Here is a 56,391-nt window from a genome sequence, read left to right on the forward strand (position 1 = left end):
AAGACCTGGATGCCGAGTTCGCCGACGATGTCGCGAACGTGTTCCCGACCGGCCTGTTCCCCGAGGAGTGGGGACCGAGCCTGCGGGAGGACCTGGAGCAGGCTGCCGAAGCGGTCGAACGAGAGCGGATCGAAGCCGAGATCCGAGCCGCCCGGGCAAAGCTGCGAAAGAAGTTCGCAGCGCCGAAGTCTCCCACCGCATCCGAACCGGTGCCCGACGGCGAACCGGCATCGGAAAGCGGGCCGGTCCGGGACCGACGCCCCGACCGAGAACGCGAACACGCCTCCACACCAGTGTTAATCCGCCCGTCGCGGGAGGCTCTGCGGCGGGGAGGGGCATACATACGGTGCCGAGCTCGAAAGCCGACCGCTTTCGAGCCCCTTCCCATGTCCAGAGCCGAAAACCCGCCCCGTCTGCGGTCGCCGCCCCGGTAACGGTCCCGACCTCGCCGATTCAGTGGGCGGTCCCGGTCGAGACGAGACAGCTTCCACCGGTTCCCTCCCGACCGGATCGGCGAGCCGACTACGCGGCGACGGCGTCGAGGGCGATCTCGACCATCTCCCCGAACGACTCCTGGCGCTCTTCGGCCGGCAGCGCGGTGCCCTTGGGAATGTGGTCGGAGATGGTGCAGACCGCCAGCGCCCGCGCCCCGTACTTGGCCGCGAGCGTATAGATCGCCGCGGCCTCCATCTCGACGGCGAGAATCCCGTAGCCGACCAGCAGCTCCTCCACATCGGGAGCGTCGGTGTAGAAGGTGTCCGAGCTGTAGAGCTGCCCGACGCGCATGTTGATGCCGCGGTCGGCGGCGGCGTCGACCGCGGCGCGCAGCAGACCGAAGTCGGCCACGGGCGCGTAGTCGACCACGCCCTTGAAGCGGATGCGGTTCATGCTCGAGTTCGTCGACGCGCCGATCCCGGCGACCACGTCGCGCAGTTCGACGTCGTCGTGGACCGCCCCGGCCGAACCGACCCGCACCAGCGTCTTGACTCCGTAGACGTCCAGCAGCTCGTGGGTGTAGATCGAGGCCGACGGCTGCCCCATCCCGGTGCCCTGGACCGACACGCGGTGGCCCTTGTAGGTGCCGGTGAAGCCGAACATGTTCCTGACTTCGCTGTAGCAGACCGCGTCGGTCAGGAAGTTCTCGGCGATCCATTTGGCTCGGAGCGGATCACCGGGGAGCAGGACGGCCTCGGCGATGTCGCCGGGCTCGGCGGAGATGTGCGCTGTCATGGCGCCAGCATGCCATAAACATCCTATGAATTCGCGGACACCTTCTGTGACTCAGATCCCGCGATACCCGCTTGGGCGTCGGTGACGGCTATCCGGTAGCCTTTTCGGCGGTGGCGTGTCCGAGCGGCCGAAGGAGCTCGCCTCGAAAGCGAGTAAACGTTCACGCGTTTCGTGGGTTCAAATCCCACCGCCACCGCCATATCGCCCCAGGTCGGGGAGCTTCAGCCCCTGGCCTGGGGCTATTTCGTTTCCAGGAGTCGCCGGAGTCCGGACACCGATGCGGCCCGCCCCATCCGATGGGTACGGGCCGCTACTCTGTGTGGAGATGCGTAGTCGAGCGCGTCGTCCAGGCTGGGATGCCGGTGGGGCCGACAAGTCAGCGCTGGGCGGCGCGCAGCAAGCTCTCGAAGTCCCCGGCTTCGACGCCGAGGACGGGCGAGCCCTCGCCGAGCTTCGAGTCGCGAACCTGGAATCTTCCGGAGTCAGTGCGAGCTTCGACGCAGTTGCCGCCGTTGCCTTGGCTCCGGCTCGATTTCCGCCACTGCGATGTCATGTCAGGTACTCCTCTACTGATATCGATGTGTTTCGAGTAGCCGCGAACGCCTGCTCGTACACAGACACTATGTCGAGGTCTTCGACATAGCGACAGCCGTCCAGGTCGTCGATGTAGACGAATGGCGGTACGTCTTCAGGTGGCGTCAGGATCGCGAACGCCCCTGCGGCCCCCGCGTGAAGGCGTGTGATCACACGGATTTCAACGCCGGGCACGATGGCGGCCTCGAGTAGGCGGGCGCGCTGGCCGATAGCGACATCACGTGGAAGAGCGTCTAGGTAGTCCACGACGGATCTGGAGATCAGGAATTCGGTGCGCGGTGTGTCAGTGCGGTCGGCCATGAGCTTCTGCCGATGTGTTCGCAGCGCCCGAACGGCTTCGGCGACTTCAGGCGGCTGTGGTAGCTGGGCGGCCTGGAGTTCCCGCAAGTACTCAGGTGTCTGGAGCAGCCCCGGGATCACCTCGGTTTCGAGCACGCGGATGTGGATGGCGACTTGTTCCGTCTCCAAGAACAGCGGAAAGTTGGGGCGGGCCGGTTCGGCCGATCCAGCCTCGACGTAAGGCTCCCACCAGCCTTTCTCTTTACCGCGTACGGCGAGTTCGCACAGATGCGACTTCGCGGTGGCCGACACGCTGAAGTGATCGCACAGTGCTTTGGCTTGGAGTATGTGCGTGGCCTGTTTGCCGTCCTCGATCCGGCCGATGGTCTGCCGACTCACCCCGATCGCCTCTCCGACCTCCCTCGGGGATTGGCCGGCGTCTTCCCTGAGCCTGCGAAATGCCGCACCGAGCGAGCGGCGGGCAAGTGTCGGTTGTTCTGGCATCTTCGCAGTGTTGCACAGTATGCCGATCAGGTCCATATCTGACACGTCCGTGATGGACATGACCAATACGGACAGCGCGTTTCCTCTTCCGCAAGGCTTGCAGCTCGCCCTACGGTCATGTCATGGCCGGTCCTACGGGGTTGTAACCCTGTTGGCCCGTACCGGCCTCCACATAGACCGGCGGGCCGCCGGTTCGACTACGCATCATCCCGGCGGCCCGCCTCACCAGAGATGGAGCCTCTGATGTCAGCACCAAGAGTACGAGGCGGCAGCGCCTCCGGACAAGCCACTGAGCACCTCCTCGGCGGCTGGCCCGAGACCGACCAGAACCCGCCCTTCCGGCTGTACGTCACCGGACAGAGCGGCGCGGTCCTGCGCCGCCCCAGGGCGATCAACACCGACATCGACGACATCGCCGCGACCGTCGCGCACGGGTCGGGCGTCGTACACCGCATCGTCTGGGACGATCACCACCGCACACACCTGACGCCCACCACCCGCAAGCAGATCGCGCATTGGATCCGGGCGCTCATCGCCGCCGACTGGGCCAGTTCCGCATGAGTCCGCTCCTCCTGCGTCGGCGCGCCGGACCTTAGCGCCGACCTTCCACGCTCTCCTCCTCCCCCCCCCCCCCCCCCGGGGCCGCCGCCGCAATCGGCTGGTGCTGTAGCGGCGGCCCCGCACTTCCCGGTCTCGCGGTGGGGCGAGACCGGGGCACTGCTCCCGGTCCCGCTCTGATCCACGGCGGGACCGGGACCGGACTCCGCCCGTCGAGGGATCGGTGCGGGCGGAGGGAACGCCGGGCCGCTCTCTCCCGGCGGGCCCGGCCGCGAACCCCCGCCAGCGGCCGGGCCATCCCGCACCCCTACGAGCCACCCCTGGACATGACGACCACGCACTTCATCGCACTCCTCGCCGCCGCCGTCCTGTGGTCGGCCGCGGTCGCCTACTCGCGGCACCGTTGGCCCTACCTCGGATGCCGAACATGCGGCGGCACCGGCAGGCGATTCGAGCCGCTCGTCTTCACCGTGCTGTGCCTGCGCCGCGCTCGAGCCTGGCGCCCCTGCGGTGCCTGCTCCGGCGGCGGGCAGCGCAGCCGACCGAAGGGGCTCGCACTGAGGTGAGGCAGGACGACCGCCGCCGCGTGCCGGCGCCTATCATTCTCAGACGGCCTCCGGCACCGGCCGCACCCCCCTCACCTTTTCCGGCCGCGCGCCGAGGCGTCAGCCGCTGCCCTCTGGTGCGGCCCGTCTAGGCTGTCCCGGACGATCCGACTCGCGGAAAGGCGGTTGAGGAGTGAGCCGATCCTCTTGGGGTGGAATGGTATTCAGCGTCGCCCTGGTCGTCTTCTCGCTCGCACTGTCGGCGATGATGCTCGGCCACCGGTTCATCCCGAACCGGTGGTTCAACTTCGGCAGCCTCATCGAGACGTTCCTGCCGTGGTTCGGTCTGCTCATACCGCCGCTGGCGCTCCTCGCGGCCCTGCGCCGCCGTCCGCTGCTCATCGTCGTCGCCCTCCTGCCGGCGCTGGTGTGGCTCAAGCTCTACGCCGGACTCATCCCCGACAAGTCCGAGGGCCCCGGCTCGTTCCGTGTCCTGGCTCACAATGTCAACGCCGAGAACGCCGAAACCGAGGCGACCGCCGAAGCGCTCCTGGCGGCCGAGCCGGACGTGCTCGCACTCGTCGAGGTCACCGAGGAGCAGCGCGAGGAATACCACGCGATCCTCAGCGACCACTACGGCCACTCGGTCGCCTACGGCACGGTCGCGCTCTGGTCGGACCATCCGGTCGCCGCCTCGAGCGAGATCGACCTCGACCTGGGCTGGACGCGCGCGTTCCGCGCCGCGATCGAGATCGAGGGCGAGCCGGTGGCGTTCTACATCGCCCACCTGCTGTCGGTCCGGGTCAACGCCGAGGGTTTCACCTCGGACCAGCGGAACCGCACCGCCCAGCTGCTCGGTGAGGCCATCGCCGACGAAGAGCTCGAGCGGGTCATCCTCCTCGGCGACCTCAACGGCACCATGCAGGACCGGTCCCTGGCGCCGATCACGTACCAGCTCGAATCGGCCCACGCCGCGGCCGGATCCGGGTTCGGCTTCACCTGGCCGGCCTCGAACCCGCTCGCCCGCATCGACCAGGTCCTCTTCCGCGGCCTGGAGGCCACCGGCTCGGAGGTCCTGGACGCCACCGCCTCCGATCACCGTCCGGTGCAGGCCGACTTCGACTTCTGAGCCGCGACCGGCCCTGACTCGCTATTGATCGCAGAACTGCGTGTCGAGCAGTTCTCCTTGCTCACCGGTGGTGCTGTCGTAGAAGAGCCGCGCTGTGGCGAGGACGCATATGGCCGACTCGTGGCCGGCACCGGCCGGGAGGTCGATTCGGGCGCGGACGGTCAGCACCGTCTCGTCGTCGATCTGCGAGGGCGTCACCGTCTCGATGTGGACCCCCTGCCGCGCTGCCCGCTGCCTGGTTGCTCGGGCGTGGTCGCCTGTCAGGTGGTGGGCCGAGAACCGGATGAGCTCCGGGAGTTCGGCGAGCCCGGATTCGCTGTCGCACGTGTCCTGCTCGGCTTCGTCGAGGCGGTAGGTGCCGGTTGCCGCGTCCCATGCCAGCGCCGCGCACACGGGCGTCCGGTGGCGGTCGGCGTGCGCGCCCGCGACGGTCCCGGCGGGCTCCGGCTCGTGGTAGACCAGCAGATAGTCGAACGAAGTGTCGGCATAGACGACCACGTAGTCGTCCGGGCTCCGGCCGATCCCCTCGGCGACCTCCATGACCGCGTGCAGATCGCCGCGCGCTCGAGCGAAGCGATCCTCCGCCGAGGCGAGGGCGTCGAGGACGCCCTGGCGGTAGGCTTGGCGCTTACCGTCCTCGCGGTACGAGCAGTACGCCAGCGCCCCGACGGTGACCGCGATGAGGACCAGCACGGTCGTCGTCACCGTCGCGAACAGGATCGACCGCTCTCGCACGGCGACCTCCTCTCGCGGTCCCGAGCCGGGGCGTGAGGTCACTCGTCGTCGGTGCCCGGGCTCTCGCTTTCGCCTTCATCGGGAGTCGGCGGGAGGTCGGGGCTGGCGGGCGGCTCGGGATCGGTGCCGCCGTCGCCACCTCCGTCGCCACCGCCGCCGTCGTCGTCACCGCCGCCACCGCCGCCTCCGGAGCCGGGTCCGGGCTCGGGTTCCGGTTCGGGCTCTACGTAGCGGGAGCCGTTGGAGACGAGGATGTAGATCGGGCTGCCCTTGGGGGCCGAGCCGGTGATCGAGGTCGTGAATGCCTGCCCGGCTTGGCATTCGGAGTCGAACTGGCCGGGCGCGATCGCGGCGTCGAATCCGGCGCCCGCGACTTTCGACCTGGCCGAGCCGGGATCCTCGCAACCGATCGACGGGATGTTGACCAGGTTCTTGCCGTTGACCATCGCCTTCGACGGGTCGGGCCAGTCCTTCTCGTCGAGGTCCTTCACGGCGGCCTTGAGGATCGTCGCGCCGGTCTCACGGACCTCTTCGTGGAAGCCTCGGGCGAGATTGTCGTTGGCGGAGTTGTCCGGGTCGCCGACGAACGTGGCGGTGGTGGCGTTCGGGGTCGAGCCGATGAACCAGTAGGAGCGGTCGGAGTCGGCCGTTCCGGTCTTGCCCATGACCGGGCGCCCGAAGTTGTCGGCCTCGCGGGCGGTGCCGCCGACGCAGCGGCCGTCGGTGTCGTCGTAGACCGGGCATCGGGCGGCGCTGACCGCGGCCAGCGCGACCGATTCGTCGATCGCCTGGTCGCAGGTCGGCTCGACAGCCTCGGGCCAGTCTTCGCCGTCGGCTTTGGTGATCTGCGTGACCGGCAGCGGCTCGCAGTGCTTCCCGCGCGCGGCCACGGTCGCGTAGGCCTCGGCCATGTCGAGCGGGGTGGTGGTGTCGCCCATGCCGAGGGTGAAGACGCCGTAGTCGTCGAGGTTGTCGCGGTTCTCCTCCACACCGCTCTCGGGGTAGAAGGTGATGCCGATCCGCTCGGCCATCTCGACGGCCTTGGCGGTGCCGATCAGCTCTTGGACCTGCACGAAGCCGGTGTTGGAGGACTTGCCGAACATGCCCCAGAAGTTCAGGGGCGCACCGGAGGCGTAGGAGCCGTCGTTGCTGGGGCACCAGCGCTTGGACGGGGTGCCCCACTGGTCGGTGATGGTCGAGCCGCACGTGGCCGGGTCCTCGGGACTGGTGAGGTAGTTCGAGGTGTACTGCCGGGGCGAGGGCAAGGTCGTCTTCAGCGGCCAGCCCTGTTCGAGGGCGGCGAGCATCGTGAACATCTTGAACGTCGAGCCGGCCGGGAAGCCGGAGACCTCTTCGTTGCCGCTGAGCAGCGGGATGGTCGTGTTCGGATAGTTGGAGACGGTGTCTCTGCCGTCGGTGCGGGGCCCGTTGTTCGTCTGGTCGAGGCTGTAGACCCGGTTGACCGCCATCGCCCGGATGTGCCCGGTGCCGGGGGTGATGGTGACCGACCCGAGGGCCCTCGGGTCGCTGTTGTCGATCTTGTCGCCGATCGTGTCCATCGCCTTGGACTGGAGCTCGGGGTCGAGGCTGGTGACGATGCGGAAGCCGCCGCGCTTGAGCAGGCTGAGCCGGTCTCGCTCGGTCTCGCCGAAGATCTCCCGGTCGGCCCACCACTGCTTGAAGTAGTCGCAGAAGAAGCCCCAGTTGTTCTGGGCCACGTCGACGCATTCGGAGCGGGTCGGCCGCGGGTTGAGGTCCAGCGGGTGCTCCTTGGCCTCGTCGGCCTCGGACTGGGAGATCATGTCGAGCGAGGTCATCCGCTCCAGGACCCAGTTGCGGCGGTCGGTGATCCGGCTGTCGTCGCCCTCGCCGTCGAGCAGTCCGTCCGCGAAGGAGGGGAACTTCGGCAGGGCGGCGAGCGTGGCCGCCTCGTGCAGCTCCAGATCGCCTGGGGGCTTGTTGAAGTAGGTGTACGAGCCGGCGTGGACCCCGTAGGCCTGGTTGCCCAGATAGATCACGTTCAGATAGCCCTCAAGAATCTCCTCTTTGGACATCGTCTCTTCGATGGCCATGGAGTACCGGGCTTCTCGGAGTTTGCGCTCGTAGGTGTCTTCGGACGCTTCAATGACCTCATCGATGGTTGAAGCGGAGTAGATGAGGGTATTACGCACGAACTGCATAGTTAGCGTGGAGGCGCCTTGCGAATCGCCGTCGCCTTGATTGGCGACGGCGGCGCGCAGGATGCCCGCCAAGTCGACGCCGTTGTGCTCGAAGAACTTCGAGTCCTCGGCGGCCAGGAGGGCGTCGACCATCACGGGGTCGACGTCGTCGAGGGCGACTTCGCGCCGGTTCTCTTCGTAGAAGGAGGTGATGAGTGTTTTACCGTCAGCAGCATATACGTAGCTGGTCTGCGGCAGGGTCGGTTTCGTCAGTTCGGTCGGCAGCGACTCGAACGACTCGACGCTGTCGCCGACCACGATGCCCCCCGTGGCGATGAACGGGAAGGCCGCCGCCGCAGCGAGGATTCCTGCTAGGACCGCGCATGCGAGCAGGGCCAGGCCGTCCCCCAGGGGACTTCGGTCGCGCTTCAACGTCTCCACCGCCTCAAGACTAGAACGAAGGTTGCGATTACTCCGGGGTCAATGTTCTCGGATGACCGGGATTGATACGTCCCGGGACTCGACTCGAGATGCCTTCGTATTGGGATCGTTATTATCGCGAGCCCTCATCGCGATGCGAACCGGAGGGGTGAAGCTATACCGCGAAGTCCGTTTTTCATCTCGGAGGGTAGTCAAACAATTACAAGAGGTGTAGGGTCCGTTCTTGACGGCGACGTTGAGTAGTCGCAAGATTACTTATACCGAGCCGTCGGGGGGTATGAAGGGTAAATCTCACGGGGAGGTCACGCAGATGGGACTGCTGATCGACTGGACGACCAAGGCGCTCTGCCAAGAGGGCGATCCTGACGCTCTGTTCGTACAGGGAGCCGAACAGAACAACGCGAAGAAGATATGCCGAGGCTGTCCGGTCCGGCTCGAATGTCTGGCCGATGCACTCGACAACCGCATCGAATTCGGCGTATGGGGCGGCATGACCGAACGGGAGCGCCGAGCGCTCCTGCGCAAACACGCGGACGTTCGATCCTGGAGGGCGGTCTTCGAAGTGGCGCTCGAAGAAGAACAGCGCAACGCCCGCAGAGCAGGACGCAGGCGCATTCCAGTGGACCTCAACTACTTAGCCGCAAAGCGACGGCCGCCACCGCGGCGGCGCAAGAGCGACCGCGCCCGAGACGGAATCTCCGTCCGGGCGCGCTGTCGCTCCACCGCCCGGCCCTAACCGCCGGCGGCCACCTCCCCGAACGCCCGCAGACCCGCCAGATCCACCACCTCGGCCCCCACCACCGGCATCCGCGCCCGCGGCACCTGCGGACACGCCGCCGCGTACCGCGCCGCCAACCGCTCCTCGGCCGAACGCCGCCGCACCAGATCCGCGTGCGATCGCAGCACCGCCGCGACCGGATCGGCCGGATCCTCCTTCTCCAGCAGCGCCGCCGCACCCAGGCACCGCTCCGCCGACAGATCCGACCGCACCGGCGTCAACCGGTTCAGGATCATCCCGTCCAGCGGCATCCGCTCCTCGGTGAGCCGCCGCGAGAAGTACATCGCCTCGTTGATCGCCGCCGGCTCCGGCGTCGCCACCACCAGAAACGAGGTCTGCTCGCCCTGCAGCGCGCGATAGGTCGCCTCCGCGCGCTTCCGGAAGCCGCCGAAGGTGTCCTCCAGGCTCGCGGTGAACTCGGCGACGTCCGTCAGCAGGTGACCGCCGAGGATCTTGTTGAACACGCGCGTGAACACCGCCGCGCTGGCGCCCATGAGCGACAGCATCGAGCGTCGCGACCCGGGCGTCGAGGCCGACAGCAGCCGGATGACCCGCCCGTCGAGGAGCCGCGACAGCCGCGCCGGGGCGTCCAGGAAGTCCAGGGCCGACCGCGAGGGCGGGGTGTCCAGGACGATCAGGTCCCACCGGCCCGTCTCGCGAAGCTGCCCGAGCTTCTCCATGGCCATGTACTCCTGCGTGCCCGAGAAGGTCGAGGAGACCGCCTGGTAGAACGGGTTCGCGAAGATCTCGGCGGCCCGCTCGGGCGTGGTGTGCGAGGCGACCACGTCGTCGAAGGTCCGCTTCATGTCGAGCATCATCGCGTCGAGCGCGGCGTCGCCCAGCCCTTCGACCGGGCGCGGGGTGTTGTCGAGCGCCTCCATGCCCAGCGACTGGGCCAATCGCCTGGCCGGGTCGATGGTGAGCACCACCGTCCGGCGGCCGTGCGTCTCGGCCGCGCGCAGGGCCAGCGCCGCGGCGGTGGTGGTCTTGCCGACGCCGCCGGACCCGCAGCAGGCGATGACGCGTTTGCCCTCGTCGCTCAGCAGCGCGTCGATGTCCAGGTCAGTCGCCATGGCCGGCTCCCTCCGCCGTGCCCGCGACCGGAGCGGGGCGGGCGGCGAACGACGGCCGCAGCCGCCGCGCCAGGTCGTACAGGGCCGACAGGTCCACCCCCTCGGGCAGCAGCGGCAGCTCGTCGACGGGGCGGCCCGGTCCTCGCAGGCGCTCGCGGTAGGCGTCGAGCGCCTCGATCTCGGCCTGCCCGGACCGGTACTCCTCCAGCAGCGCCGCGACCGTGTCGTCCTCCGACGGCAGGCCGGCGCGGCGCAGGCCGTCGCTCAGTTGCTCGGGGCTCACCGCGACGGTCCGGGAGCCGACGACCTTGTTGAGCACGATCCGGCCCACCGGCAGGTCGGCCTCGGCCAGTTCGGCGGCCGTGTCGAGGGTCTCCTGCACCGGCATCGCGGCCGGGGTGGTCACCAGGTGCACTGCCGTCAGCGAGGAGTGCAGCATTCGGGCGACCGAGCGGGAGTGCTTCCCGATCGGCCCGGTCTTGGCCAGGCGGCCGCTCTCGACGGTCACGTTGAGGAACTTCACCACCCGCCCGGTGGGGGGCGCGTCCAGGACCACCGCGTCGTAGGCCATCCGCCCGGCCTCGGTCCGGGAGACGGCCTCTTTGAGTTTGCCGGTCAGCAGGATGTCGCGCAGGCCGGGCGCGATGGTCGTCGCGAAGTCGATGGCGCCGAACTTGCGCAGCGCCCGCCCGGCCGAGCCGAGCTTGTAGAACATCGTCAAGTAGTCCAGCAGCGCCTCTTCGGCGTCGATGGCCTGCCCGAAGACGTCGCCGCCGTCGAGTCCGGGCGCCAGGCGCCGCTCGGCGTACGGCAGGTCGGGAGCGTCGAACAGCGGAGCGATGGAGCCGCGGCCTTCGACCTCGGCCAGCAGGACGCGGCGACCGGCGCCGGCCAGCGCCAGGGCGAGGGCCGCGGCCACCGTGGTCTTCCCGGTGCCGCCCTTCCCGGTGACGATGTGCAGTCGCGGCAGGGGAGGAGCGGTGGCACTCATTCACCAGAGTTTAGTTACCGGTTTTCCGGTGAGTGCTCGAGCCTTGAGACCAGAGACGGACAAGACCCCGTGCCGGACCTGCGTGACGAAAGGACCGCCCCGGTTCAAGCGCCGCTCGAACGCCCAGGGGTCCGCTTCACCCGCGACGCCCGGTTCGCCCGCGGTGCCCTGACCGGCCCCAAGGGACTCGATGGGCTCAGCGTCCGGAAGCGGCGTCGAACCAGGACCCGCCCGTAGCCGGGCCGCAAGCCGGGAATCTCGCCTCGTCAGGGAGGAGAGGACGTCAATGCGAGTCGATGTCGCACACGAGCCACTGCGGATCGGAGTCCTCGGCGACGAGCGTGAACGTCCAGATGGCGGTGTCGCCGCCGGTGGTGGTCAGTTCGGCGGTGACGGTGGCGCCGCCCACCGACCGGCTCGTCTCGGTCACCGCCGACCACTCCAGGCCGACCTGGGCGTTGGCTTCGGCGAGGGCGCCGGTGGCGGCGGTGAGGTCGCGGTCGGCCTTCTCCTCGCACAGCCAGTCGGCCGCGGACGCGGCGTCGCGGTCCTCGAGCAGGGCGGTCAGGAACTCCTCGACGGTCCGTTCTGGCGTGTCGGACACTTCGGTGACGTCCGCGAACAGGCCGGCGGCGACGAGGATGAGCGCTCCGGCGAAGGCGGCGGCCGCGCCGAAGGTCAGGTAGGTCCACAGCCGACCGGGCCCGGCGGGCCGTTCCGGCTCCGGGGCCCGGGTCCGGTCGGGCCGCTCGGCGGCCTCACTGTCGGGCCGCATGGCGGTGGTGTCTGGCGACACGGTGTCTCCCTGTGTTGAGCAATGCACTGTTGGGGAGGCGACGCACTCTGAGCCTAGCGGTGCGAGTCCGGTGAATCAAGACGCCGTACTGTGGGCGCATGGAGAAATGGGAGTACTTCACCGCACCGCTGCTGATCCACAACACCAAGCAGATCCTCGACACGTTCGGCGAGGACGGCTGGGAGCTCGTCACGGTGCTGCCGGGTCAGAACTCCGAGCAGCTGGTGGCCTACTTCAAGCGCAAGAAGGAGCAGTGAGGTGGCCGGCGTCAAGGCGAACCTGGAGCGACTGGGGCTGACGCTGCCGTCGGTGGTGCCGCCGGTGGCCGCCTACCAGCCGGCGGTCAGGTCCGGCGACCACGTGTACGTCTCGGGTCAGCTGCCGATGGTCGAGGGCGCGCTCGCCGAGGTCGGGAAGGTCGGCGCGGAGGTCGACGCCGAACGGGCCCACGAGTTGGCACGGATCTGCGCGCTCAACGCGATCGCCGCCGTCGCCTCCATCGCGGACCTGGAGCGGGTGGCGCGCATCGTCAAGGTCGTCGGCTTCGTGGCCTCGTCGCCGGGGTTCACCGGCCAACCGCTGGTCCTCAACGGCGCCAGCGAGCTGCTCGGCGAGGTGTTCGGCGAGGCCGGCACGCACGCCCGCAGCGCCGTCGGCGTGGCCGAGCTGCCGCTCGGCGCTCCGGTGGAGGTCGAGCTCATCGCCGAGCTCGCCCCCACCGCCCGGACACTCCCGGCTTAGCGGGTTTCACCCGATCGAGGGGGCCACGCGGGTCTCGACCTCGCCGAGGGCGAGGGTCGTGCCGCGCGGCCCCGGCGCGGTCGCCGAGATGGTGACCGTGTCGCCGTCGGTCAGCCGCCACTGCGGGCACGCGGCCTCGCCGGAGCCGAACAGCAGCCCGGGACGCAGCATCGCGCCGCCGGCGGTCAGCTGCGCCAGCTGCTGGGCCGGGGTCCAGTAGGCGTCGCCGAAGTCGGCTCCGGCCACGGCGACGCCGTTGACGGCGATCTTGAGACGCAGGTCGAAGCCGTAGCGGTCCGATTCCTTCAGGTAGGCCGGTGTCTCGGCGCCCTGCTGCGGCGCGGCGGTGCGCGCGGCGCTGAGCGCCTCCAGGGGCGTGACCCAGGCGCTCATGGACGTGGCGAAGGACTTGGAGGCGAACGGCCCGAGCCCGTCGCCTTCGAGCTGGGCGAAGTCGCGGGCGGTCCAGTCGTTGAGCAGGACGGCTCCGAACACGTGGTCTTCGAAGGCGTCGGGCGGCACGGGCCGGCCGGGTTCGGTCTCGCCGCCGACGATGAAGCCGACCTCGGCTTCGATGTCGAGCGCGACGGTGGGCCCGAAGACGATCTCGCCGCCGGCGCCGACGCGGTGCCCCGAGGGGCGCACCACGTCCATGCCCGACGGCATCACGGTGCCGGCCCGTCCGACCGAGGCGCGGGGCTGCCAGCGGCGCGCGTCGGCGGCCTGCCCGGTGAAGTCGACGAAGTCGGTGACCAGCAGCGGGGCGTGCATCTGGGCCTCGGCCAGCGGCGTGAGCCATTCGGAGGCCCCCTCCTGCAGGCTCGGTTCGGTGAGCGCCTGCCGCACTTGCCCGCGCACCTGGCTCCAGGCCTCGCGGCCGAGGCTCAGCAGCCGGTTCAGCGCGGGGTCGCGCATCGCGGTGCAGGTGGCGCAGGTCTGGCAGTCGCCGGCGAGGACGGCTTTGTGGAGGTCGAGGATCTGGTCGGCGATGCGGACCCCGATGCGCGGGTACGGCTCGTCGGCGGTCGAGAACACTCCGTAGGGGAGATTGTGGACGTTGTAGGGGCTGTCGTCGGCGCCCGGCACCCAGCAGCTGGTCACGTTGATTCCTCCGTCGTCGATGCTGTTACGGAGGGTTAACGAGCCCGGTGGCCCGAAAGTCACTCGGTGCGACGGTGCCGCTGCAGAACTGTGAACCATGCCACCCAGCTGGCGGCGGCGACGACGGCGAAGCCGATCCTGACGCCGGTGTCGAGTTCGGAGCCGAGCACGGCGGGCAGTCCGAACACGACGGCGAGGCCCAGGAGGATCGACCTGCCGAGCGCGCCGCCGAACAGACCCTGGCCGTAGAGCTTGGACCGCCAGTCGGCGTCGTCGGGGCCGGCGTCGACGTAGCGCCGCCGCTGTCGCCGGGCCTCCGGCGGCAGCGGGTGAGCGGCGGCGGGCGCGGCGGGCGAGTCGAGGTCGGCGGCGGCCTGACGGGAGCGTTCGGCCAGATCGCGCATGTCGAGGCTCTCGGCGACCGCGGCCAGCGCCAGGTGGGTGCGCGGCTGGTCCGGGGCGAGGTTCACCGCGTTCCAGGCCGCGTCCAGGGCCGGCTGGGCGGCGCCGGCGCGGCGGGTGATGAGCGCGTAGTGGACGTGGTGGAGCCAGGAGGTCCGGTCGAGTTCGAGCAGGCTCGCGGCCGCCTGCAGCGCCTCGTCGCGGCGTTCGGCGTCGGCCAGCGCGTAGCCGCGCACGATCAGGGCCCGGCGGTGGCCGCGGTCGTGCGCGAGGGCGGCGCCGGCGAAGACCAGGGCCTGGTCGGGGTCGTGTTCGGCCAGGGCGATGACGCCGGCCATGGCGTTGGCGTCGGCGTCGAAGGGGTCGACCCGCAGGGCCGCGTCGATCTCGCCGCGGGCCTCGGGGAGGCGGTCGAGGTCGTACATGAGCTCGGCGCGCTCGAGGTGCTCGGCGACCGTGCGGCGGGTGGGGTCGTCGTCCATGAACCTACTCCCGGGTGCGAGCGTCCGTTCGGTATTCGAAGTTCACCAGATCTCGGACTGCTTCGCCGAGTTCATCTGCGATGGGAACAGCAACGCTACCGCGGTCGCGGCCAGGCCCTCGCCGCGTCCGGTGAAGCCCAGGCCGTCGGTGGTGGTCGCCGACAGCCGCACGGGAGCGCCGATCGCCTCGGCCAGCGCGGCCTCGGCCTCGGCGCGGCGGGGCCCGATCTTGGGTCGCGCTCCGATGATCTGGACGCTGACGTTGCCGATCCGCCATCCGGCCTCGCCGGCGAGGCGGGCGGTCTCGGTCAGCAGGGCCGCGCCGGAGGCGCCGGACCATTCGGGTCGGGACGTGCCGAAGTTGGATCCGAGGTCGCCGAGACCGGCGGCCGACAGCACCGCGTCGCAGGCCGCGTGCGCGGCCACGTCGCCGTCGGAGTGCCCGGCCAGGCCCGGTTCGCCGGGCCATTCCAGGCATGCCAGACGGCACGGCTGTTCGGCGTCGAAGCGGTGCACGTCAGTGCCGTGCCCGACGACCACGGATGGAGAACTGGAACTCACTCGTATGTACGCGCTGATGCGAGCCGGAGGCTACTTGACCGGAGCCTCCGAGAGCAGGACCTTGTCCAAGACGTTCTCGGCCTCGTCCTTGATGCAGTCCTCGGCCAGCGCGATCTCTCCTACGAGGATCTCGCGTGCCTTGGAGAGCATGCGCTTCTCTCCGGCCGACAGGCCGCGTTCCCGGTCGCGCCGCCACAGGTCGCGGACGACCTCGGCGATCTTGAGCGGGGACCCGGAGGCCAGCTTCTCGACATTCGCCTTGTAGCGCCGCGACCAGTTGGTGGGTTCCTCGGTGTGCGGCGCGCGCAGCACTTCGAAGACCTCATTGAGGCCGTCGGCGCCGACGACTTCGCGCACGCCGACCAGTTCGACGTTCTTGGCTGGAACCTTGACCGTGAGGTCACCCTGCTCGACTCGCAACACGAGGTATTCCTGTTCGATACCGCCGATGACGCGAGTTTCCACAGCTTCAACGAGTGCGGCCCCGTGGTGGGGGTAGACAACGGTCTCGCCGACACTAAAACCCATAGGATCGAAACCCCTTTCGCTGTGTCTAGCCTAACACGTCATCGTGGTGAAACCCGACAGCGGATCGCCATGAATGCCCTGGTCAATTGGTATGTGATTGATTACTCTACGGCACCTTGACGATCCCGAACGGACACGCCTATGACGAATGAGGCGCGAAACGCCCAACGCGGCGAATCGGCACAGGAGCGGTCCCGCCGCCTGATGAGGACGTTTCACAAGCGGTTTCGGCGCGTTTTCTCCACCGCCGATTCCGGCCCGCGAGACCGGACCGAATACGAGTGAGACCCACTACTCCGCGCCCGGCAGGTTGGGCGAGCGGCCCCGGGCCGGTCGTCTAGGCTGTCGGCAGCATGCCTTCAGGACTACGGGAGGACCAGCAGTGGCCAGGGGAATGAGCACGGCGACCATCGCCCGTCGCGCGGCGGCGTTCGGCATCGCGGCGGCGACCGCGACCGCGCTGACCGCCTGCGGCGCCGGTCAGGTGACCCAGACCGACACCAAGCAGACGGCCATCGCCGGAGTCAACGTCGACGTCGGCGAGGACATCGCCCTGCGCGACCTCCAAGTCGAGTTCCCCTCACCCGAAGGGTACGAAGCCGGCGACGACGCCCCGCTCAAAGTCTGGATCGCCAACGAGGGCACCGAGACGATCCGCCTCACCGGCGTCGCGACCGAGGCGGCCTCCGAAGTCGCCCTCGTCGGCGGCGAGTCGAGCCTGCCGCTCGAGATCGCCCCGGGCGAATACGTGCGCCTCGACCAGACCACCGACCAGCACCTCGCCCTCCAGGGACTGTCCGAAGACCTCCTCAGCGGCGAGGCCGTCGAGGTCACCTTCCAGTTCTCCGGCGAACAGACCGAAACGGTCGAAGTCCCCGTCGGCCCGCCCACCGAACCGGTCGAGCGCGAATACGAGGAGCACCCCGGCCTCGGCCACTAGCACCTCACCGAGGCCCCGCCTCCGCCGCTACCTGGCCAGCGGCCACCGCCGCTCCACGACCTCCATGCGGCCCTTGCGCCGGAAATAGGCCTCCAGCGACGCCGCGTCCTCGGCATGCCAGCGCACCTGCGCCTCGTGCAGCTCCCGCGCGTCCATCCGCACCTCCGGGAACCGCGAGCCGATCACCCGCGCCAGCGCCACCGTCGCCACCGCGTCACCGGTCGCCGAATGGGCCCCGTCCAGCACCACCCCGTACTGCTCGGCCGTGGCCCCCAACGTCCGCTTCCCGCGCCGGTACCGGTCGACCCGCTTGTCGAGCACCGACGGGTCGATCACCACCGCCCGGGACCACTCCGGCTGCTCGATGCCGTACCGGTCCAGCTCGTACGACAGCATCGTCAGATCGAACCCCGCCCGGAACGCCACCAGCGGCGTACCGGCCTCGATCGCCGCCGACAGGCTCGAGGCGACCTCCCCCAGCGCCAGCTTCGGCTCCTGCCCGGACTCCCTCACCTGCGCGTCGGTGATCCCGTGCACCTCCGAGGCCCCCGGCGGGATCGGCACCCCCGGATCGATCAGCCACGACTCGCCCATCCAGCCGAGCCGCTCCTCACCGGGCTCCACCGGATCGACGGTCACCAGCGCCGCCTGCACGATCCGATCCTCGGCGCAGTTCACCCCCGTCGTCTCGGTGTCGAAACCCAACAGCGGACCTTCGAACCATTGCTCACTCATGGCCGTCACCATAGCGTTCGGCTACGACAAACCGCCTATATGCTCATGCTGCGCGAAAACGACGCGCCCGGCCGACAACCACGCCCCCGAGCGCCCCCAGGAGGAAACTTGGACTTCTTGCACCCGGTCACCGACGCGCTCCAGCGATGGGCCGACGACCTCAACGCCGACTACGGCGACCGCGTCGACACCGTCGTCGACTTCGTGTGGGGCCCCTGGCTGCTCATCCCGCTGCTGCTGGCCGTCGGCCTCTACCTCACCGCCCTGCTCTCGGGCATCCAGCTCCGCCGCCTCGGCTACGGCCTGTGGCTGGCGCTGTTCAAACGCGGCGAAGGCGAAGCCAAAGGCGACATCAGCCACTACCAGGCCCTCTCGGTGGCCCTCGCCGCCACCGTCGGCGTCGGCAACATCGGCGGCGTCGGGGCCGCCATCGCCCTCGGCGGCCCCGGCGCCCTGTTCTGGATGTGGGTCACCGGCCTGGTCGGCATGGCCACCAAGTACTCCGAAGCGCTCCTGGGCGTCAAATACCGTCGCGTCAACGCCAAAGGCGAACAGTCCGGCGGACCCCAGTGGTACCTCTCCGAAGGCATCCGCGGACCGCTCGGCAAGATCCTCGCGATCGCCTTCGCCGTGTTCGGCGTCATCGCCAGCTTCGGCATCGGCAACGCCGTCCAGTCCGGCAACGTCTCCAGCGCCGTCCAGGGCCAACTGCCCGAGGAGACCTTCTGGACCCCGTCGTGGACCGGCACGGTCATCCTCGTCGCCGTCGGCCTGGTCATCCTCGGCGGCATCAAATGGCTCGGCCGCGTCGCCTCGGCGCTGGTCCCGCTCATGATCGTGCTCTACATCGCCGGCGCGCTGGCGGTCATCGCGTTCAACATCGGCGTCGTCGGCACCGCCTTCGCCACGATCTTCGAGCAGGCCTTCACCGGCGCCTCGGCGGTCGGCGGCTTCACCGGCGCGGCGATCCTCACCGTCATCCGGGCCGGCGTGGCCCGCGGCATGTTCTCCAACGAATCCGGGCTCGGCACCGGCGGCATCGCCGCGGCCGCGGCGAAGACCGACCAGCCGGTGCGGCAGGCGATGGTGTCGATGACCCAGACGTTCATCGACACGCTCATCGTGGTCACCCTCACCGGACTGGTCATCGTCGTCACCGGCGTGCTCGGCACCACCGAGGTCGTCGACGGCGAGGAGCGGCTGCTCGGCTCGGCCGCGCTCACCCGCCTGGCGTTCGAGACCGGCCTGGGCGGTCTCGGCACCGCCGGCGGCACCATCGGCGGGCTCATCGTCACCATCGCGATCGCCACGTTCGCGTTCTCGACGCTCATCGGCTGGTCCTACTACGGCGAGAAATGCCTCGAGCGGTTCAGCGGCCGGCGGCTCATCCTGCCGTACCGGATCGTGTTCGTCCTCGTGGCCTACCTCGGCGCGGTCACCAGCCTCGACCTGCTGTGGGGCTTCTCCGACATCGCCAACGGCCTGATGGCGCTGCCGAACCTCATCGGCCTGGTCATCCTCTCGCCGGTCGTCTACCGCGAGACCAAGCGGTTCTTCGCCGACCCCGACTGGCGGATGCTGCCCTCCGACGCCGTGCCGGCCCCGGTCGGCGCCCGGCCCGAGGCCGCCGGCGACCCCGAGACCGGGCCCGAGTCGTCCGCATCGGACGGCGAAGCCGGGACCGACGACGGAGGCCGGAGGGACTGAGCCGCTGTCACAGCCGGCCCATAGCATGGAGCCATGCACGAGCCCCGGCCTGGCGCAACGACGTTGGAGGCGGTCCTCGAGCGCGTGACGTACGCGAACGAGGAGACCGGCTACACCATCGCCCGCGCCTCCACCGCCAGGTCGGGGTCCGAACCGCTCACGATCGTCGGCCCGCTGCTGGGCGCCCAGGTCGGCGAGAGCCTCGACCTGACCGGGCGGTGGACCACCCACCCCAAGTACGGCCGCCAGTTCGAAGTCTGGTCGTACCGGACGGTCCTGCCGGCCACCGTCCAGGGCATCGAGCGGTACCTGGGCTCAGGGCTCATCAAAGGCATCGGACCCAAGACCGCCGAGAAGATCGTCGCGCACTTCGGCGAGCGCACCCTCGAGGTCATCGACACCGAAGCCGACCGCCTCATCGAAGTCCCGGGCCTGGGCCCCAAACGCACCGAGTCGATCGCCGCGGCCTGGGAAGAGCAGCGGGCCATCAAAGAGGTCATGGTCTTCCTGCAGTCGGTCGACGTCTCGACCTCGCTGGCGGTGCGGATCTACAAGAAGTACGGCGACGCCGCCATCGGCGTGGTCAAGAACGAGCCCTACCGGCTCGCGAACGAGGTGTGGGGGATCGGCTTCAAGACCGCCGACGCGGTCGCCCGCGCCGTCGGCATCCCCCACGACTCGCCCGAGCGCGTCAAGGCCGCCCTCCAGTACACCCTCTCCGAAGCCGGCGACGCCGGACACTGCTTCCTGCCGGCCCCGAACCTCGTGGGCGACACCGTCGAGCTGCTCGGGCTCGAACGCGGCCCGGTCACCGAGGCGCTCGAAGCACTCACCGCCGAGGCCGAACACGTCATCGCCGACCAGATCCCCATGGGCGACACCACCGTCCCGGCCCGGTACCTCGCGCCGTTCTACCACGCCGAACGGGGCCTGGCCTCGGGCCTGCTCGGCCTGCTGCGCGCCGAAGCCGACCGCCTGGCCTGCTTCGCCGACGTCGACTGGGACAAGGCCTTCGACTGGCTGCGGCGGCGCCGCGACGCCGAACTGGCCCCCGAACAGGCCGAGGCGGTCGAACTCGCGCTCACCGAACGGGTCGCGGTCCTCACCGGAGGCCCCGGATGCGGCAAGAGCTTCACCGTTTCAGCCATTGTGGACCTCGCTCGGGCGAAGCGCGCCAAGGTCATGCTCGCCGCGCCCACCGGCCGCGCCGCCAAACGACTCGCCGAGCTCACCGGCCACGAAGCCACCACCCTGCACCGACTGCTCGAACTGCGACCCGGCGGCGAGGCCGCCTACGACCGCGACAACCCCCTCGACGTCGACCTCCTCGTCGTCGACGAGACCTCCATGCTCGACACCGTCCTGGCCAACAAGCTCGTCAAAGCCGTCCCGCCCGGCGCGCACCTGCTCCTGGTCGGCGACGTCGACCAGCTGCCCAGCGTCGGCGCCGGAGAGATCCTCCGCGACATCCTCGAAGCCGACACCGTCCCCCGAGTCCGCCTCACCCGCATCTTCCGCCAGGCCGCCGAATCCGGCGTGGTCGCCAACGCCCACCGCGTCAACGTCGGCGAATTCCCCCTCCTGGAGGGCTACGACGACTGCTTCTGGTTCGCCAGCGAGGACAACGACCTCGTCGCCGACCACGTGGTCGACATCGTCGCCCGCCGCATCCCCGCCCGGTTCGGGCTCCACCCGGTCCGCGACGTGCAGGTCCTCACCCCGATGCACCGCGGCGGACCCGGCGCCGGCAACCTCAACCACAAACTCCAAGCAGCGCTCACCCCCGCCCGCGAGGGCGTGAGCGAACGCCGCTACGGCGGGCGCGTCTACCGAGTCGGCGACAAGGTCATCCAGATCCGCAACAACTACGGCAAAGGCGTCGCCGGGGTCTTCAACGGCACCGTCGGCGTCGTAGAGGCCATCGACCTCGAAGCCCAGACGCTCACCATCCGCACCGACGAAGACGAGGACGTCGAATACGACTTCACCGAACTCGACGAGCTCGTCCACGCCTACGCCATCACCGTCCACCGCTCCCAAGGCAGCGAATACCCGGCGGTCGTGATCCCCGTGACCACCAGCGCATGGACGATGCTGCGACGCAACCTGCTCTACACCGCCATCACCCGCGCCAAGCGTCTGGTGGTCCTCGTCGGATCCAAGCAGGCGCTGGCCGCGGCGGTGCGCACCGCCGGCACCGGGAAACGCCACACCGGCCTGACGCACCGCCTCACCGAATGACGCGGCCGAGCCGGCTCAGCGGTAGTCGGCGAACTGGAGCGCGACGTCGAGGTCCTCGTCTCCGCCTCACCGAACGGCGCCTCGCTCAGCGGTAGTTGGTGAACTGGAGCGCGACGTCGAGGTCCTTGCCTTTGAGCAGCGCGATGACCTCCTGCAGGTCGTCGCGCTTCTTGCCGGTCACGCGCAGCTTGTCGCCCTGGATCTGCGGCTTGACGCCCTTGGGGCCCTCATCGCGGATGATCTTGCCGATCTTCTTGGCGTGCTCCTGGCCGATGCCCTGCTGGAAGGACACGTCGATCTTCGACTCCTTGCCCGACTGGCGCGGATCGGAGGCCTCCATCGCCTTCAGCGAGATGCCCCGCTTGACGAGCTTCTCCTTGAGCACCTCCAAGGCGGCCTTGACCCGGTCCTCGGTCTCGGCGGTCAGGACCGCCGCCTCCTCGCCGCCGCGTTCGACCCGGGCGCCGGTCCCGCGGAAGTCGAACCGGGTCGACAGCTCCCGCTGCGCCTGATTGACGGCGTTGTCGAGCTCGGCCAGATCGATCTCGGAGACGATGTCGAACGAGGCGTCAGCCATGGAAACCAGTCCTTCCGGTAGGTGAGGGCGACGGGCGTCAAGCTTAGTCTTCGGCCGCCGGCGCGCTGGAGGCCGTGGCCGCGATCCCCGCCGCGGTGAACGCGGTCTCACCGGGCCCGGGCCCGCTTGCGCGAGGCCCGGGGCGGGGCGCTATCCTTGCTCACGCCACACGGCACGGCAGGTTGCCCGAGCGGCCAAAGGGAGCTGACTGTAAATCAGCCGGCATTGCCTACGTAGGTTCGAATCCTACACCTGCCACCAGCTGCAGAACGGCCCGTGACCAGGTCAGACCCGGTCACGGGCCGTTCGCTCTCCACCCACGGCGGGCCGGCGGCGTCAACCGGCCGCCCGAGCGTCCCGCGTCGCCTCGTGCGGCTCGGGCGAGGCGTACGGCAGCCAGGCGACGACCTCCCAGCCGCCCTCGGGCCGCGGCTGCGCCCGGATCCGGCCCCCGACCGCCTCGACCCGCTCGCCGAGGCCCAGCAGCCCCAGGCCGGAGCCGGTGTCGGCCAGCTTCTTGCGGGCCGCGCGGCCGTCGTCGCGGACCGACACCTCCATGCCGTCCGAACCGGTCGCCGCCACGACCACGCGCACCCGTCTGCTCCCAGGGGCGTGCTTGCGGATGTTCGTCAGCGACTCGCGCACCACCCGGTGCGCCGTCGCCGCGATCTCGGGCGCGACCTTCTCGGCCAGCTCGGGGGAGATGAAGCAGGTCGCGTCGGTACCCTCGCGGCTGAACCGGTCCACCAGCCGTTCGATCTGCGACAGGTCGCCCAGCGGGTTCACCCCGGCCCCGGCGTCCTCGGCGCGCAGCACCGTCACCATCCGCCGCATCGACGCCAGCGCCGCCAGCCCGGCCTCCTCGATGTCGGCGAACGAGCGCTTCGGATCGGTCCGGGCCACTTGCGCGGCCTGCGCCAGCACCACCATCCCGGTCACGTGGTGCGCCACGAAGTCGTGCATCTCCCGCGCCAGCTCCAGCCGCTCGGCCCGCCGCACCTCCTCCTGCGTCTCGCGGCGCAGCTGATCGAGCCCGCGCAGGTAGGCGCCGAAGCCGACCACCGTGGACAGGGCCATGAGCATCATGACCTCGCCGCCGACCAGCGAGCCGGGGTGGACGAAGAACCGCAGGCCGATCAAGGCGATCGCCGCGCCCAGCAGATAGGCGACCCAGCGGCCCGGCGGCGCGTCCAAGTGCCGCACGGCGTACAGCATCAGCAGCAGCAGCGCGAAGCTCTCGGCCACCCCGATGCCGCGATCGGGGGCCAGCACCGCACCCAGGAGCGTGACCGCCACCGAAGCGCCCGCGGTGTAGGCGATCCAGCGTTTGCGGCCCGGACGGTAGCGCCAGTACACGCCGATCGACGCCAGGCCCATCGCCAGCTCCAGCCACCCCAGCGGGGAGCCGACGGGCATCGGCTCCTCCGGTCCGCTGGAGAGCGACTCGGCCGCGAGCGTCAGCAGCAGAGCGCAGACGACGCCGATCTTGAGCGTGCGCATCCCTATCCGGTGGAGGCGGTCGGTCCAACTGGCCTTTCGGGTCATGGCCTCGACGGTAACCGCGTTTTCGGCGCCCTCGGCCGAACGGCCGACCACGCGGGCCGCACGCGGACTCCCCACCGAGGCCCAAACGTGACATTATGTGCGCATGTCTCACCGCCCGCGCGATCTGAGCCCCGAAGAACTCCGTTTCATCCCCCAGCGCCCGGTGCGGTGGATGTCGCCGCGCACGCTCACCGAGACCTCGGCCCGGTTCGGACTCGCCCGGCTGCTCGGCGGCTACCTCGACAAGCGGGAGATCTTCGGCGGCCGCCCGCAGCGGGTCTTCGGCCACGACGACGCCGACGAGGTCTGGATCGACTACGTCGCCGACATCGGCGACGGGTTCGACCCGACCTATTCGATCGCCTACCTGCTGGCGCAGCCCGAACTCGACGTCGACGGCCGGTCGCTGCCGCGCGGCTCCATCCTGGTCATGGGCGGCGACGAGGTCTACCCGGCCGCGAACTGGCGCGAGTACGAGCACCGCATGAAGGGCCCCTACGAGGCGGCGAACCCGGCGACGCCGGTGTCGCTGTACGCGATCCCGGGCAACCACGACTGGTTCGACGGCCTGACCGCCTTCGGCCGCCAATTCGTCGAGGGCCGCAGCATCGGCGGCTACCGGACCGAGCAGACGCGCTCCTACTTCGCGCTGCGCCTGCCGCACCGCTGGTGGCTGTTCGCCGTCGACGCCCAGTTCGACGCCCACCTCGACCGGCCGCAGCTGGAGTACTTCAAGCGCGCCGCGCGGGACCTCCAGCGCGGTGACCAGGTCATACTGTGCGTGCCGCAGCCGTCGTGGGTGTGGACCGAGGACAACCCGCGCTCCTTCGACCGGATCGACCACTTCATCCGCGACGTGGTCGCCGAGCGGAACGCCGAGGTGCCCCTGATCCTCACCGGCGACCGGCACCACTACGCGCACTACGCCGAAGTCGACGGCGCCCGGCACCTGGTGACCGCCGGCGGCGGGGGAGCGTACCTCTCGCCGACGCACAACCTGCCCGAGACGCTCGCCGCGCCGCGCAAGAGCATCAGCGAACCCGACGCGCCCCAGCGCGAGTACCGGCTCACCAAGACCTTTCCGAGCCGCTCGCGCTCCCTGGGCTACGCCCTGGGGATCTTCGGGCGGCTGCCGTGGCTCAACAAGGGCTTCACGCTCCTGATGAGCATCATCATGCTCATCGCCACCGTCTCCATACTGGAGGGCGCGGGGACCTTCGCGGCGGTGGCGGCGCTCCTGCTGGCCGCCGGCGTGGCCTTCGCGCATCCCGGCCAGGGGCAGCGGCGCCTCAAGCACTACCTGCTCGGGCTCGGGCACGGGGCCGCCCAGATAGGACTGGCATGGGCCGGCGCCCGAGCGTTCGAGGCGCTGCCGTGGGTCGACTTCTGGTCCTTCGTGGCCTATCTGCCGATCGCCGGACTCGTCGGCACCTGGCTGGTGGGCCTGTACCTGGTCGTCGCGAACCGGCTGGGCGTCAACGCCAACGAGCTGTTCGCCGGACTGTCGATCATCGACCAGAAGTGCTTCCTGCGGATCCGGGTGGGGCGCGAGGGGGTCACCGTCTTCCCCGTCGGACTCGAGCACGCCGGCCGCGAGTGGGCCGCCGACCCCGACGGGGCCGCGACCGACTCGTGGATCAAACCGGCCGAGCCGCTGCGGCCGCGCCTGATCGAACCGGGCTTCAAAGTCCCGCACCCCGGTCCCCGCAGCGAGGAGATCCCGCGCCAGAACCCGGTGCGCCGCTTTATGGCCCAGGCCGAACAGTGGTGGGGCGGCCGCGTCGATTGACAGCCCGCCCACCCGTTGATAGCGTTCTCACGATGAGTCCTCCGGCGGCGGGGGCGGATCGGCCCACGGCCGCCCGGCCCACCGAACACCCGCTGCGCCTGCCGCAGATGCCCCTGCACGACCCCTTCGTCGTCCCCGACCCCGACACCGGCCTGTACCACCTCTACACCGCATGCCGGGGCTTCACGGCCGACGCGACCGGACCGGTCGGACGCGGCGGCGTCGGCGCCATGGTCTACCGGTCGCCGAACCTCCGCGACTGGGCCGAACCGGTCCCGGTGTTCCTGGTCGACGAGCAGGAGCGCCGGCCGTGGGCGCGGCAAGGCGGCTGGGCGCCCGAAGTCCACCGGTGGCGCGACTCCTGGTACCTGTTCACGACCCTGCACGACGACCGGGCCGTGCTGGACCGGCCCGCGCCCGACCGGTACGGACTGCCGCTGGCGCTCCCGACCCACCGGCGCTCCACGATCGTCGCCGTCGCCGACTCGCTGACCGGCCCGTTCCGCATGCTCCGGACCGATGCGCCGATCCTGCCGGCCGAGCTGATGACGCTCGACGGCACGCTCTACGTCGACCCGTGGGACCGGCCCTGGATGGTCTACGCGAACGAGTGGCTCCAGCGCGTCGACGGCACCATCGAGGCCTACCCCCTCACGGCGGGCCTCGACGCGGTCGACGGCGAACCGGTCCTGCTGTTCAAGGGATCCGACGCCCCCTGGATCACCCGGCAGCTGCCCGCCGGCGTGCCGCACCAGATCGCCCCGTACGTGACCGACGGCCCGCAGCTGTACCGGACGCCGTCGGGGGCGCTGGTGTGCCTCTGGTCGACTTACGAGAAGCGCCGCCTCGCCGACGGCCGCCTCGACGGCGACTACGTCCAGACCTACGCCGTCTCCGAGACCGGGAGGCTCGAAGGCCCCTGGACCCAAGGCGAACCGCTGGTCCGCGGCGACTCGGGCCACGGCATGCTGTTCTCGACCTTCGAAGGCGAGCTGATGATGGTCCTGCACCGGCCCTTCGTGAACGCCCGCGGCAAGCTCTACGAGATGGAGCTGACCGACGCCGGGCCCCGCGTGGTCCGCCAGCGCACCGATCTCGACGGCGACGCCTGAACCCGGCGGTCAGGACTCGCGGGCGCCGGCGAAACGCTCGAGGTACTCCAGCTGCTCGGGGTCGAGACTCGGCCGGACCCGCTCGGTGGCCCGCTCCAGGTGCGCGGCGGTGACCACCGAGGCGTCGAGCGACTCGCGCATCGCCGTCAAGGCCGCCTCCCGCACCAGCGCCGCGCAGTCGGCCGCCGAGTACAGCCACAGCTCGTCGGCGACCTCGTCCAAGTCCACGTCGTCGGCGAACGGCACGTTCTTCGCGTTGGCGCGCAAGATGTCGGCGCGGGCCCCGGCGTCCGGCGGCGGCACGTACACCAGCCGCTCGAGCCGGCCCGGGCGCAGCAGCGCCGGGTCGATCATGTCCGGTCGGTTCGTCGCGCCCACCACCACGACGTCGCGCAGGGCCTCCGCGCCGTCCAACTCGGTCAGCAGCGCGGCCACCACCCGGTCGGCGGTGCCCCCGTCGGTGCCGCCGCCGCGGACGGGAGCGAGCGCGTCGATCTCGTCGAAGAACATCAGCGTCGGACTCGCCTGGCGGGCCCGGCGGAACAGCTCCCTGACGTTCTTCTCCGACTCCCCGACCCACTTGTTCAGCAGCTCCGAGCCCTTGACGCTCAGCACGTTCGCGTGGCCCTCGCCGGCGACGGCGCGCACGATGTAGGTCTTGCCGCAGCCGGGCGGCCCGTACAGCAGGATCCCCCTCGGCGCCTCGATCCCCAAGCGGGTGAACGCGTCCGGGTACGTCAGCGGCCACAGCACCGTCTCGGTGAGCGTCTGCTTGAGGTCCTCCATGCCGCCGACGTCGGCCAGCGTCAGCCCGCCGAGCTCGACCGAGTCGCCGGCCATGCTCGAGGGCCGCACCGACTCCAGCGCCGCGTCGAAATCGGCGCGCTGCAGCGCCGTCGCCCCGCCGGCCTTGGCGCGCATCGCCGCCCGCACCCCGGCCTCGCGCACCATCGTGGCCAGGTCGGCGGCCACGTAGCCGGGCGAGCGGTGCGCCACCGACTCGAGCTTCACGTCCTCGGCGACCTTCATGCCGCGAGTGAAGTACAGCAGCAGCTCCCGGCGGGCCTCGGCGTCGGGCATCGGCACGACCACCTCGTGCTCGAGACGGGCGCGCAGATCGGCGTCGAGGTCCTCGGCCCTCGACGTGGTGCACACGATCGCGCGGCCGTCGGCGAGGACCTCCTCGACGAGCTTCTTGAACATCGTCCCCACAGGCCGCTGCCCCTCGGCCGGCGCGATCGCCTCGACGCCGGTCACCAGCAGCACCCCCGGCGACGGCAGCGCGGCGGCGGCCCGGCGCAGCCGCTCGGCCGCCGCGTTCGCCTCGACCGCAGCCAGCTCCGGGCCCGGCACTGCGCCGACGCCGCCGCCGACCTCGCCCGCGCCATACCTGACCATCGTCGCCTTGCCGGACCCCGACGGTCCGGTGACCAGCACGCCCAGGGTCATGTCGGTGCCGACCACAGTGAGCACCTCGCGGTGATTGAAACCCAGATCGAGCAGCTCGCGCAGCTCCTCGGCGGGGATCCGCACGCCCGCGAGCTCCTCGTACGGCACGTGCTCGACCCGGCGGGACTCCTCGGCCCGGACCATCGGCGCGGACCGCTCGGGCACCGCGTCGGCGCCCGCCGGCTCCGGCGCCGACGCCCTCGGCCGGCGCAGGCTCGCCACCCGGCCCCGCCCCGGCAGCGGCACGTCGATCGACTCGGGAGCGTCCTGTTCCCACCGCACCAGCGTGTCGGCGGTGATCATCGCCGAACGCGGCGGCGAGGACTCGACCACGTTGAGCACCATCGTCGTCCAGCCCATGCCGAGGACGTTGTTCAGCGTCGCCCGCGCGGCCGAGACGGCCTCCTTGCGGCCGCCTTCGAGCTCGATCGGCAGCAGCGAGACGTCGTCGCCCTCGCCGACGACCTTGCTCAGCAGCGCCAGCCGCAGCGTGTCCGGGTCGACCACCGCGACCACCGACGCCGGCCCCGACAAGACCACCCGGTCGGCCGCGGCCAGGCTGGCCGGACCGATCCGGACCGCGTCGCCGTCCCGGGCGCCGATGTTCCCCAGGGTCAGATCGTCGGCGTACAGCGCCCGCCGCGAGGCGTACCGGTCGGCGGCCAGCGCGATCGCCGTCGAGGTCCGCTTGGCGGACAGTTCGACCGCGTCCCCGGCGCCGATCCCCAGCGCGGTGAGGACTTCGGCGTGCAGCCGCACGATCCCGCGGCGGGCGTCCAGGGCCGCGCGGGCGCGGGCCGCGGTAAGGGTGAGAGAGCCAGAGTCGGTCACGCCGCCCAGCCTATAGCGGCGGCGCGCGCACCGGCGAAGCTAATCGTCGGCCGCGTCCAGCGCCATGCGGTAGACCGTCCGGCCGTCCTCCTTGAGGACCGCGGTGGCGGCGCCCTCGTCGACGAAGTCGCGCCAGCGCTCGCCGAGCCACGACTCGGCGTCCCCCTGGCTGCTCAAGTCGGCGTCGGGAGTCTCGAGGGCGTTGCCGTCGGCGTCTTCGATCTGCCAGCTCCAAGTCATGCCGTAACCCTACGCGATCGGTGGCTACCAATCGAAGCGGTTGTAGACCGGGACCGTCGCCGGGGTGCGCTCGACCGGCGGCCCGGCCGGCTGCTTCGGGCGGCGCCGGAACACCGCCGCGAGCGCCAAGAGGGTCCACAGCGGCAACAGCAGCAGCCACATCCACGCCGGCGAGAACGGCATGACCGGGATGATCCACACGCCCCGGTCGATCGCGTCCAGCAGCGCCAGACCGCCGATGAGGCACGTGAAGCCGCCGAAGACGTTGAGCCGCGAGGAGAACCACGACCGTCCGGCGAGGATCCAGCCCACGCCCCACAGCCCGATCGCCAGCGCCTCGTAGTCGCTGCGGCCCGACCACGAGGCCAGGACCATCAGCAGCGCGGCCGAACCGGTGGCGATGGCCGAGAACGTCATGGACATCGGCGCCGGGGGCTCCTCCGAGCGGGCCGCGCCGAGCCAGCCGGCGCCGGTCAGGAACAGCAGGGCCGCGGCGAACAGCACCGAGGCCTGGAACTCCAGCCGGTCGGTGAACTTCGCGCCGAACCAGTCGCATCCGTCCGGCACGCCGGCCTCGACCGCGCCGGTGCCGCACTGCCAGACCTTGTAGGTCTTGACCGGTTCGGCGGCCAGCCGGTTCGGGCCCGAGGCGGCCTCGCAGCCGGGCAGCACGGCCGGGGTGGTGTGGAGGGCGGCGGGCTCGTCGAAGCAGTTGCCCTCGCCTTGGCCGTCCCACCACAGGTCGAGCCGGTTGCGGAAGCGCTGGCCGTCGTCGCGGTAGCCGAGGGTGTTGGCCTCGAAGCGGTTGCGGTGGGATCCGGCCTCGGTGAGCCCGGGGTCGCCCCAGACCATGGCGGCGGCGGTCTGCTGGCCCCAGATGTGGTTGCCGGTGACGGTGGTGTCGTTGGCTTCGGTGAGGAGGATGCCGACGCCGATGGGCGCGGTCCGGTCGGGGCACAGCGCGCCCGAGGACCAGTCGCGTTCGGCCGCGGGGCCGGTGCATTCGGCGGACTCGAGGCGGCCGTAGTGGTCGGTGTTGTTCTCGTAGATCGCATTCGCCGTGGCCGACAGGCGGTGCCCGGAGGCGGTGTCGGCGACGACCAGGCCGGCGGTGTTGCCGTGGAGGCGGCTGGATTGGACGGTCGCTTCGCCGCCGCCGGTCTTCAGCAGTCCGATGAGGTTGCCGGACGAGTCGCAGCCGCCGATTTCGGCGTCGGCGTCCGCCACGGCGATGCCGGCGCCGTCGTTGACCGACGCCGCGCAGTCGGCCAGGAGCACCTCGGTGGAGTCGGCGATGCGGATGCCGTTGCGGCCGTTGCGGGTGCCGTGGACCATCTCGATGGTGACGCCTCTCGAGCCGGTCACGGTCAGCCCCGCTTCGCCGCCGCCGGTGAGGGTGAGGCCCTTGAGGTAGAGCCCGGTCGCGTCGGCGGCGGCCAGGACCGCTTCGGCGTCGTAGCCGGCCGCGACGACGACGTCCTCGGGTCCGTCGCCGAGGCCTTCGATCTGGAGGTCTTCGGCGCCGTCGACGACGATGGCCTCCTCGACGGTGTAGCGGCCCGGCAGGATCAGGATCCTGGTCGCCGGTTCGTCGACCGCGGCCAGGGCCTCGGCGACGTCGCGGTGGCCGTCGGCCCGGCATTCCTCGAACAGTCGCTCGTTGACGATGCGCTGGTTGTAGGCCACGGCTTCGTTGCGGTCGGCGAAGACGTCGGGGTCGTCGTTGCAGACCAGCTGGTAGGGGCCGTCTTCGCGGTATTCGGGGGCTTGGGCCTCGTCGGCCGCGGCGGGGGATCCGAAGGCGACCGCGCCGGCGGTCAGGGCGCTGATCGCCGCCGGCACAAGGGTTCTGCGACGATGGGGGGGCATGGTTCCAGCGTATCCCGGCGCCGGCGCGTTGTGAACCGCTGAGGGCCCGGAGGCTGCATACCGTTCTGGGAGAACGGTATGCAGCCGGCGCAGCAGGCGCTGGCGCCTGTCTGCACTGGCGGACCAGTACAGAGAAAGGGAGAGCCACTCACTCTACCGTGAGCGACTCTCCCTCGCCGCACTCAGCTGGGCCGAGTTACATCATGCCCATGCCGCCCATGTCGGGGGCACCGCCGCCGGCGGCGGCGTTCTCCTTCTCCGGGGCGTCGGCGACGACGGCCTCGGTGGTCAGGAACAGGCCGGCGATCGACGCGGCGTTCTGCAGCGCCGAGCGGGTGACCTTGGCCGGGTCCGGGATGCCCGCGGCCAGCATGTCGACGTACTCGCCGGTCGCGGCGTTCAGGCCCTCGCCCTTGGGCAGGCCCTTGACCTTCTCGACCACGACGCCGCCCTCGAGGCCGGCGTTCTCGGCGATGGCGCGCAGCGGGGCGCCCAGCGAACGCTGGACGATCTCCACACCGGTGGCCTCGTCGCCCTCGGCCTCGATCTTGTCGAAGGCCGTGGCGCCGGCCTGCACCAGCGCGGTGCCGCCGCCGGGGAGGATGCCCTCCTCGACCGCGGCCTTGGCGTTGCGCACGGCGTCCTCGATGCGGTGCTTGCGCTCCTTGAGCTCGACCTCGGTCGCGGCGCCGACCTTGATGACGGCCACGCCGCCGGCCAGGCGCGCCAGGCGCTCCTGCAGCTTCTCGCGGTCGTAGTCGGAGTCGGAGTTGTCGATCTCGGCGCGGATCTGGTTGATCCGGCCCTTGATCTGGTCCTCTTCGCCGGCGCCGTCGACGATGGTGGTCTCGTCCTTGGTGATGATGACCTTGTGGGCGGTGCCCAGCATGTCGATGTTGGCGTTCTCCAGCTTGAGGCCCAGCTCCTCGGAGACGACCTGGCCGCCGGTGAGGACGGCGATGTCGCCGAGCATGGCCTTGCGGCGGTCGCCGAAGCCCGGGGCCTTGACGGCCACGGACTTGAACACGCCGCGGACCTTGTTGACGATGAGGGTCGCCAGCGCCTCGGCGTCGACGTCCTCGGCGATGATCAGGAGCGGCTTGCCGGTCTGGGTGACCTTCTCCAGGACCGGCAGCAGGTCCTTGACCGCCGAGATCTTCTGGTTGGCGATGAGGATGTACGGGTCCTCCAGCACGGCCTCCATGCGGTCCTGGTCGGTCACGAAGTAACCGGACAGGTAGCCCTTGTCGAAGCGCATGCCCTCGGTCAGTTCGAGGTCGAGGCCGAAGGTGTTGGACTCCTCGACGGTGATGACGCCCTCTTTGCCGACCTTCTCCATGGCCTCGGCGATGATGGCGCCCACGGTGGCGTCGCCGGCCGAGATGGAGGCGGTGTTGGCGATCTGCTCCTCGGTGTCGACCTCGGTGGCGGCGCCCTCGAGCTCGGCCACGACGGCGGCGACGGCCTTCTCGATGCCGCGCTTGACGGCGATCGGGTTGGCGCCGGCGGCCACGGCCCGCAGGCCTTCCTTCACCAGCGACTGGGCGAGGACGGTGGCGGTGGTGGTGCCGTCGCCGGCCACGTCGTCGGTCTTCTTGGCGACCTCTTTGACCAGCTCGGCGCCGATCTTCTCGTAGGGGTCCTCCAGCTCGATCTCCTTGGCGACGGAGACACCGTCGTTGGTGATCGTGGGGGCTCCCCACTTCTTGTCCAGCACGACGTTGCGGCCCTTGGGGCCGAGGGTCACCTTGACGGCTTCCGCGAGGACGTTCATGCCCCGCTCGAGTCCGCGGCGAGCCTCCTCGTCGAATGCGATCATCTTCGCCATAGCAGATGGCTTCCTTTCGGATAACGTTCGTTAGTCGACGGTGAGGCGGCACCCCGCGACGGTGGGCCCGCATCGATCGACGCCGGCCCGACCACCTCATCGCGTTTAGCACTCGCACTCTGAGAGTGCCAAATCAGGTATAGCACTCTGCGACCGAGAGTGCCAATCCGGGGCACGAAACAAGTGGTCCCGCCCGCCCTACGGCCCGGACTGCCCGGCGGCCTCCGCCGACAGCGATGTGGCCGAGACGGCCTCGACGCGGCCGCGCAGCCAAGCGTACGAGCACAGCATCGCCGCCAGCACCCAGATCATCGGCGCCAGCAGCAGCAGCGCCATGGCCGCCTCGGTGACGACGATGAGGATCGAGGCGAGCCAGCCGGAGAAGACCGTCTTCCACAGCCCGGCCAGGACCGCGCCCAGCAGGCCGATGAGGACGTTGGCGGCGAACAGGACCAGTCCCACGATGATCAAGCGTCCCAGCGCGGCCCAGAACGCCGAATGGGTCAGCTGGATCGACCGCGCGTACGGGCTGCGTCGGTGCTCGAAGGTCGCGGCGGGCACCATCAGGCTCAGCGCGAAGGCCGCCCACAGACCCGGCAGGACGCACAGGACCAGGCCGACGCCGATGGTGACCCACGCCAGCAGCGCCCACAGCCACAGCCGCCAGCCGTGGCCGAACCCGAACGAGAACGCCTCGCCGATGCTGAGGAACCCGCCGGCGGCCTCGGCGGCCGCCGAACGCGTGGCGGCCATGGCGGCCGCGGCGGCCAGGTACAGCAGCACCAGGCTCAGCAGGCCGCCGACGACCGCGGCCGCCGGTCCGGGCCAGTAGTCGTCGACCAGGTGCTCCGGCTGCAGGCGGCCGGGCACCGGATCGGGGGCGGCGAAGTTGCCGAAGGCGCCGAGGATCCACCGGGGCAGCACGACGCCGACCAGGAGGATGAGCCCCATGGAACGCCATGAGCGGGCGACCGTGGCGATCGAGGCGTTCCACCAGCGTTCGAACGTGTCGGTCACCAGGGCGTCGCCGCCGTTGAAGCGCCCCGAGCGCTCGCCGGGATCCTCGGTGTTCCAGTAGGGATCGTCGTTCATAGGCGGATCGTAGTCCGCGCACATCGGCCAGAGCCGACAATTCGGGCCGGGCGGCATGCCGGGCGCGAAGGCGGTGCGAACCGCGTTCGCCCAGGGTGAGGGCTGCCCGGGCCAGGGCCGAGTCGATACCCTGGGGCGCGTGCCTGCATCATCGCCATTCCCCCAAGAACGCGCACAGCGCTGGCCCGAGCAGCTCACCGCCTGGGAGCGCGCGACGAACACCCCGCTGTTCATCCTGGCGCTGCTGTTCCTGATCGCTTATGCCGCACCGATTCTGCATACCGGTCTGCCGTCGTGGGTGGAAGACGCCGCGAAGCTGGTGAACTACGGGGTGTGGGCGCTGTTCGCGATCGATTACGCGGCGCGGCTGGTCCTGGTCGGACGGGGCCGCCGGTGGCGGTTCGTCTACACCCATCCGCTCGATCTGGTGATGGTGCTCATCCCGTTCGCGCGGCCGCTGCGGCTGGTGCGGATGGTGCTGGTGCTCATCGAGGTGTTCAGCCGGCACGCGCGGACCTCGCTGCGCACCAAGGCCAGTGTCTACATCACCGGGGTCACGCTCATGATCCTGCTGGTGGCGAGTCTGGCGATCCTCGACGCCGAGCAGGGGATCGAGGGTTCGCAGATCCACAATTTCGGGGACGCGCTGTGGTGGTCGGTGGTGACCGCCTCGACGGTCGGCTACGGCGACTTCGTGCCGCAGACGGCCACCGGCCGGATCGTGGCCTCGATCCTCATGTTCGCCGCGATCGGGCTGGTGGGTCTGGTGAGCGGTTCGCTGGCGTCCTGGTTCGTCGACCGCGTCGCGGCCCAGACCGGCGAGGAGGACAAGGCCGAGGCCGAGGTGCTCAGCCGCCGCCTGGCCGTCCTGGAGGCGCAGGTGGCCGAGATGCACGCGGTCGTGGTGGGCGGTGAGCGGCCCGATCGGCCGGAAGTACCGGATCAGCGGGTGTAAGGAAGCCCGAGACGGGTATGCCCGTTGCAGCGAAGAACATGCGGCGGGAGGCCTCGCGGCCGCACCGTAGCCGGTGGAAGCACATGGGGGAGCAGGCGACGCGCCTTGGTCGGGAGACCGCAGTTCCTGACACCGGCTGGCGCTGCTCGACACGTTCTAGCCCCAGGACTCGCAGTCAACCGGGTGAGTGGCGACAGGACAGCTGCGGCCTCCCGCACAAAGAATTCTTGCGCATTCACTGAATTGGGTCAAGACCCGAAGTTCGTTTCTTTCTGTCGGGTACCCGACACTTGCCTTCACAACGGTCACGGAGAGTGATAATTTCAGGAGTTCGGCAAGCGTTTCACGGATACTCCGATCAGGACTCCAGCAGCCCCGCCTCGCGCGCCGACTTGAGCGATGGCTTCACGGTGTGAGTGGGCCCCACCAGCGACGATACCGCGTCCAAAGTCTTCAGTCCATCGCCGGTGTTGTAGATGACCGTCTCCGCGTCCGGGTCCAGCCGACCCGACTCCAGGAGCTTACGGAGCGTAGCCACCACGACGCCGCCGGCCGTTTCAGCGAAAACGCCCGTCGTCGAGGCCAGGAGTCTGATACCTTCCCGGATCTCGTCGTCGTCGACCTTCGCCATGCCCCCGCCGGTCGAACGGCACGCCTCGATCGCGTACGGCCCGGCGGCCGGGTCGCCGATGTTGAGGCTCTTGGCGATCCCGGTCGGCTTGACCGGCGTGATCACGTCGGTCCCGGCGCTGAAGGCGTCGGCGATCGGGCTGCACCCGGCCGACTGCGCCCCGAACACGCGGACCTTGCCCGGATCGGTCAGCCCGATCTCGGCGGTCTCGTCGAAGGCCTTGTGGATCTTGGTGAGCAGCTCGCCCGAGGCCATGGGCACCACGACCTGCTCGGGCAGGCGCCAGCCCAGCTGCTCGGCGACCTCGTAGCCGAGGGTCTTGGAACCCTCGGCGTAGTAGGGCCGGATGTTGACGTTGACGAACGCGGTCGACTCGAACTCGTCGGTCTCGGTCAGCTCCGAGCACAGCCGGTTCACATCGTCATAGGAGCCTTCGACGGCCACCAGCTGCCCGCCGTAGACCGCGGTCTGGACGATCTTGCCCGGCTCCAGGTCGTGCGGCACGAACACCGTCGACGGGATGCCGGCGCGCGCGGCGTGCGCGGCCACGGAGTTGGCGAGGTTGCCGGTCGAGGCGCACGCGAAGCGGTCGAAGCCGAGCTTGACCGCGGCCGAGACGGCCGTGGAGACCACGCGGTCCTTGAACGAATGCGTGGGGTTGGCGCTGTCGTCCTTGACCCACAGGCGCTTCATGCCCAGGGCCCGCGCCAGGTGCTTCGCGTCGATCAAGGGCGTCAGGCCCGGATCGAGGCTCACCCGGTCGGCCGGGTCGACCCCGACCGGCAGGAGCGGGGCGTAGCGCCACAGGTTCTGCGGACCGGACTCGATCTGCGCGCGGGTCACCCGCGCGAGCGCGGCCTGGTCGTAGTCGACTTCGAGCGGACCGAAACACTGCCAGCAGGCGTGCTGCGCCACCAGGCCGTAGGTGGTACCGCAGTTGCGGCACACCAGACCCTTGGCCGGGCTTTCGGCGAACAGTGCGTCGTGATCCGCAGAGAGTGCGTTGGACATGCGAGAAGGCTCCTCCCTCATCTTCCCCGCAGGGCGGGCCGGAATTGGCACCTGCCGGCGGAGACCGCCGGTGGTTGCCGCAGCTTCGTCGGGCCGGGCCCCTCAGCTGCTCTGGATGAAGTACGTGCCGAATGGTACGGGCGAGGCCGAGACACCCGCAACCGGAGTTCCAAGTTGTAGGAAGCGTCCCGACCGGACCCACCGCCTATAGGAAATATCCTATATCCTATAGGATCGGCTCAGTGGGCTCGCCTCGTCGCGAGCCACACCGCCCTGGCGTCGGCCGTCCCGGCCACGTCGTGGACGCGCACGCCCCAGGCCCCGGCCTCGAACGCCAGCACCGAGGTCGCCAGGGTCGCCGCCTCGCGCTGGCCCACCGGGCGCGCCTTGCCGCTCTCGTCGGCCAGCAGACCGCCCAGGTAGGACTTGCGCGAGGAGGCGAACAGCACCGGGTAGCCCAGGGCCACGAATTCGTGCAGGTGCGCCGACAGCCGCCAGTTGTGCTCGGCGGTCTTGGCGAATCCCAGCCCCGGGTCGATGACGATCCGGTCGGCCTCCACTCCGGACTCCAGCGCCGCCTCCACGCGGTCCTCGAGTTCGGCCTTCACGTCGGCCACCACGTTCTCGTAGTGCGCCAGCCGCTGCATGTCCAGCGAGTGACCCCGCCAGTGCATGAGCACCCACCGCACGCCCGTGTCGGCGACCACGCGGGCCATGTCGGGGTCGGCCAGCCCGCCGGAGACGTCGTTGACCACGCTCGCGCCGGCCTCGATCGCCGCGGCGGCCACCGCGGCGCGCGTGGTGTCGATCGACACCGCCAGCCCCCGCTCGGACAGTGCCGCCACCACCTCGACGACCCGGGCGGTCTCGGTGGCCGCGTCGACGCGCTCGGCGCCGGGCCGCGTCGACTCGCCGCCGACGTCGATGAGGTCGGCCCCTTCGGCGGCCATCTGCTCGCCGTGGCCGACCGCGTCCTCGAAGTCGAGGTAGCGTCCGCCGTCGGAGAAGGAATCCGGGGTGACGTTGAGGATTCCCATGATCCGCGGCGGCGTCGGCTCGGTGTCGTGTGGCTCAGTCACGTACTCGACGTTACCCGCGCCGATGAGGGCCGCAGCTCAACGAGCGAGGTCCGTGAGGTCCAGCACGTGCCATCGCCGCAGGTCCGCCGAGCCGGTCGACCACCACAGCCGACGCTCGTCGGCGCCGGTGCGGCCGGCGGACTCGGCCACCAGATACGTCGCCGAATCCCGCAGGTCGAACAGCGTCAACCGGTAGCCGTCGCCGGCCTCGGCGACCGACTCCTCGAGCGGCTCGAAGCGGTCGAGGAGCCCGACGTCGACCGCCACCGCCGAGGCGAAGCCTTCGGCGACGGTGACCCGGCCGGTCCCGTCGGGACGGACCAGGTCGATGCGCGATCCGTCGGCGCCGGTGGCGATGAGCCGGCACCACGTCGCCGAGCACATCGCCAGCTCGTCAGCGTCGGCGTCCAGGAAGACCGACGAGCCGTCGTCGGCGCGCACCAGCTCGGCCCGGCCCAGGACGCCCGTGCCGGTCAGCCACGGCCACGCGGCGGCCTGCCACGCGCCCGGGTGCTCCTCGACCGCGACCGGGCCGCCATCCAGGCGCACCCGGCGGTGCTCGGTGGTGCGCTCGGACGCTCGCACGGTGGAGAGCCAGTGCAGGTAGCCGTCGGCGAACTGGAGGTCGTAGGCGCCGCCGGCGGCGACCACGTCGCCGGTGTCGGCCGTCAGCGACCGCGCCCCGCCGGGCCGGCCGGCCCCGTCGCGCTCGGCGATCCACAGCTCGGAGACGACGCGGCCCTGATCGTCCGGCACGGACTCGATCCAGGCGAGGTGGGCGTCGGTCGCGGCGGTGGCGACCGCGCCGGGCACGCCGCCGGGATCGGACAGGACCGTCGCGCTCGCCGCACCGGCGTCGCGTTCGACGTACAGCAATCGCCCGTCGGCGTCGACGCCGAGCGCGGCCGAATCGTCCAAGAACGACAGCGGCTCCCACGGGCGGCCGCCGATCGCGCCGGGCCACTCCTCGGGCTCCAGGCCCCACCGCTCCCACACCGTCGTCATCGGATCGGAGGCCGGGGTGCTGATCTGCTCGCCCCGCTCGGGCGAGGGCCACAGCAGCCAGGCCGCGGCGAGCACGATCGAGGCGGCGAGCGTCAGCCGCTGCGGCGAGGACATTACCCGCGTTCGCGTCCCCGCAGGAGATAGAACAGGCCCGCGGCCACGCCGGCCGCGGCGGCCGAGGGCAGCGCGAGCTTCGCGGCGCGGCGCCCGCGCCGGTAGTCGAACACCGGCCAACCGTGGTGGCGGGCCTGCCGCGCCAGCCGCCCGTCCGGGTTGACGGCGATGGCCTTGCCGACCCTGCGCAGCATCGGCAGGTCGTTGGCCGAATCGGAGTAGGCCGTGCACTGCTCCAGGTCCAGGCCGCGCTCGGCGGCGAGCGAGGCGATGCCCTCGGCCTTGGCCGGGCCGTGCAGCAGGTCCCCGACCAGGCGGCCGGTGTAGCAGCCGTCGGCGACCTCGGCGATGGTGCCGAGCGCGCCGGTCAGGCCCAGCCGCGAGGCGATGACGCCGGCCAGCTCGACCGGGCTGGCGGTCACCAGCCACACCTCCTGGCCCTCGGCCAGATGCCGTTCGGCCAGCCGCCGCACCGGCGCGAGGATGCGCGGGGAGATGTCGCGGTCCACGACCTCCTCGCACAGCAGCCGCATCTCGGCCACCGGGTAGCCGGCGACCAGTTCGAGGGCGGAGGCCTTGACCGACTGCATGTGCCCGTGGTGTTCGGTGCCGCGGACCTTGAAGTTGGCCTGCTTCCAGGCGAAGCCGACGATGTCGCGGCCGGAGAGCACGCCTTGGCGGGCCAGGCCGCGCGCGAGCCAGTAGATGGAGGCCCCGTGCATGAGGGTGTTGTCGACGTCGAAGAACGCCGCCGCGGGGCCGAAGGCCTGCTCCTCCTCCGCGGGGGCGCCGGGCTGGACTACGACGCTGCGGTGCCGCGCGAGGTCGTGGCCGCCGACTCCCTTCGACGGCGGCCCGGGCACACAGGAGGCGCTGATGGAAGCCTCGATCTCAGACACTCTCAAAGCCTACCGGTCGAAAACAGACGCCCTGTAACGCTCACTCGCGGCGTGGGTGAATTTCCCGTGTGGGCCCGGTGACGTCCCGCCTGGACGGAGGGACCTCACCGGGCCGGCCGGCTCGCGTCAGCCGAACAGGTCCGAGACGATCCCCGACAGCTCGTCGAGGACCCGGCCGTCGTCGTCGCCCTCGTCCTCGTCTCCGGTCCCGTCGCTCGGCGTCTCGGTGGTCGGGTCGATCTGGTCGGTGACCGTCCCCTCGGCCTCGGCCTCGGCCGACGACGCGTCGTCGGCCGGCGCCTCGGAGGACGTACCGGGGTCGGTCGCCGCGCCGCTCGGTTCGCTCTCGGTGCCCGTCCGGCCGGGGTCGCCGTCGGCGTCGGCGTCGGCGGAGCATTCGGTCGGGACCGGCCCGAGCGGGTCGACCGGGCCGCCCGGCTCGGTGCAGTCGAGCGCTCCGCGCAGTTCGACCGAGCGGATCGCGGCGGCCTCCAAGAGCGCCACCAGGTCCTCGCCGGCCGCGCGGGCCTCGCCGTCGAACCGGCCGGCCATGGACTCCATGGCCCAGCGCTGCTCGTTGGCGAACATGTCCACATAGTCCAGTGCCGCGGGGTCGCCGCTCTCGACGGCGATCGTGCCGAGCATCTCGACCCCCTGGCGCAGATCGTCCGCGGCCTCCTCGAGCGCGAGGGCGGCGGCCGCGTCGTCGCCGGCGACGGCCCGGGCCTCCCGCATCCGCGTGTCCGCGAACTCCAGATGGAGCTGGGCGCGGCCCAGGTCGTTCCCGGCCAGCGCCATCTGCGCCTGCTCGGTGGAGCGTTTGACGTTGTAGAGCGTCTCGCCCGGGAGCGCGTCGCCGGAGGCCGCCGAGACCCCCGAGACGGCGACCGTCCCGGTCAGCAGCGCGGCCACGATGGCCAGGCGCCGCCCGCCGCGGGGGCGGCGGGGGAACAGGTCCTCGCGGACCGGGGGACGGTCGGATTCGGGCACCGCCGCGCTGGCGCGGTGTCGCGCGGTGGCGCCGATGCCCTCGGCCTCGGCGACGGCCATGAGGCGTCGCCGGGTGGCGTCGCGCCAGCGGTCGGAGGGCCTGCCGGCGACGCCCGCCTGCTCGCCGAGGTCGGCCAGGCGTCCGGTGACGCTCAGCAGTTCGATCAGTTCGGTCTCTGTGGCACCCGATGCGCGACGGTCGTCGCTTGAGTGAGGGTGGGCGGTTCCGTCGGAGTCAAGCCGGCATGCGAATTCCTCCGCGCGCCGGCGTTCCAGTGGGTTGATGATCACCGGGCACACCCCCTCTCAATGCATGGATCCTGCTCCTGTACTTAGAACAACGCACGAATGGTCCCTGAGGTTACGGTCTGGCCCGGCGATGAGTGTCGTGGCGCAGGGCTCATCACCTGGTGAACTGGTGTCTGTCGGCTTTGCGACAGTGTCGTCGGCATCGCTGCCGTTCGGCTCGGAGGGTCACGGGGTGTCGGCGGTCACATGGCGTCCTTCGGGTCTCGTTCTGCTCGTTGGGGCCCCCGGGGGGATCGGCGGCCGGGCCCGGTCAGCCGCGGAAGCCTTCCGGCAGCAGCCGGGCGAGGGTCCGCACGGCCCGGTACTGCAGCGCCTTGACCGCGCCTTCGTTCTTGCCCATGGCGCGGGCCGTCTCGGCGACGGTGAAGCCCTGGAGGAACCGCAGCACGATGCACTCCTGCTGGTCGGGGTTGAGCTTCTTGACCGCCGTGAGAAGCGTGGCGTTGGTCAGCTTCTCCAGCGCCGCGGTCTCCGGCGAGGTGCTCGGGTCGGTCTCGGCGGCGTCGGGGCCGAGCACGTCCGGCTTGGCGATCTCCAGCCGGTACCGGCCGGACTTGAAGTGGTCGACCACCAGGTTCCGCGCGATCGTGACCAGCCAGGCCCCGAAGGCCCGGCCCTGCCAGGAGAAGCTCGAGATGCGCCGCAGGGCCCGCAGGAACGTCTCGGAGGCGAGGTCCTCGGCGAGTTGGGCGTTGCCCACGCGGAAATAGATGTAGCGGTAGACCGTGTCGCCGTAGCGGTCGTAGATGTCGCCGAACGCCGAGGCGTCGCCGTCCTGGGCCCTGGCCACCAGTTCGGCCACCTCCTCGCCGTCGACCTGGTCCTCGGTCTCGCGGCGGTGCCTGCCGCCGTGCGGCGGTCCGGCGGTCTCGGTAGCGGCGCCGGCGTCCGCGTCGAGGCCGAGCGAGCGCTGGGCGGCGGTGCCGGTGTCCAGGCTCAGGGCCGTCCACAGGGCTTGACGCAGCCGCTCCAGTCCCGCCGCCGCGTTCGGCGGCAGGAGATCGGTGTGCATGACCCCGCCTGTGAAGGGGGCGGTGTCTGCTGTGAGCGTCGGTGCAGTACCGGACACTATTGGCCTCCTCGTGTGAGGGGTCGGGCCGAGTCGAGCGATCGGGTCCCGCAGGGACTGACGCGCTCGAGTCTAGGAATCCGGGCGACCCCGAAGAGGGATTTGCAGTCGGCGTGTCGCCGTGAGTGACGGTCGCGGTCGGGTCGATGTCGTTCCCCTGTAGCGGGTGCGGCGTACCCTTCTTCGCGGGGGCGGAATCCCACCATTACCTCCCCTGATGTGGTCTCGGTCCGGGATGGGGACCGGCGTTGATTTCGAGTGTGACCGAGAAATGACAGAGTGTGTCGCACTGGCTGTGCGATCTCTGGCGCACCTGCCGATCGATGGAGGGAGCAGGGTGAACAGACTGACCCTACTGACTACAAAGGACTGCCATCTCTGCGGCCGGGCGCGCGCCGACCTCGAAGCGGTCTCCCGCCGGACCGGGGTCGGCTGGGACGAGGTCGACGTCGCCGACGACCCCGAGCTGGCGCGCGAGTACGGCGACCGGCTCCCGGTCGTGCTGCTCGACGGCGCCGAGCACGGCTACTGGGAGGTCGACGTCGACCGCCTCGAACGCGACCTGGCGGCCCGGCCGGGCCACCACGACCGGACGTGACGCGCCGAAGGGCGCGCCATGCCCGTGCGAGGGGACCATACACGGCAAAATGATGACGACGGCGACTCGCCGGGCAGCACCGACGGTTCGGTACAGCCGAGTCAGCCTCGGTGGTACGGGGGTGTATCGGAACCCGTGCCCGCGAGTCGCCTCGATCGTTCCGACCCGTGAGCTTCGCCCGTCCGCCCAGACCGGCGGCCGAGGTCCTAAGCTGAGTAACTCACACCGGCGCGGTCCGCACCGCGACCGCCCGCGGACCGGCGGCGAGGAACTCGGAGTTCGACCATTGACCACCACCGGCGAAGGCACCGATCAGCAGGCCCCTGCGCACGCGCACATCACGACCGCGGCCGACCTGCCGGCCGCCACCGTCAGGCGCCTGCCCGAATACCTGCGCGCCCTCCACGCCTTCACCGACTCGGGGGTCGACACCGTCTCCTCGGAGACGCTCGCCGCCGCCACCGGAGTGAACTCCGCCATGCTCCGCAAGGACCTCTCGCAGCTGGGCGCCTCCGGGATGCGCGGCGTCGGCTACAACGTGGCCACGCTGGCCGCCTACATCGCTGGCGTGCTCGGACTCACCAAATACTCGCGCGTGGCCATCATCGGCCTCGGCCACCTGGGGCAGGCCCTCGCCCGCTACCCCGGATTCTCCGAACGCGGCTTCGCCATCGTTGGCCTCTTCGACGCCGACCAAGGCATCATAGGGAAGGACCTCGACGGCCTGGTGGTGCGCGACGTGGCGCAGCTGGACGCGGCCGTACGTGACGAAGGCATCAACATAGGGGTCATCGCCACACCTGAAGCGGCCGCGCAACACGTCGCCGACGTCCTCGTACAAGCTGGGGTGACCAGCATCCTCAACTTCGCGCCATGCGTACTGGCCGTGCCGGAGGGCGTGGCGGTCCGCAAAGTGGACCTGGCCGTCGAGTTGCAGATCCTGTCATTCCACGAACACCACAAGACGCTCAGACGCAGTCAGACGGGAACGGTGAAGTGAACCTCCTGGTAGTCGGCATCTCGCACCGCAGCGCAGCGGTCGAGACCCTGGAACGACTCGCAATGGACTCCGAAGCGGCCACGCGACTGGCCCATCGGCTGCTGGCGGGCGGCGACGTCCGCGAGGCCGTCGTGCTCTCCACCTGCAACCGGGTCGAGGTCTACGCCGCCGCCGCGACCTTCCACGGGGCCCTGTCGACCATCGTCGACCGGCTCCGCGAGCAGTGGGGCCCATCGACCGGCGAGGACGAGCTCGACTTCGCCTCCTGCGGGTACGTCCGCCACGGCTCGGACGCGGTCGCCCACGCCTTCCGCGTCGCCGCCGGCCTCGACTCCATGGTCGCCGGCGAACCCCAGATCCTCGGGCAGCTGCGCGAGGCCTACGAGACCGCCCGCGAAGCCGACCTCGTCGGCCGCCACCTGCACGAACTGTTCCAGCAGGCCTTGCGCGTCGGCAAACGCGTCCACGCCGAGACCGACGTCGACGCCCACGCCCCCTCGATCGTCACCGCCGCCCTGAGCCTGGCCGAGGACGCCCTCGGCAAGCCCCTGCGCGAGGTCGACGCGGCCGTCGTCGGCGCCGGCGCCATGGGCGGCCTGGCCACGGCCACACTGGCCCGCTCCGGCGTCCGGAGCCTCACCGTCGCCAACCGCGACCGCGACAAGGCCGAGCGCCTCGCCGCCGACTACGACGCGGCCGTCGGCGACTGGGACGAGCTCGCCGCCATCGCCGGCGGCGCCGACCTCATCATGTGCGCGACCGCCTCCCCCGAACCGGTGCTCGACCTCGAAGCGCTCGCCTCCCGGCGCGAGCGCCTGGTCGTGTGCGACCTCGCACTGCCCCGCGACGTCGCCGACGGCGTCGGCGCCCTCGAGGGCGTCACCGTGATCGACATCGCCGAGATCCAGCGCTCGCACGCCGGCGGCGCCGGCGAGGGCGCCCTCGCCGAAGTCGAACGGCTCCTGGCCGAGGAGATCGAGGCCTACGCCGACAGTCTCAAGGCCGACGCCGTCACCCCGACCGTCGCGGCCCTGCGCTCGGCCGCGGCCGACATCGTCGAGACCGAGCTGGCCCGCGTGGCCCGCCGCGGCGACTTCACCGACGACCAGCGCGCCGAGGTCGCCCGCACCGTCCACCGGGTCGTGCAGCGGCTGCTGCACGAACCGACCGTCCGGGTGCGCGAACTCGCCGGCAGACCCGGCGCCCCCGACTACGCCGGGGCCCTGCGCGAACTGTTCGCGCTCAGCCCCGAGGCCATCGCCGAACCGCGCGAGGACTCCCTGACCGAAGCGCTCAAGATCCAGCCGAAAGGCGGCCGCCAGTGATCCGTGTCGGGACCCGGGGATCGAGACTCGCGATGGCGCAGAGCCGGTCGGTCGCCGACGAGCTCGCGCGGATCTCGGGCGAGGAAGTGACACTGGTCGAGATCAAGACCACAGGCGACCGCTCCGCGGCGCCGGTGGCGGAGCTGGGCGTCGGCGTCTTCGTCAACCAGCTGCGCGACGCGCTCGAACGCGAAGAGATCGACATCGCGGTCCACTCCTACAAGGACCTGCCGACCGCGCAGCCCGAGCACCTGGTCGTGTCCGTCCCGCCGAGGGTCGATCCGCGCGACGTGCTCATCTCCGAGGGCGGCCGGACCCTCGCCGACCTGCCGCCGGGCTCGCGCATCGGCACCGGTTCGCCGCGGCGCATCAGCCAGCTGCTGGCCCTGGGCCGCGGCTTCGAGTGCGTCCCGATCCGCGGCAACATCGACACCCGCATCCGCCGCGTCGGCACCGACCTCGACGCGGTCGTCCTGGCGGCGGCGGGCCTGCGCCGCGTCGGCCGGGAGAATGAAGTGGCCGAGTTCCTCGACCCGCTGGTGATGCTTCCCGCTCCGGCACAAGGGGCGTTGGCGGTCGAATGCCGCAAAGCGGACAAGACATCGGCGCGTATTTCGAGTATGCTCAACGACCGGTACTCACAAGCCGCGGTCGCAGCCGAGCGCGGCCTTCTGGCACGTCTCGAAGCCGGATGCAGCGCACCGGTCGCCGCACTCGCCGACGTCTCGGAGGGCGCATCGCCCGGTCAGATCGACTTGTACCTGCGGGGGGCGGTCGCAGCGACCGACGGCAGCGTACTCGAGCGGCTCTCGACCACGGCCGAGCTCGCCGAATCGGGCGACTCGGCGGCCCAGGCGGCCGCGGTAGGCGCGGCGCTGGCCGAGGACCTGCTGCACAGCGGCGCTGAGCAACTATTGAAGTAGACCTGAACCTCACACGACTGTTGATGGAGAGAACATGACCAGTGCCCGTAAGCTGGTGGGCCGCGTGCGATTCGTCGGGACCGGCCCAGGCGATCCGGGACTGCTGACCAAGCGCGCCCTCGACGCCATCAGCGAGGCCGACCGCGTCTACTACGACCGGTCGCTGCCGCAGTCGCTGATCGAGGCCGCCAAGGAACTCACCGGCGACGACGGCAAGGTCAAGCTGATCGAGTCCTCGCCGGGCGACCAGGGCAAGCTCATGGCCGCCGCCGCCCGCGAGGGCGAGAACATCGCGCGCCTGGTCGTCGGCGACGCCTACCCCAACCGCCTCGCCAAGGCCGAGATCAAGTCCGCCTCGGCCGAAGGCGCCCGCTTCGAGGTCATCCCGGGGATGAGCCACGCCCAGGCCGTCGCCGTGTACGCCGGGATGCCGCCCGGCGAGGTCCGCACGGTCATCGACATCGACGACATCGCCTCCCTGGAACCGCAGGCCCTGGCCGACGCGGCCGGACGCGGCAGCCTCACGGTCACCGCCGACGTCTCCGACCTCTCCAGCCTGCGCGACATCCTCCTGGCCGGCGGAGTCTCCGGGGAGACGGCCGTCGCCGTCACCGGCGACGCCACCGGCGAGACCGAGTACACCACCACCTCCTCGGTGGACACGTTCGTGGAGGCCGCGCTCGGCTACGCCGGGCAGGTCGTGCTCACCATCGGCCCCGGCGTCGAGGAGCGCGCCGAGCTGGCCTGGTGGGAGTCCCGCCCGCTGTACGGCTGGAAGGTCCTCATCCCGCGCACCAAGGAGCAGGCCGGCGTCATGTCCGAGCGCCTGCGCGCCTACGGGGCCATCCCGTGCGAGGTCCCGACCATCGCCGTCGAGCCGCCGCGCACCCCCGCCCAGATGGAACGTTCCATCAAGGGCCTGGTCGACGGCCGCTACGCCTGGATCGTGTTCACCTCGCAGAACTCGGTGAGGGCCATCTGGGAGAAGTTCAAGGAGCACGGCCTCGACGCCCGCGCCTTCGGCGGCATCAAGATCGCCTGCATCGGCGAGGCCACCGCGAACAAGGTCCGCGAGTTCGGCATCGAACCGGAGCTGCTGCCCTCGGGCCAGCAGTCCTCCGAAGGGCTGCTCGAGGTCTTCCCGCCGCACGACCCGGTGCTTGACATGGTCGGCCGGGTGCTGCTGCCGCGCGCCGACATCGCCACCGAGACGCTCGTGCAGGGCCTGACCGAGCGCGGCTGGGAGGTCGACGACGTCACCGCCTACCGGACGGTGCGCGCCTCGCCGCCGGCCGCCGAGATCCGCGACGCGATCAAATCCGGCGGTTTCGACGCGGTCCTGTTCACCTCGTCCTCGACCGTCCGCAACCTCGTCGGCATCGCCGGCAAGCCGCACCAGCGGACCGTCGTGGCCTGCATCGGACCGGCCACGGCCGACACCGCCACCGAGTTCGGGCTGCGCGTCGACGCCAAACCCGAACTCGCCTCGGTGCCCGACCTGATCGAATCGCTCGCCGAGTACGCCGTGGAGCTGCGCAAGCGCCTCGCCGAAGGCCCGATCAAGACCCGGCGCGGCCAGAAGGTGCAGGGCCCCACGGCCCTGAGGTTCCGCTAGCGACGAATGGAGAGGCCGCAGTGAAGCGCACCGCCGAGCCCGAGTTCCCGACGAGGCGCCCCCGCCGGCTGCGCCGCACTGCGGCCCTGCGCCGCCTGGTCGCCGAGACGCGCGTCCACCCCTCCGACCTGGTCCTGCCGCTGTTCGTCAAGGAGGACCTCAACGAGCCGCGGCCGATCGCGTCGATGCCGGGGGTGTACCAGCACACGCTCGCCTCGGCCGCGAAACTCGCCGTCGAGGCCCAGCGCGCCGGCATCGGCGGCCTGATGCCCTTCGGCATCCCCGCCCGGCGCGACGCGACCGGTACGGCCGCGACCGACCCCGACGGCATCCTCAACGCCACCGTCCGGGCCCTCCGCGAGGAGGTCCACGACGACCTGGTCCTCATCCCTGACCTGTGCCTCGACGAGTTCACCGACCACGGCCACTGCGGCCTGCTGGCCGACGACGGCTCGGTCGACAACGACGCCACGCTCGAACGCTACGGCGAGATGGGCCTCCGCCTGGCCGAAGCCGGCGCCGACCTGCTCGGCGCCTCGGGGATGATGGACGGCCAGATCGGCTACGTCCGCGCCGCCCTCGACGCGGCCGGGCACACCGACACCGGACTGCTGGCCTACGCCGCCAAGTACTCCAGCGCCTTCTACGGGCCCTTCCGCGACGCGGTCGAATCGCGGCTGCAAGGCGACCGCCGCACCTACCAGCAGGACCCGGCCAACGCCGTCGAGGCCCTCCGGGAGATCGACCTCGACATCGCCGAAGGGGCCGACATCGTCATGGTCAAACCGGCGCTGCCCTATCTGGACATCGTCGCCGCCGCGGCGGAACGCTCCCCGGTCCCGGTGGCCGCCTACCACATCAGCGGCGAATACGCCCAGATAGCGGCCGCGGCCGAACGCGGCTGGATCGACAAGGACGCCGCCGTCCTCGAAAGCCTGACCTCGATCAAACGAGCCGGAGCCGGCGTCATCGCCACCTACGCCGCGCTCGACGCGGCCCGTCTGCTGAACTGACCGATACCGTCCAGACCCGGCGACACTCCGCACCGTTCCCGCGCTCGTGGCCGACCTGCTGTCCTCGAGGCGCCCCTCGCGGTCTCGGTCGGCGGCTACCGTGCCGACCTGGCCGACTTCCGCGACGCGCTGCTCGAGCGGCTGCCGCCGGTGATCGCCATGATCGTACTGACCACCTATATATCCTATAGGATATAGGGTCTCAATCCAGGCGGGCCCCGACCAGCACCGGTTCGGGACGCAGCCGCACCCCGAACTCCGCCTCCACCGTGTCGGCCACCTCCATCGCCAGCGCCAGCAGCTCCGCGGTCGTCGCACCGCCCCGGTTCGTCAACGCCAAGGCGTGCTTGGTCGACAGGCCCACGTTGCCCCGCCGGTAGCCCTTCTCGAAACCGGCCGCACCGATCAGCCACGCCGCCGACACCTTCACGTCATCGCCGACCGGCCAGTGCGGGGCCTGGCCGCCGACCCGCTCGCTCAAATCCTTGAACGCCCCGGCGCTCACCACCGGGTTGGTGAAGAACGAACCGGCGCTCCACGTGTCGTGGTCGGCCTCGTCGAGCACCATGCCCTTGCCGCGCCGCAGCTCCAGCACCGCCTCCCGCGCCTCGGCCAGCGGCACCCGGTCGCCCACCTCGACCCCCAGGCGCCTGGCCAACTCCGCGTACGCCACCGGCCGCGACAACCCGTCCCCGGCCAGCCGGAAGTCGACGCTCAGCACCACGTACCGACGGTTGCGCTTGAAGACGCTGCTGCGATAGGCGAAACCGCACTCGGCCGGCGCCCGGTCGACGATCCGGTCCAGGTCCCGGTCCCACACCCGCACCGACACGATCGTCTGCGCCACCTCCTGGCCGTAGGCGCCCACATTCTGAATCGGCGTGGCCCCCGCCGAACCGGGAATGCCGCTGAGGCACTCCACGCCGCTGCGGCCCTGCTCGACCGTCCACGCCACGAACTCGTCCCACCCCTGAGCGGCCTCGACCCGGAACACGTCCTCGCCGACCTGCTCGATGCCGCCGCCGCGCAACAGCACCACCGTGCCGTCGAACCCCGCGTCGCCGATGACGACGTTGCTGCCCCCGGCGAGCACCAGCGTCGGGCCCCGCTCCTCGCGCAGCGCCTCGACGGCCGCTTCGGCGCAGGTCGCCTCCACCAGACGCCGCGCCGGCCCGCCGAGCCGCAGCGTCGTGTACGGCGCGAGCGTCACCTCGTCGACCGGACCCGGCGCGCTCGCTCCGCGGGGCCGTGGGCTGGCGTCTGTCACGCCGCAAAGCCTAAGCTGTAGCAAGGCATCGAGGAACGGCGGTCACCATGTCTAAGCCACGGATCACGGACTACCTGACCGAGTTGAAGAAAGAGGCCGGCGGCCTGCGCGAGCTCATCGACGAGCCCGTGCTCGATCGCCTGGTGCCCTCCCGCCCCGACACGGCCGTCGCCGAGGTCCTCACCGAGCTGGTGAGGCTCTACCGCTGGACGGTCGCGGCGCTCGCCGCCGAGGCCGGCGCCCAGGACGTCCCCGAGCCGGACCCGGTCGACCCGGGCGAAGGACCGGTCCTGGAAGCCTTCGACGCGGCCCTCGGCCAAGCGGTCGACGCCCTGGAGTCCCATCCGGGCGAGTCGCCGGCCTGGACGTGGGCGCCGGTGGAGCACCGCGCCGAGTTCTGGCACCGCCGCGTCACCGTCGCCACCGGCCTGGCCCGCTGGGACGTGCAGATGGCCGTCGGCGCGACCGTCCCGATCCCGGCGGCGCTGGCCGCGGACACGATCTCGGAGGTCTTCGAGGCCCATCTGCCGGCCGGCCGGCGCCGGGGCGGCCACGACGCGGTCGGCCTGGCGCAGCTGTTCGCCCAGGACGCCGACGCGACGTGGTTCGTGCGGCTGCGGGACGGCTGCGTGGCCCTGCTCGACCATCCGGACCACCGGACGCGGCTGCAGGCCCGGGCGGCCGGTTCGGCCTCGGACATCGCCTTGGCGCTGTGGGGGCGGCTGCCGTTCGGGATCTGCGAGGCGGTCGGCGACGAGTCGCTGCTGCAGGCCCTGCGCGTCGAGTGACCGCGCCGCCGCCGGTGCGGCTGGTAACGGTTCCATATAGTTTTCCCGAAAAACCGGACAAATGCTCCCGCCCGACTTGGCAAAGGCATTCAGCAACCGTTACGCTCACCACACGCGACGCAGCGGCAACGTGTGCGTGGCGGGCAAGCCGCAGCATCGGGCCGCGCTCCGCGGGGTCCTCTACTGCAGCCTGTACACATATTCGCCTTTTACAACGGATCGTCTGGCACGTACCTGCCAGTGAAAGGACCTCACATGGCCACAGTGACCTATCAGGATGCCACGCGCATCTACCCGGGCTCGGACGAGCCCGCCGTCGACAGACTCAACCTCGAGATCCAGGACGGCGAGTTCCTCGTCCTCGTGGGCCCCTCCGGTTGCGGCAAGTCCACCTCGCTTCGCATGCTCGCCGGTCTCGAGGAGATCGACGAAGGCTCGGTCTACATCAACGAGACCGACGTCTCCAACCTCCCGCCGAAGTCCCGCGACATCGCGATGGTCTTCCAGAACTACGCGCTCTACCCGCACATGAGCGTCTTCGACAACATGGCGTTCGCCCTCAAGCTGCGCCGCATGCCGAAGTCGGAGATCAAGCAGCGCGTGGACCAGGCGGCCAAGCTCCTGGACCTGACCGACTACCTCGGCCGCAAGCCCAAGGCCCTCTCCGGTGGCCAGCGGCAGCGTGTCGCCATGGGCCGCGCCATCGTGCGCGAGCCGCAGGTGTTCCTCATGGACGAGCCGCTGTCGAACCTCGACGCCAAGCTGCGCGTGCAGACCCGCTCCCAGATCGCCTCCCTCCAGAAGCGCCTGGGCATCACCACCGTCTACGTCACCCACGACCAGGTCGAGGCCATGACGATGGGCCACCGCATCGCGGTGCTCAAGGACGGCCTGCTGCAGCAGTGCGACACCCCGCGGGTGCTCTACGAGACCCCCGGCAACGTGTTCGTCGCCGGCTTCATCGGCTCCCCGGCGATGAACCTCAAGACCGTCCCGCTCACCGAGGGCGGCGCCCTGTTCGGCGATGTCACGCTGCCGCTGCCGCGCGAGGTGCGCGACGCGGCCGCGACCGACGGCGCCGGCCAGGAAGTCACCATCGGCATCCGGCCCGAGCACTGCAAGATCGGCACCGACGGCTCCGGCGGCATCCCGATCGAGGTCGACCTCGTCGAGGAGCTGGGCGCCGAGGCCTACGTGTACGGCCACGCGACCTACAACGGCTCCTCGGAGCGGTTCGTGGTCCGCAGCGAGGGCCGGAACGTGCCGCGCCTGGCCGAGACGGTGCACGTGGTGCCCGAACCGGGCCACGAGCACGTCTTCCACGCCACCACCGGCAACCGCCTGAACTGACGACAGGTTCGAACCGGACCGCGCGGCGCCCTTCCCCTGGGGCGCCGCGCGGTCCGCGTCTTCGCCCCGCGTCGCCGACCGCTTCGATGGCGCTACGGTTGGGGTATGGCCGCCATCACCACCCGCGGCGGGATCGGGGAGTCGCGCGCGGGCTCCGCGAGGCCGCGCGTCGAGGGCGCCGACGAGTTCACCGTCGGCACCCGGCACCACCGCGCCCTCGATGACGGCCGCATCGAATGCACCGTCTGCCCGCGCGCGTGCCGGCTGCGCGAGGGCCAGCGGGGCCTGTGCTTCGTCCGGGCCCGCTCCGGCGACCAGGTCGTCCTGACCTCCTACGGGCGCTCCTCGGGCTTCTGCGTCGATCCGATCGAGAAGAAGCCGCTCAACCACTTCCTGCCGGGCACGCCGGTGCTGTCGTTCGGCACCGCCGGATGCAACCTGGCCTGCCGGTTCTGCCAGAACTGGGACATCTCCAAGTCCCGCGAGATCGACACCCTCGCCTCCGAGGCCGCCCCCGAATCGCTCGCGCGGGCCGCGCGGGAGCTGGGCTGCGAGTCGATCGCCTTCACCTACAACGATCCGACGATCTTCCTCGAATACGCCGCCGACTGCGCAGAGGCGGCCCGCGAGCTGGGCCTCAAGGCCGTCGCCGTCTCGGCCGGCTACATCAACCCCGAGGCCCGCTCCGAGCTGTACGCCCACATGGACGCGGCCAACATCGACCTCAAGGCCTTCAGCGAGGACTTCTACGAGAAGATCACCTTCTCCTCGCTCTCGAAAGTCCTCGACACCCTCCTCTACCTGGTCCACGAGACCGAGGTGTGGACCGAGATCACCACGCTGCTCATCCCCGGCCACAACGACTCCGACGCCGAGATCGAGGCCGAGTGCGCCTGGATCGCCGAGCACCTGGGCCCGGACGTGCCGCTGCACTTCACGGCCTTCCACCCCGACTACAAGATGCGCGACGTCCCGCCCACGCCTCCGGCGACGCTGCGACGCGCCCGCCGGATCGCACGCCGGGCGGGACTGCGGTACGTCTACACCGGCAACGTCCACGACAGCGCCGGCCAGACCACGCACTGCCCGAGCTGTGACAAACCTCTCGTAGTGCGCGACTGGTACCGCATCGACCGATATGAGCTGTCAGATTCCGGACAATGCACGTTCTGCGGTACCCCGATTCCCGGGGTATACGACGGACCGGCCGGAGACTGGGGACCGAGACGGCAACCGATCCGGCTGGCCGCGCCGTCACACAAGTAACAGGAACCGACACACGCGAGAGACGACCACATCATGCCCTCGACGAAATCAGACACCGTCAGGCCGCCGGCCGTCGCCGGTCGCTTCTACACCGCCGACCCGACCCGGCTCCGCAGCCACATCACCGGCCTCCTCGACGCCGTCGAGACCCATACCGAGCCGCTCGAGGCCGCCTACATCGTCCCGCACGCCGGCTACCGCTTCTCCGGGCCCGTCGCCGCCGAGGTCTACGCCCGGCTGGCCGCCCACCGCGACCGCATCCGACGCGTCGTCCTGGTCGGGCCCTCCCACTACCACCCGCTGCGCGGCCACGCCGCCGCGCCCTACACCGCCTGGGAGACGCCCCTGGGCCGCGTCAAGGCCGCCGCCACCCAAGTGGTCGGCTCCTCGCTCCTGCCGCACGCCCGCGAGCACGCGCTCGAAGTCCAGCTGCCGTTCCTGCAGGTCGCCCTCGGCGACGAGGTCGAAGTCACCGCCGTGGCCGCCGGCATGAGCCAGACGCCCGATACCGCCAAGATCATCGCCGCGCTCGTCGAAGAGGCCGGCGACGGCACCGTCCTGCTCTGCTCCACCGACCTGTCGCACTACCACGACCAGGAGACCGCCACCCGCATGGACACCGCCACCGCCGAGGCGATCCGGGCCCTGCGGCCGCGCGAGATCTCCACCAACCACGCCTGCGGCGTCTTCGCCCTCCGCGGCACCGTCGCCTGGGCCGACGCCACCGGCCGCAGGCCCCGCCAGCTGGCCCGCGCCACCTCCGCCGACGCGACCGGCCAGACCGAACGCGTCGTCGGCTACGCCGCCTTCGCCGTCGAATCACCGCGACCGGGCCCCGACCGGCAGCCGGGCCTGTGACGGGCCACAGCGCCGGGAAACTCAGATGAGTCCGGCCCGAACCGACCTCTACCCTGGAGCACGTGACCGAGCACCAGCAGCAGCACCACGACACCGGCGACGACCTCCCCGAGCAGATGAAGATCCGCCGCGACAAGCGCGCCGAACTCATCGCCTCGGGCACCGAGCCGTACCCGCTCGGCTACCCGCGCACCCACACCCTCGCCCAGCTGCGTGAGCGCTTCGCCGACCTCGAAGCCGGCGAATCCTCCGGCGTCACCGCCGCCACCACCGGCCGCGTCATCTTCCTGCGCGAGGCCGGCAAGCTCTGCTTCGCCCGCCTCCGCGACGGCGACGGCACCGAATTCCAGGTCATGGTCTCCCAAGGCAAGGTCGGCGCCGAAGCGCTCACCGCATGGAAGCGCCTGGTCGACATCGGCGACCACCTCGGCGTCACCGGCGAAGTCGTCACCTCCAAACGCGGCGAACTGTCGGTCATGGCCGACTCCTACGCCATCACCGCCAAGGCCCTGCGCCCCCTCCCGGTCGCCCACAAACCGCTCGCCGAAGAGACCCGCGTCCGCCAGCGCTACGTCGACCTCATCGTCCGCCCCGAGGCCCGCGCCAACGCCCGCAACCGCGCCGCCGTCGTCCGCGCCCTGCGCGAGCGCCTCCACCAGCGCGACTTCATCGAAGTCGAGACCCCGATGATGCAGGTCCAACCCGGCGGCGCCACCGCCCGGCCGTTCGTGACGCACATGAACGCCTACGACATCGACCTGTACATGCGCATCGCCCCCGAGTTGTATTTGAAACGGTGCGTAGTCGGCGGCATCGACCGCGTATTCGAGATCAACCGGAACTTCCGCAACGAGGGAGCCGATTCCTCGCATTCGCCGGAGTTCGCGATGCTCGAGGCCTATCAGGCCTACGGCGACTACCGCACCGTCGCCGAGTTGACCAAATCGCTCATTCAAGGCGCCGCCGAGTCGGCCTTCGGCTCGACCACCGTCCGACTCGCCGACGGATCCGCCTACGACCTGGGCGGCGATTGGAACGAGATCACCCTCTACGGCGCCCTTTCCGACGCACTCGGAGAGAACGTGACCGCCGCCACCGGCCTCGACCGCTTGCGCGCATACGCCGACAAAGTCGAGCTCGGAGTCGACCCCATGTGGGGCCCCGGGAAACTCGCTGAGGAATTGTTCGAGCACCTGGTCTCGGGCGACCTCCACGAGCCCACCTTCGTCTACGACTTCCCCGAGGACACCTCTCCGCTCACCCGCGGTCACCGCTCCGAAGCGGGACTGGCCGAGAAATGGGATCTCTACGTCCGCGGCTTCGAACTGGCCACCGGCTATTCCGAGCTCATCGACCCGGTCGTCCAGCGTGAACGGCTCGAAGCGCAGGCCGCCCTGGCCGCCAGGGGCGACGACGAGGCCATGAGCGTCGACGAGGACTTCCTGCGCGCCATGGAATACGGAATGCCGCCGCTGTGCGGCATGGGCATGGGAATCGACCGGTTGCTTATGGCGCTCACCGGACTCGGTATCCGAGAGACCATCCTCTTCCCGCTGGTGAAACCGGAATAAAGAAATGGACCGCGACTCGCCTCGGCGTCCGGCGGTCCCTTTCGACGCCCCCGCGCCCGCGGCGCCAATTCACGCGCGCCAAGCGCGGCCGAAGACGCGAATTCGGAACCGTTCGCCCCTGTCCAATCCGATACCGAGACCCTCTTTCGCTTCTCTAAGGGACTCGTATATGCTCTGGCAATAACAGCGGTAGCCGGTGAGCGTTCAGTCGCTTCTCATCGAGAGGAATTTGCCATGGCGAAGAAGACACAGGTCATCCTGATCGACGACATCGACGGCGGCAAGGCTGAGGAGACCGTCAAATTCGCTATCGACGGGCAGGCCTACGAGATCGACCTTTCGGCGAGCCACGCCAATGAACTGCGCGAGTCTTTGGCGAAATTCCAGGAGCACGGCACCCGACTCGGCCGCTACTCGGTCGGCGTCGCCCGCCCGGCCCGCGGCACCTCGACCCGCCGCCAGGCGGTCGACCGTGAACAGAACAAGGCGATTCGCGAGTGGGCAGAGCGCAACGGCAAGAAGGTCTCGCCCCGCGGACGCATTCCGCAGAGCATCGTCGAGGAATACAACGCCGCCCACAGCTAGCGGCCTCGATCCGCCAGCCGCCCGCGACCGGAGTCCCGGCCGCGGGCGTTTGCGTTCCCCCCGCCGCCGGGTACGACCAGACCGCGTCATGTCATACCCGCGGGGCACTATTGGACCCGGGAAGTGGGGGGCCACGGCACCGGAGGCGGCATTGCGCTCACAGCGAACGTCTTTTCGTCGGGAATGCACCACCGGGCACGCTTGTTGTCACCCACGTGGCACCCGCCGTCGGCGGACTCGGGAGATAAGGTGTACCCACAGGGTTATATAAGCCACGACCAGTATTGACGACAAGAAGCGGCGGACGCGAGGAGCAGAAGCGCATGTTTGAACGGTTTACCGACCGTGCCCGACGCGTGGTCGTCCTGGCCCAAGAAGAGGCCAGGATGCTCAACCACAACTACATCGGCACGGAACACATCCTGCTCGGCCTCATCCACGAGGGCGAGGGCGTGGCGGCGAAGGCCCTGGAGAGCCTCGGCATCTCCCTCGAAGGCGTCCGTCAGCAGGTTGAAGAGATCATCGGCCAGGGCCAGCAGGCCCCCTCCGGGCACATCCCCTTCACCCCCCGGGCGAAGAAGGTGCTCG

The 56,391-nt window shown here is 70.5% G+C and carries 51 protein-coding genes, 2 tRNA genes, 2 pseudogenes and 1 riboswitch (1 of these 56 only partly in view); of the genes and pseudogenes, 28 read left to right on the plus strand and 27 right to left on the minus strand.

The genetic code is table 11. The features are described from left to right. Positions 1–434: hypothetical protein (locus ACYVL2_RS16050; protein ID WP_460545132.1), on the plus strand; the 434-nt coding region annotated here is incomplete at its 5' end. An 88-nt stretch (positions 435–522) separates the two neighbouring features. Here the strand turns inward: ACYVL2_RS16050 and deoD are convergent. Further along, a complete protein-coding gene (deoD, locus tag ACYVL2_RS16055) occupies positions 523–1,230 on the minus strand; it encodes a purine-nucleoside phosphorylase (protein WP_460545134.1) in 708 nt (235 codons plus the stop codon). 109 nt (positions 1,231–1,339) lie between these two features. On the opposite strand from deoD, the gene ACYVL2_RS16060 reads away from it, so the two are divergent. Then, positions 1,340–1,429, plus strand: a tRNA-Ser gene (locus ACYVL2_RS16060). Positions 1,430–1,606: 177 nt separating this feature from the next. Here ACYVL2_RS16060 and ACYVL2_RS16065 read toward each other — a convergent pair. Beyond that, positions 1,607–1,783 carry a DUF397 domain-containing protein gene (locus tag ACYVL2_RS16065; RefSeq protein ID WP_460545136.1) on the minus strand — a complete coding sequence of 59 codons (177 nt, stop codon included), beginning with the start codon at positions 1,781–1,783 and terminating at the stop codon, positions 1,607–1,609. Further along, positions 1,780–2,667 (minus strand): helix-turn-helix domain-containing protein, encoded by an 888-nt coding sequence (locus ACYVL2_RS16070; RefSeq protein WP_460545139.1) that lies wholly within the window; start codon positions 2,665–2,667, stop codon positions 1,780–1,782. Before ACYVL2_RS16070 ends, ACYVL2_RS16065 begins: the two co-directional genes overlap by 4 nt. A 183-nt stretch (positions 2,668–2,850) precedes the next feature. Between ACYVL2_RS16070 and ACYVL2_RS16075 the strand changes: the two genes are divergently transcribed. The 3 genes from ACYVL2_RS16075 (at position 2,851) to ACYVL2_RS16085 (ending at position 4,839) form a co-directional block, all read left to right on the plus strand. Further along, entirely contained in the window at positions 2,851–3,168 is a 318-nt protein-coding gene (locus ACYVL2_RS16075; protein WP_460545141.1) for a hypothetical protein, read from the plus strand. A gap of 323 nt (positions 3,169–3,491) precedes the next feature. Next, positions 3,492–3,731, plus strand: coding sequence for a hypothetical protein (locus tag ACYVL2_RS16080; protein ID WP_460545143.1), 240 nt, complete (start codon positions 3,492–3,494; stop codon positions 3,729–3,731). Positions 3,732–3,927: 196 nt separating this feature from the next. Continuing rightward, positions 3,928–4,839 carry an endonuclease/exonuclease/phosphatase family protein gene (locus ACYVL2_RS16085; protein WP_460545144.1) on the plus strand — a complete coding sequence of 304 codons (912 nt, stop codon included), beginning with the start codon at positions 3,928–3,930 and terminating at the stop codon, positions 4,837–4,839. Positions 4,840–4,860: 21 nt separating this feature from the next. On the opposite strand, the gene ACYVL2_RS16090 is transcribed toward ACYVL2_RS16085, so the two are convergent. Then, positions 4,861–5,574 carry a hypothetical protein gene (locus tag ACYVL2_RS16090; protein ID WP_460545146.1) on the minus strand — a complete coding sequence of 238 codons (714 nt, stop codon included), beginning with the start codon at positions 5,572–5,574 and terminating at the stop codon, positions 4,861–4,863. A gap of 38 nt (positions 5,575–5,612) precedes the next feature. Beyond that, positions 5,613–8,174 (minus strand): transglycosylase domain-containing protein, encoded by a 2,562-nt coding sequence (locus ACYVL2_RS16095; RefSeq protein WP_460545148.1) that lies wholly within the window; start codon positions 8,172–8,174, stop codon positions 5,613–5,615. A 310-nt stretch (positions 8,175–8,484) separates the two neighbouring features. Between ACYVL2_RS16095 and ACYVL2_RS16100 the strand changes: the two are divergent. Beyond that, positions 8,485–8,760: pseudogene (locus ACYVL2_RS16100) on the plus strand (WhiB family transcriptional regulator); the annotation flags it as partial. A 146-nt stretch (positions 8,761–8,906) separates the two neighbouring features. Here the strand turns inward: ACYVL2_RS16100 and ACYVL2_RS16105 are convergent. From ACYVL2_RS16105 to ACYVL2_RS16115, 3 genes are all read right to left on the minus strand, one after another. Then, positions 8,907–10,025 (minus strand): ArsA family ATPase, encoded by a 1,119-nt coding sequence (locus tag ACYVL2_RS16105; protein WP_460545150.1) that lies wholly within the window; start codon positions 10,023–10,025, stop codon positions 8,907–8,909. After that, positions 10,015–11,016 (minus strand): P-loop NTPase family protein, encoded by a 1,002-nt coding sequence (locus tag ACYVL2_RS16110; RefSeq protein WP_460545152.1) that lies wholly within the window; start codon positions 11,014–11,016, stop codon positions 10,015–10,017. The genes ACYVL2_RS16105 and ACYVL2_RS16110 overlap by 11 nt, the downstream gene beginning before the upstream one ends. Before the next feature lie 283 nt (positions 11,017–11,299). Next, entirely contained in the window at positions 11,300–11,812 is a 513-nt protein-coding gene (locus tag ACYVL2_RS16115) for a hypothetical protein (RefSeq protein WP_460545155.1), read from the minus strand. A gap of 98 nt (positions 11,813–11,910) precedes the next feature. On the opposite strand from ACYVL2_RS16115, the gene ACYVL2_RS16120 reads away from it, so the two are divergent. Further along, positions 11,911–12,069, plus strand: a complete 159-nt coding sequence (locus ACYVL2_RS16120) for a hypothetical protein (protein WP_460498471.1) — start codon at positions 11,911–11,913, stop codon at positions 12,067–12,069. A gap of 1 nt (position 12,070) precedes the next feature. Next, positions 12,071–12,553: a RidA family protein gene (locus ACYVL2_RS16125; protein WP_460545157.1), complete on the plus strand. Its 483-nt coding sequence runs from the start codon at positions 12,071–12,073 to the stop codon at positions 12,551–12,553. 6 nt (positions 12,554–12,559) lie between these two features. On the opposite strand, the gene ACYVL2_RS16130 is transcribed toward ACYVL2_RS16125, so the two are convergent. Genes ACYVL2_RS16130 through ACYVL2_RS16145 form a run of 4 tightly spaced genes read right to left on the minus strand, consistent with a single transcriptional unit; the run spans position 12,560 to position 15,627 of the window. Further along, a complete protein-coding gene (locus tag ACYVL2_RS16130; RefSeq protein ID WP_460545159.1) occupies positions 12,560–13,654 on the minus strand; it encodes a fumarylacetoacetase in 1,095 nt (364 codons plus the stop codon). A 59-nt stretch (positions 13,655–13,713) separates the two neighbouring features. After that, positions 13,714–14,538: a tetratricopeptide repeat protein gene (locus tag ACYVL2_RS16135; protein ID WP_460545161.1), complete on the minus strand. Its 825-nt coding sequence runs from the start codon at positions 14,536–14,538 to the stop codon at positions 13,714–13,716. Positions 14,539–14,580: 42 nt separating this feature from the next. Beyond that, positions 14,581–15,078, minus strand: a complete 498-nt coding sequence (gene ispF / locus ACYVL2_RS16140) for a 2-C-methyl-D-erythritol 2,4-cyclodiphosphate synthase (RefSeq protein ID WP_460545257.1) — start codon at positions 15,076–15,078, stop codon at positions 14,581–14,583. A 51-nt stretch (positions 15,079–15,129) separates the two neighbouring features. Further along, complete coding sequence (locus ACYVL2_RS16145) at positions 15,130–15,627, minus strand: CarD family transcriptional regulator (RefSeq protein ID WP_460545163.1); 498 nt, start codon at positions 15,625–15,627, stop codon at positions 15,130–15,132. A gap of 394 nt (positions 15,628–16,021) precedes the next feature. Between ACYVL2_RS16145 and ACYVL2_RS16150 the strand changes: the two genes are divergently transcribed. Beyond that, positions 16,022–16,567, plus strand: coding sequence for a copper chaperone PCu(A)C (locus ACYVL2_RS16150; RefSeq protein WP_460545165.1), 546 nt, complete (start codon positions 16,022–16,024; stop codon positions 16,565–16,567). Between the two features lie 27 nt (positions 16,568–16,594). Here the strand turns inward: ACYVL2_RS16150 and ACYVL2_RS16155 are convergent, their stop codons facing one another. Continuing rightward, entirely contained in the window at positions 16,595–17,302 is a 708-nt protein-coding gene (locus ACYVL2_RS16155; RefSeq protein WP_460545167.1) for an exonuclease domain-containing protein, read from the minus strand. A 204-nt stretch (positions 17,303–17,506) separates the two neighbouring features. Here ACYVL2_RS16155 and ACYVL2_RS16160 point away from each other — a divergent pair, with 204 nt between their 5' ends. After that, complete coding sequence (locus ACYVL2_RS16160) at positions 17,507–19,009, plus strand: alanine/glycine:cation symporter family protein (protein ID WP_460545259.1); 1,503 nt, start codon at positions 17,507–17,509, stop codon at positions 19,007–19,009. A gap of 33 nt (positions 19,010–19,042) precedes the next feature. Further along, positions 19,043–21,250: an ATP-dependent RecD-like DNA helicase gene (gene recD2, locus ACYVL2_RS16165; protein ID WP_460545169.1), complete on the plus strand. Its 2,208-nt coding sequence runs from the start codon at positions 19,043–19,045 to the stop codon at positions 21,248–21,250. An 85-nt stretch (positions 21,251–21,335) separates the two neighbouring features. Here recD2 and ACYVL2_RS16170 read toward each other — a convergent pair whose 3' ends face one another. Next, complete coding sequence (locus tag ACYVL2_RS16170; RefSeq protein ID WP_460545171.1) at positions 21,336–21,827, minus strand: YajQ family nucleotide-binding protein; 492 nt, start codon at positions 21,825–21,827, stop codon at positions 21,336–21,338. Positions 21,828–22,003: 176 nt separating this feature from the next. Between ACYVL2_RS16170 and ACYVL2_RS16175 the strand changes: the two genes are divergently transcribed. Continuing rightward, positions 22,004–22,088, plus strand: a tRNA-Tyr gene (locus ACYVL2_RS16175). A gap of 75 nt (positions 22,089–22,163) precedes the next feature. Here ACYVL2_RS16175 and ACYVL2_RS16180 read toward each other — a convergent pair. Continuing rightward, positions 22,164–23,372 (minus strand): ATP-binding protein, encoded by a 1,209-nt coding sequence (locus tag ACYVL2_RS16180; protein WP_460545173.1) that lies wholly within the window; start codon positions 23,370–23,372, stop codon positions 22,164–22,166. Between the two features lie 103 nt (positions 23,373–23,475). On the opposite strand from ACYVL2_RS16180, the gene ACYVL2_RS16185 reads away from it, so the two are divergent. After that, the gene (locus ACYVL2_RS16185; protein WP_460545175.1) at positions 23,476–25,161 is read left to right on the plus strand and encodes a metallophosphoesterase; all 1,686 of its coding nucleotides are present in this window, start codon (positions 23,476–23,478) and stop codon (positions 25,159–25,161) included. A 32-nt stretch (positions 25,162–25,193) separates the two neighbouring features. Further along, positions 25,194–26,273, plus strand: coding sequence for a glycoside hydrolase family 43 protein (locus ACYVL2_RS16190; RefSeq protein WP_460545177.1), 1,080 nt, complete (start codon positions 25,194–25,196; stop codon positions 26,271–26,273). A 9-nt stretch (positions 26,274–26,282) separates the two neighbouring features. Here ACYVL2_RS16190 and ACYVL2_RS16195 read toward each other — a convergent pair whose 3' ends face one another. The 5 genes from ACYVL2_RS16195 to ACYVL2_RS16215 form a co-directional block, all read right to left on the minus strand. Then, positions 26,283–28,553, minus strand: a complete 2,271-nt coding sequence (locus ACYVL2_RS16195) for a CDC48 family AAA ATPase (protein ID WP_460545179.1) — start codon at positions 28,551–28,553, stop codon at positions 26,283–26,285. A gap of 39 nt (positions 28,554–28,592) precedes the next feature. After that, a complete protein-coding gene (locus ACYVL2_RS16200; protein WP_460545181.1) occupies positions 28,593–28,793 on the minus strand; it encodes a hypothetical protein in 201 nt (66 codons plus the stop codon). 24 nt (positions 28,794–28,817) lie between these two features. Beyond that, the gene (locus ACYVL2_RS16205; RefSeq protein ID WP_460545183.1) at positions 28,818–30,662 is read right to left on the minus strand and encodes a NosD domain-containing protein; all 1,845 of its coding nucleotides are present in this window, start codon (positions 30,660–30,662) and stop codon (positions 28,818–28,820) included. Between the two features lie 196 nt (positions 30,663–30,858). Beyond that, the gene (groL, locus tag ACYVL2_RS16210) at positions 30,859–32,490 is read right to left on the minus strand and encodes a chaperonin GroEL (protein WP_460545185.1); all 1,632 of its coding nucleotides are present in this window, start codon (positions 32,488–32,490) and stop codon (positions 30,859–30,861) included. A gap of 198 nt (positions 32,491–32,688) precedes the next feature. Further along, the gene (locus ACYVL2_RS16215) at positions 32,689–33,582 is read right to left on the minus strand and encodes a hypothetical protein (protein WP_460545187.1); all 894 of its coding nucleotides are present in this window, start codon (positions 33,580–33,582) and stop codon (positions 32,689–32,691) included. Positions 33,583–33,721: 139 nt separating this feature from the next. Here ACYVL2_RS16215 and ACYVL2_RS16220 point away from each other — a divergent pair, with 139 nt between their 5' ends. Beyond that, complete coding sequence (locus tag ACYVL2_RS16220) at positions 33,722–34,537, plus strand: potassium channel family protein (protein WP_460545190.1); 816 nt, start codon at positions 33,722–33,724, stop codon at positions 34,535–34,537. Between the two features lie 358 nt (positions 34,538–34,895). Here the strand turns inward: ACYVL2_RS16220 and thrC are convergent, their stop codons facing one another. From thrC to ACYVL2_RS16250, 6 genes are all read right to left on the minus strand, one after another. After that, positions 34,896–36,179, minus strand: coding sequence for a threonine synthase (gene thrC, locus ACYVL2_RS16225; protein ID WP_460545192.1), 1,284 nt, complete (start codon positions 36,177–36,179; stop codon positions 34,896–34,898). Between the two features lie 14 nt (positions 36,180–36,193). Next, a riboswitch (SAM riboswitch) is annotated at positions 36,194–36,301 on the minus strand. A 117-nt stretch (positions 36,302–36,418) separates the two neighbouring features. After that, the gene (gene folP / locus ACYVL2_RS16230; protein WP_460545261.1) at positions 36,419–37,216 is read right to left on the minus strand and encodes a dihydropteroate synthase; all 798 of its coding nucleotides are present in this window, start codon (positions 37,214–37,216) and stop codon (positions 36,419–36,421) included. 78 nt (positions 37,217–37,294) lie between these two features. Then, complete coding sequence (locus tag ACYVL2_RS16235) at positions 37,295–38,377, minus strand: hypothetical protein (protein WP_460545195.1); 1,083 nt, start codon at positions 38,375–38,377, stop codon at positions 37,295–37,297. Beyond that, positions 38,377–39,276: an HAD family hydrolase gene (locus ACYVL2_RS16240; RefSeq protein ID WP_460545197.1), complete on the minus strand. Its 900-nt coding sequence runs from the start codon at positions 39,274–39,276 to the stop codon at positions 38,377–38,379. Before ACYVL2_RS16240 ends, ACYVL2_RS16235 begins: the two co-directional genes overlap by 1 nt. Positions 39,277–39,402: 126 nt before the next feature. Next, entirely contained in the window at positions 39,403–40,557 is a 1,155-nt protein-coding gene (locus tag ACYVL2_RS16245; protein WP_460545198.1) for a DUF5667 domain-containing protein, read from the minus strand. A gap of 268 nt (positions 40,558–40,825) precedes the next feature. Beyond that, on the minus strand, positions 40,826–41,587 hold the full coding sequence (locus ACYVL2_RS16250; protein WP_460545200.1) for an ECF subfamily RNA polymerase sigma factor, BldN family: 762 nt from the start codon (positions 41,585–41,587) through the stop codon (positions 40,826–40,828). Between the two features lie 394 nt (positions 41,588–41,981). Between ACYVL2_RS16250 and ACYVL2_RS16255 the strand changes: the two genes are divergently transcribed. The 6 genes from ACYVL2_RS16255 to hemB all read left to right on the plus strand — a co-directional run bounded on the left by ACYVL2_RS16255 (position 41,982) and on the right by hemB (position 48,118). After that, a complete protein-coding gene (locus tag ACYVL2_RS16255; protein WP_460545202.1) occupies positions 41,982–42,242 on the plus strand; it encodes a glutaredoxin family protein in 261 nt (86 codons plus the stop codon). A gap of 337 nt (positions 42,243–42,579) precedes the next feature. Continuing rightward, complete coding sequence (locus ACYVL2_RS16260; RefSeq protein WP_460545262.1) at positions 42,580–43,242, plus strand: redox-sensing transcriptional repressor Rex; 663 nt, start codon at positions 42,580–42,582, stop codon at positions 43,240–43,242. Further along, positions 43,239–44,567, plus strand: a complete 1,329-nt coding sequence (locus ACYVL2_RS16265; protein WP_460545204.1) for a glutamyl-tRNA reductase — start codon at positions 43,239–43,241, stop codon at positions 44,565–44,567. The genes ACYVL2_RS16260 and ACYVL2_RS16265 overlap by 4 nt, the downstream gene beginning before the upstream one ends. Beyond that, complete coding sequence (hemC, locus tag ACYVL2_RS16270; protein ID WP_460545206.1) at positions 44,564–45,490, plus strand: hydroxymethylbilane synthase; 927 nt, start codon at positions 44,564–44,566, stop codon at positions 45,488–45,490. The genes ACYVL2_RS16265 and hemC overlap by 4 nt, the downstream gene beginning before the upstream one ends. A gap of 34 nt (positions 45,491–45,524) precedes the next feature. Next, the gene (locus ACYVL2_RS16275) at positions 45,525–47,105 is read left to right on the plus strand and encodes a bifunctional uroporphyrinogen-III C-methyltransferase/uroporphyrinogen-III synthase (RefSeq protein WP_460545208.1); all 1,581 of its coding nucleotides are present in this window, start codon (positions 45,525–45,527) and stop codon (positions 47,103–47,105) included. Positions 47,106–47,125: 20 nt separating this feature from the next. Further along, a complete protein-coding gene (gene hemB / locus ACYVL2_RS16280) occupies positions 47,126–48,118 on the plus strand; it encodes a porphobilinogen synthase (protein WP_460545210.1) in 993 nt (330 codons plus the stop codon). Positions 48,119–48,320: 202 nt separating this feature from the next. On the opposite strand, the gene ACYVL2_RS16285 is transcribed toward hemB, so the two are convergent. Beyond that, complete coding sequence (locus ACYVL2_RS16285) at positions 48,321–49,385, minus strand: UDP-N-acetylmuramate dehydrogenase (RefSeq protein WP_460545212.1); 1,065 nt, start codon at positions 49,383–49,385, stop codon at positions 48,321–48,323. A 47-nt stretch (positions 49,386–49,432) separates the two neighbouring features. Here ACYVL2_RS16285 and ACYVL2_RS16290 point away from each other — a divergent pair, with 47 nt between their 5' ends. The 7 genes and pseudogenes from ACYVL2_RS16290 to ACYVL2_RS16320 all read left to right on the plus strand — a co-directional run. After that, a complete protein-coding gene (locus ACYVL2_RS16290) occupies positions 49,433–50,173 on the plus strand; it encodes a maleylpyruvate isomerase mycothiol-dependent enzyme family protein (RefSeq protein WP_460545214.1) in 741 nt (246 codons plus the stop codon). 255 nt (positions 50,174–50,428) lie between these two features. Beyond that, positions 50,429–51,523, plus strand: coding sequence for an ABC transporter ATP-binding protein (locus ACYVL2_RS16295; protein ID WP_460545216.1), 1,095 nt, complete (start codon positions 50,429–50,431; stop codon positions 51,521–51,523). A gap of 105 nt (positions 51,524–51,628) precedes the next feature. Continuing rightward, positions 51,629–52,789, plus strand: a complete 1,161-nt coding sequence (amrS, locus tag ACYVL2_RS16300; protein WP_460545218.1) for a radical SAM protein — start codon at positions 51,629–51,631, stop codon at positions 52,787–52,789. Positions 52,790–52,822: 33 nt separating this feature from the next. Further along, positions 52,823–53,647, plus strand: a complete 825-nt coding sequence (amrB, locus tag ACYVL2_RS16305) for an AmmeMemoRadiSam system protein B (protein ID WP_460545220.1) — start codon at positions 52,823–52,825, stop codon at positions 53,645–53,647. A gap of 62 nt (positions 53,648–53,709) precedes the next feature. Beyond that, on the plus strand, positions 53,710–55,218 hold the full coding sequence (gene lysS / locus ACYVL2_RS16310) for a lysine--tRNA ligase (protein WP_460545222.1): 1,509 nt from the start codon (positions 53,710–53,712) through the stop codon (positions 55,216–55,218). Between the two features lie 234 nt (positions 55,219–55,452). Continuing rightward, entirely contained in the window at positions 55,453–55,803 is a 351-nt protein-coding gene (locus ACYVL2_RS16315; protein ID WP_460545224.1) for a histone-like nucleoid-structuring protein Lsr2, read from the plus strand. A gap of 323 nt (positions 55,804–56,126) precedes the next feature. Then, a pseudogene (locus ACYVL2_RS16320) lies at positions 56,127–56,391 on the plus strand (ATP-dependent Clp protease ATP-binding subunit); its annotated part runs 2,246 nt beyond the window's last position; the annotation flags it as partial.

This window comes from Glycomyces halotolerans, assembly GCF_054779575.1.

Excerpts from the sequence above, each read along its gene's own strand:
- ACYVL2_RS16080 (WP_460545143.1), top strand. The coding sequence starts at position 3,492 with ATGACGACCACGCACTTCATCGCACTCCTCGCCGCCGCCGTCCTGTGG.
- ACYVL2_RS16190 (WP_460545177.1), top strand. The coding sequence starts at position 25,194 with ATGAGTCCTCCGGCGGCGGGGGCGGATCGGCCCACGGCCGCCCGGCCC.
- ACYVL2_RS16250 (WP_460545200.1), bottom strand. The coding sequence starts at position 41,587 with ATGCACACCGATCTCCTGCCGCCGAACGCGGCGGCGGGACTGGAGCGG.
- ACYVL2_RS16215 (WP_460545187.1), bottom strand. The coding sequence starts at position 33,582 with ATGAACGACGATCCCTACTGGAACACCGAGGATCCCGGCGAGCGCTCG.
- ACYVL2_RS16120 (WP_460498471.1), top strand. The coding sequence starts at position 11,911 with ATGGAGAAATGGGAGTACTTCACCGCACCGCTGCTGATCCACAACACC.
- ACYVL2_RS16110 (WP_460545152.1), bottom strand. The coding sequence starts at position 11,016 with ATGAGTGCCACCGCTCCTCCCCTGCCGCGACTGCACATCGTCACCGGG.
- ACYVL2_RS16200 (WP_460545181.1), bottom strand. The coding sequence starts at position 28,793 with ATGACTTGGAGCTGGCAGATCGAAGACGCCGACGGCAACGCCCTCGAG.
- ACYVL2_RS16085 (WP_460545144.1), top strand. The coding sequence starts at position 3,928 with ATGGTATTCAGCGTCGCCCTGGTCGTCTTCTCGCTCGCACTGTCGGCG.
- ACYVL2_RS16185 (WP_460545175.1), top strand. The coding sequence starts at position 23,476 with ATGTCTCACCGCCCGCGCGATCTGAGCCCCGAAGAACTCCGTTTCATC.
- ACYVL2_RS16070 (WP_460545139.1), bottom strand. The coding sequence starts at position 2,667 with ATGTCCATCACGGACGTGTCAGATATGGACCTGATCGGCATACTGTGC.
- groL (WP_460545185.1), bottom strand. The coding sequence starts at position 32,490 with ATGGCGAAGATGATCGCATTCGACGAGGAGGCTCGCCGCGGACTCGAG.
- ACYVL2_RS16315 (WP_460545224.1), top strand. The coding sequence starts at position 55,453 with ATGGCGAAGAAGACACAGGTCATCCTGATCGACGACATCGACGGCGGC.
- ACYVL2_RS16105 (WP_460545150.1), bottom strand. The coding sequence starts at position 10,025 with ATGGCGACTGACCTGGACATCGACGCGCTGCTGAGCGACGAGGGCAAA.
- folP (WP_460545261.1), bottom strand. The coding sequence starts at position 37,216 with ATGGGAATCCTCAACGTCACCCCGGATTCCTTCTCCGACGGCGGACGC.
- ACYVL2_RS16180 (WP_460545173.1), bottom strand. The coding sequence starts at position 23,372 with ATGACCCGAAAGGCCAGTTGGACCGACCGCCTCCACCGGATAGGGATG.
- ACYVL2_RS16205 (WP_460545183.1), bottom strand. The coding sequence starts at position 30,662 with ATGCCCCCCCATCGTCGCAGAACCCTTGTGCCGGCGGCGATCAGCGCC.
- ACYVL2_RS16295 (WP_460545216.1), top strand. The coding sequence starts at position 50,429 with ATGGCCACAGTGACCTATCAGGATGCCACGCGCATCTACCCGGGCTCG.
- ACYVL2_RS16150 (WP_460545165.1), top strand. The coding sequence starts at position 16,022 with ATGAGCACGGCGACCATCGCCCGTCGCGCGGCGGCGTTCGGCATCGCG.
- ACYVL2_RS16235 (WP_460545195.1), bottom strand. The coding sequence starts at position 38,377 with ATGTCCTCGCCGCAGCGGCTGACGCTCGCCGCCTCGATCGTGCTCGCC.
- amrB (WP_460545220.1), top strand. The coding sequence starts at position 52,823 with ATGCCCTCGACGAAATCAGACACCGTCAGGCCGCCGGCCGTCGCCGGT.
- recD2 (WP_460545169.1), top strand. The coding sequence starts at position 19,043 with ATGCACGAGCCCCGGCCTGGCGCAACGACGTTGGAGGCGGTCCTCGAG.
- ACYVL2_RS16275 (WP_460545208.1), top strand. The coding sequence starts at position 45,525 with ATGACCAGTGCCCGTAAGCTGGTGGGCCGCGTGCGATTCGTCGGGACC.
- ACYVL2_RS16145 (WP_460545163.1), bottom strand. The coding sequence starts at position 15,627 with ATGGGTTTTAGTGTCGGCGAGACCGTTGTCTACCCCCACCACGGGGCC.
- ACYVL2_RS16170 (WP_460545171.1), bottom strand. The coding sequence starts at position 21,827 with ATGGCTGACGCCTCGTTCGACATCGTCTCCGAGATCGATCTGGCCGAG.
- thrC (WP_460545192.1), bottom strand. The coding sequence starts at position 36,179 with ATGTCCAACGCACTCTCTGCGGATCACGACGCACTGTTCGCCGAAAGC.
- amrS (WP_460545218.1), top strand. The coding sequence starts at position 51,629 with ATGGCCGCCATCACCACCCGCGGCGGGATCGGGGAGTCGCGCGCGGGC.
- ACYVL2_RS16065 (WP_460545136.1), bottom strand. The coding sequence starts at position 1,783 with ATGACATCGCAGTGGCGGAAATCGAGCCGGAGCCAAGGCAACGGCGGC.
- ACYVL2_RS16290 (WP_460545214.1), top strand. The coding sequence starts at position 49,433 with ATGTCTAAGCCACGGATCACGGACTACCTGACCGAGTTGAAGAAAGAG.
- ACYVL2_RS16155 (WP_460545167.1), bottom strand. The coding sequence starts at position 17,302 with ATGAGTGAGCAATGGTTCGAAGGTCCGCTGTTGGGTTTCGACACCGAG.
- ACYVL2_RS16075 (WP_460545141.1), top strand. The coding sequence starts at position 2,851 with ATGTCAGCACCAAGAGTACGAGGCGGCAGCGCCTCCGGACAAGCCACT.
- ACYVL2_RS16135 (WP_460545161.1), bottom strand. The coding sequence starts at position 14,538 with ATGGACGACGACCCCACCCGCCGCACGGTCGCCGAGCACCTCGAGCGC.
- deoD (WP_460545134.1), bottom strand. The coding sequence starts at position 1,230 with ATGACAGCGCACATCTCCGCCGAGCCCGGCGACATCGCCGAGGCCGTC.